This is a genomic window from Phyllobacterium endophyticum (assembly GCF_003010935.1).
In the GTDB taxonomy this organism is placed as follows: Bacteria; Pseudomonadota; Alphaproteobacteria; order Rhizobiales; family Rhizobiaceae; genus Phyllobacterium; species Phyllobacterium endophyticum.
Genome location: NZ_PGGN01000006.1, coordinates 1 through 57,671 on the forward strand (window position 1 = coordinate 1; position 57,671 = coordinate 57,671).

51 protein-coding genes and 1 tRNA gene (1 of these 52 running past the window's edge) are annotated in these 57,671 nt (G+C 57.6%); 25 read left to right on the top strand and 27 right to left on the bottom strand.

All coding sequences use genetic code 11. The annotated features are described in order from the left end of the window. Positions 1-496 precede the first annotated feature (496 nt). On the top strand, positions 497-2,446 hold the full coding sequence (locus CU100_RS23040) for a M23 family metallopeptidase (protein ID WP_106718993.1): 1,950 nt from the start codon (positions 497-499) through the stop codon (positions 2,444-2,446). A gap of 14 nt (positions 2,447-2,460) precedes the next feature. On the opposite strand, the gene CU100_RS23045 is transcribed toward CU100_RS23040, so the two are convergent. The 7 genes from CU100_RS23045 to CU100_RS23075 form a co-directional block, all read right to left on the bottom strand. Then, positions 2,461-3,819 (bottom strand): L,D-transpeptidase, encoded by a 1,359-nt coding sequence (locus tag CU100_RS23045; RefSeq protein WP_106718994.1) that lies wholly within the window; start codon positions 3,817-3,819, stop codon positions 2,461-2,463. A 174-nt stretch (positions 3,820-3,993) separates the two neighbouring features. Beyond that, the gene (clpB, locus tag CU100_RS23050) at positions 3,994-6,606 is read right to left on the bottom strand and encodes an ATP-dependent chaperone ClpB (protein ID WP_106718995.1); all 2,613 of its coding nucleotides are present in this window, start codon (positions 6,604-6,606) and stop codon (positions 3,994-3,996) included. 388 nt (positions 6,607-6,994) lie between these two features. Continuing rightward, the gene (locus tag CU100_RS27775) at positions 6,995-7,855 is read right to left on the bottom strand and encodes a DUF4167 domain-containing protein (protein ID WP_106718996.1); all 861 of its coding nucleotides are present in this window, start codon (positions 7,853-7,855) and stop codon (positions 6,995-6,997) included. Between the two features lie 284 nt (positions 7,856-8,139). Beyond that, on the bottom strand, positions 8,140-9,018 hold the full coding sequence (prmC, locus tag CU100_RS23060; RefSeq protein WP_407070372.1) for a peptide chain release factor N(5)-glutamine methyltransferase: 879 nt from the start codon (positions 9,016-9,018) through the stop codon (positions 8,140-8,142). A gap of 5 nt (positions 9,019-9,023) precedes the next feature. Next, the gene (gene prfA / locus CU100_RS23065) at positions 9,024-10,079 is read right to left on the bottom strand and encodes a peptide chain release factor 1 (protein ID WP_210280660.1); all 1,056 of its coding nucleotides are present in this window, start codon (positions 10,077-10,079) and stop codon (positions 9,024-9,026) included. Positions 10,080-10,110: 31 nt separating this feature from the next. Continuing rightward, positions 10,111-12,351: a phosphoenolpyruvate--protein phosphotransferase gene (ptsP, locus tag CU100_RS23070; RefSeq protein WP_106719216.1), complete on the bottom strand. Its 2,241-nt coding sequence runs from the start codon at positions 12,349-12,351 to the stop codon at positions 10,111-10,113. A 150-nt stretch (positions 12,352-12,501) separates the two neighbouring features. Further along, positions 12,502-13,755 (bottom strand): aspartate kinase, encoded by a 1,254-nt coding sequence (locus CU100_RS23075; protein WP_106718999.1) that lies wholly within the window; start codon positions 13,753-13,755, stop codon positions 12,502-12,504. A gap of 188 nt (positions 13,756-13,943) precedes the next feature. Here CU100_RS23075 and ubiG point away from each other — a divergent pair, with 188 nt between their 5' ends. Further along, the gene (gene ubiG, locus CU100_RS23080; protein WP_106719000.1) at positions 13,944-14,687 is read left to right on the top strand and encodes a bifunctional 2-polyprenyl-6-hydroxyphenol methylase/3-demethylubiquinol 3-O-methyltransferase UbiG; all 744 of its coding nucleotides are present in this window, start codon (positions 13,944-13,946) and stop codon (positions 14,685-14,687) included. Positions 14,688-14,689: 2 nt separating this feature from the next. On the opposite strand, the gene CU100_RS23085 is transcribed toward ubiG, so the two are convergent. The 5 genes from CU100_RS23085 to CU100_RS23105 form a co-directional block, all read right to left on the bottom strand. Further along, positions 14,690-15,595 carry a DMT family transporter gene (locus CU100_RS23085; RefSeq protein WP_106719001.1) on the bottom strand — a complete coding sequence of 302 codons (906 nt, stop codon included), beginning with the start codon at positions 15,593-15,595 and terminating at the stop codon, positions 14,690-14,692. Between the two features lie 64 nt (positions 15,596-15,659). Beyond that, positions 15,660-16,073 (bottom strand): DUF1178 family protein, encoded by a 414-nt coding sequence (locus tag CU100_RS23090; protein WP_106719002.1) that lies wholly within the window; start codon positions 16,071-16,073, stop codon positions 15,660-15,662. After that, complete coding sequence (locus CU100_RS23095) at positions 16,070-16,936, bottom strand: carbon-nitrogen hydrolase family protein (RefSeq protein ID WP_106719003.1); 867 nt, start codon at positions 16,934-16,936, stop codon at positions 16,070-16,072. Before CU100_RS23095 ends, CU100_RS23090 begins: the two co-directional genes overlap by 4 nt. Positions 16,937-16,958: 22 nt before the next feature. Further along, entirely contained in the window at positions 16,959-17,228 is a 270-nt protein-coding gene (gene grxC, locus CU100_RS23100; RefSeq protein ID WP_106719004.1) for a glutaredoxin 3, read from the bottom strand. A gap of 187 nt (positions 17,229-17,415) precedes the next feature. Further along, on the bottom strand, positions 17,416-18,183 hold the full coding sequence (locus CU100_RS23105; protein ID WP_106719005.1) for a ComF family protein: 768 nt from the start codon (positions 18,181-18,183) through the stop codon (positions 17,416-17,418). A 113-nt stretch (positions 18,184-18,296) separates the two neighbouring features. Between CU100_RS23105 and CU100_RS23110 the strand changes: the two genes are divergently transcribed. After that, positions 18,297-19,178 carry a methyltransferase domain-containing protein gene (locus CU100_RS23110; protein ID WP_106719006.1) on the top strand — a complete coding sequence of 294 codons (882 nt, stop codon included), beginning with the start codon at positions 18,297-18,299 and terminating at the stop codon, positions 19,176-19,178. 12 nt (positions 19,179-19,190) lie between these two features. Here the strand turns inward: CU100_RS23110 and CU100_RS23115 are convergent, their stop codons facing one another. The 5 genes from CU100_RS23115 to CU100_RS23135 form a co-directional block, all read right to left on the bottom strand. Continuing rightward, positions 19,191-19,520 (bottom strand): hypothetical protein, encoded by a 330-nt coding sequence (locus CU100_RS23115; protein ID WP_106719007.1) that lies wholly within the window; start codon positions 19,518-19,520, stop codon positions 19,191-19,193. A gap of 219 nt (positions 19,521-19,739) precedes the next feature. Continuing rightward, positions 19,740-20,147, bottom strand: a complete 408-nt coding sequence (locus tag CU100_RS23120) for a (deoxy)nucleoside triphosphate pyrophosphohydrolase (protein ID WP_106719008.1) — start codon at positions 20,145-20,147, stop codon at positions 19,740-19,742. Continuing rightward, a complete protein-coding gene (locus CU100_RS23125; protein ID WP_106719009.1) occupies positions 20,144-20,896 on the bottom strand; it encodes a GNAT family N-acetyltransferase in 753 nt (250 codons plus the stop codon). Before CU100_RS23125 ends, CU100_RS23120 begins: the two co-directional genes overlap by 4 nt. 92 nt (positions 20,897-20,988) lie before the next feature. Continuing rightward, entirely contained in the window at positions 20,989-22,230 is a 1,242-nt protein-coding gene (gene argJ, locus CU100_RS23130) for a bifunctional glutamate N-acetyltransferase/amino-acid acetyltransferase ArgJ (protein WP_106719010.1), read from the bottom strand. Between the two features lie 79 nt (positions 22,231-22,309). After that, the gene (locus CU100_RS23135) at positions 22,310-23,245 is read right to left on the bottom strand and encodes a peptidylprolyl isomerase (RefSeq protein ID WP_106719011.1); all 936 of its coding nucleotides are present in this window, start codon (positions 23,243-23,245) and stop codon (positions 22,310-22,312) included. A 267-nt stretch (positions 23,246-23,512) separates the two neighbouring features. On the opposite strand from CU100_RS23135, the gene secA reads away from it, so the two are divergent. The 4 genes from secA to CU100_RS23155 all read left to right on the top strand — a co-directional run bounded on the left by secA (position 23,513) and on the right by CU100_RS23155 (position 29,583). Further along, a complete protein-coding gene (secA, locus tag CU100_RS23140) occupies positions 23,513-26,239 on the top strand; it encodes a preprotein translocase subunit SecA (RefSeq protein ID WP_106719012.1) in 2,727 nt (908 codons plus the stop codon). A 136-nt stretch (positions 26,240-26,375) separates the two neighbouring features. Next, entirely contained in the window at positions 26,376-27,797 is a 1,422-nt protein-coding gene (locus CU100_RS23145) for a lipopolysaccharide biosynthesis protein (RefSeq protein WP_106719217.1), read from the top strand. After that, positions 27,797-29,080: a type IV secretion system effector crotonyl transferase BspF gene (gene bspF / locus CU100_RS23150; RefSeq protein ID WP_106719013.1), complete on the top strand. Its 1,284-nt coding sequence runs from the start codon at positions 27,797-27,799 to the stop codon at positions 29,078-29,080. The genes CU100_RS23145 and bspF overlap by 1 nt, the downstream gene beginning before the upstream one ends. Before the next feature lie 47 nt (positions 29,081-29,127). Beyond that, positions 29,128-29,583, top strand: a complete 456-nt coding sequence (locus CU100_RS23155; RefSeq protein WP_106719218.1) for an ion channel — start codon at positions 29,128-29,130, stop codon at positions 29,581-29,583. Positions 29,584-29,625: 42 nt separating this feature from the next. Here CU100_RS23155 and CU100_RS23160 read toward each other — a convergent pair whose 3' ends face one another. The 4 genes from CU100_RS23160 to CU100_RS23175 all read right to left on the bottom strand — a co-directional run bounded on the left by CU100_RS23160 (position 29,626) and on the right by CU100_RS23175 (position 32,593). Further along, positions 29,626-29,979 (bottom strand): hypothetical protein, encoded by a 354-nt coding sequence (locus CU100_RS23160; protein ID WP_106719014.1) that lies wholly within the window; start codon positions 29,977-29,979, stop codon positions 29,626-29,628. A 73-nt stretch (positions 29,980-30,052) separates the two neighbouring features. Continuing rightward, positions 30,053-31,063: an Lnb N-terminal periplasmic domain-containing protein gene (locus CU100_RS23165; RefSeq protein WP_106719015.1), complete on the bottom strand. Its 1,011-nt coding sequence runs from the start codon at positions 31,061-31,063 to the stop codon at positions 30,053-30,055. Between the two features lie 25 nt (positions 31,064-31,088). Next, entirely contained in the window at positions 31,089-32,069 is a 981-nt protein-coding gene (locus CU100_RS23170) for a DMT family transporter (protein ID WP_106719016.1), read from the bottom strand. Positions 32,070-32,125: 56 nt separating this feature from the next. After that, complete coding sequence (locus CU100_RS23175; RefSeq protein ID WP_106719017.1) at positions 32,126-32,593, bottom strand: DUF992 domain-containing protein; 468 nt, start codon at positions 32,591-32,593, stop codon at positions 32,126-32,128. Between the two features lie 522 nt (positions 32,594-33,115). Between CU100_RS23175 and CU100_RS23180 the strand changes: the two genes are divergently transcribed. The 3 genes from CU100_RS23180 (at position 33,116) to CU100_RS23190 (ending at position 38,184) form a co-directional block, all read left to right on the top strand. Further along, a complete protein-coding gene (locus tag CU100_RS23180) occupies positions 33,116-34,786 on the top strand; it encodes an arylsulfatase (RefSeq protein ID WP_106719018.1) in 1,671 nt (556 codons plus the stop codon). 70 nt (positions 34,787-34,856) lie between these two features. Then, positions 34,857-35,855 carry an HAD family hydrolase gene (locus tag CU100_RS23185; RefSeq protein WP_106719019.1) on the top strand — a complete coding sequence of 333 codons (999 nt, stop codon included), beginning with the start codon at positions 34,857-34,859 and terminating at the stop codon, positions 35,853-35,855. Positions 35,856-35,895: 40 nt separating this feature from the next. Further along, complete coding sequence (locus CU100_RS23190) at positions 35,896-38,184, top strand: tetratricopeptide repeat protein (RefSeq protein ID WP_146141895.1); 2,289 nt, start codon at positions 35,896-35,898, stop codon at positions 38,182-38,184. 74 nt (positions 38,185-38,258) lie between these two features. Here CU100_RS23190 and CU100_RS23195 read toward each other — a convergent pair. Next, a tRNA-Leu gene (locus CU100_RS23195) sits at positions 38,259-38,343 on the bottom strand. Between the two features lie 341 nt (positions 38,344-38,684). Next, a complete protein-coding gene (locus CU100_RS23200) occupies positions 38,685-39,767 on the bottom strand; it encodes a carboxypeptidase-like regulatory domain-containing protein (RefSeq protein WP_106719020.1) in 1,083 nt (360 codons plus the stop codon). Positions 39,768-40,329: 562 nt separating this feature from the next. On the opposite strand from CU100_RS23200, the gene CU100_RS23210 reads away from it, so the two are divergent. Both CU100_RS23210 and CU100_RS23215 read left to right on the top strand, forming a co-directional pair. Next, positions 40,330-40,920, top strand: coding sequence for a YqaA family protein (locus CU100_RS23210; RefSeq protein ID WP_106719021.1), 591 nt, complete (start codon positions 40,330-40,332; stop codon positions 40,918-40,920). A gap of 32 nt (positions 40,921-40,952) precedes the next feature. Next, positions 40,953-41,456, top strand: coding sequence for a disulfide bond formation protein B (locus CU100_RS23215; protein WP_106719022.1), 504 nt, complete (start codon positions 40,953-40,955; stop codon positions 41,454-41,456). A 306-nt stretch (positions 41,457-41,762) separates the two neighbouring features. Here CU100_RS23215 and CU100_RS23220 read toward each other — a convergent pair whose 3' ends face one another. Together CU100_RS23220 and CU100_RS23225 are read right to left on the bottom strand one after the other, a co-directional pair. Beyond that, entirely contained in the window at positions 41,763-42,320 is a 558-nt protein-coding gene (locus CU100_RS23220; protein WP_106719220.1) for an HNH endonuclease, read from the bottom strand. 109 nt (positions 42,321-42,429) lie between these two features. After that, positions 42,430-43,074: a DNA-3-methyladenine glycosylase family protein gene (locus tag CU100_RS23225; protein ID WP_106719023.1), complete on the bottom strand. Its 645-nt coding sequence runs from the start codon at positions 43,072-43,074 to the stop codon at positions 42,430-42,432. An 82-nt stretch (positions 43,075-43,156) separates the two neighbouring features. On the opposite strand from CU100_RS23225, the gene gluQRS reads away from it, so the two are divergent. Then, positions 43,157-44,083, top strand: a complete 927-nt coding sequence (gene gluQRS / locus CU100_RS23230; protein WP_106719024.1) for a tRNA glutamyl-Q(34) synthetase GluQRS — start codon at positions 43,157-43,159, stop codon at positions 44,081-44,083. A 70-nt stretch (positions 44,084-44,153) separates the two neighbouring features. Next, complete coding sequence (locus CU100_RS23235) at positions 44,154-45,038, top strand: DMT family transporter (protein ID WP_106719221.1); 885 nt, start codon at positions 44,154-44,156, stop codon at positions 45,036-45,038. On the opposite strand, the gene CU100_RS23240 is transcribed toward CU100_RS23235, so the two are convergent. Continuing rightward, positions 45,005-45,859, bottom strand: a complete 855-nt coding sequence (locus CU100_RS23240) for a YihY/virulence factor BrkB family protein (RefSeq protein ID WP_106719025.1) — start codon at positions 45,857-45,859, stop codon at positions 45,005-45,007. The genes CU100_RS23235 and CU100_RS23240 overlap by 34 nt on opposite strands. 115 nt (positions 45,860-45,974) lie before the next feature. Next, positions 45,975-46,352, bottom strand: a complete 378-nt coding sequence (locus tag CU100_RS23245) for a hypothetical protein (RefSeq protein ID WP_106719026.1) — start codon at positions 46,350-46,352, stop codon at positions 45,975-45,977. A gap of 313 nt (positions 46,353-46,665) precedes the next feature. Here CU100_RS23245 and CU100_RS23250 point away from each other — a divergent pair, with 313 nt between their 5' ends. From CU100_RS23250 to CU100_RS23305, 11 genes are all read left to right on the top strand, one after another. Further along, the gene (locus tag CU100_RS23250; RefSeq protein WP_106719027.1) at positions 46,666-47,499 is read left to right on the top strand and encodes an SDR family oxidoreductase; all 834 of its coding nucleotides are present in this window, start codon (positions 46,666-46,668) and stop codon (positions 47,497-47,499) included. A 43-nt stretch (positions 47,500-47,542) separates the two neighbouring features. Next, positions 47,543-47,740 (top strand): twin transmembrane helix small protein, encoded by a 198-nt coding sequence (locus tag CU100_RS23255; RefSeq protein WP_106719028.1) that lies wholly within the window; start codon positions 47,543-47,545, stop codon positions 47,738-47,740. Between the two features lie 74 nt (positions 47,741-47,814). Continuing rightward, a complete protein-coding gene (locus tag CU100_RS23260; RefSeq protein ID WP_106719029.1) occupies positions 47,815-48,396 on the top strand; it encodes a cob(I)yrinic acid a,c-diamide adenosyltransferase in 582 nt (193 codons plus the stop codon). 33 nt (positions 48,397-48,429) lie between these two features. Then, positions 48,430-49,191 (top strand): rhomboid family intramembrane serine protease, encoded by a 762-nt coding sequence (locus CU100_RS23265; RefSeq protein ID WP_106719030.1) that lies wholly within the window; start codon positions 48,430-48,432, stop codon positions 49,189-49,191. A gap of 182 nt (positions 49,192-49,373) precedes the next feature. Further along, positions 49,374-50,123, top strand: a complete 750-nt coding sequence (locus tag CU100_RS23270; RefSeq protein ID WP_106719031.1) for an electron transfer flavoprotein subunit beta/FixA family protein — start codon at positions 49,374-49,376, stop codon at positions 50,121-50,123. A 22-nt stretch (positions 50,124-50,145) separates the two neighbouring features. After that, on the top strand, positions 50,146-51,075 hold the full coding sequence (locus CU100_RS23275) for an electron transfer flavoprotein subunit alpha/FixB family protein (protein WP_106719032.1): 930 nt from the start codon (positions 50,146-50,148) through the stop codon (positions 51,073-51,075). A 278-nt stretch (positions 51,076-51,353) separates the two neighbouring features. Further along, entirely contained in the window at positions 51,354-52,235 is an 882-nt protein-coding gene (locus tag CU100_RS23280) for a 3-hydroxybutyryl-CoA dehydrogenase (RefSeq protein WP_106719033.1), read from the top strand. Positions 52,236-52,349: 114 nt separating this feature from the next. Further along, a complete protein-coding gene (locus CU100_RS23285; protein ID WP_106719034.1) occupies positions 52,350-52,973 on the top strand; it encodes an exopolysaccharide biosynthesis protein in 624 nt (207 codons plus the stop codon). A gap of 5 nt (positions 52,974-52,978) precedes the next feature. After that, positions 52,979-53,452 carry a YaiI/YqxD family protein gene (locus CU100_RS23290; protein ID WP_106719035.1) on the top strand — a complete coding sequence of 158 codons (474 nt, stop codon included), beginning with the start codon at positions 52,979-52,981 and terminating at the stop codon, positions 53,450-53,452. A 150-nt stretch (positions 53,453-53,602) separates the two neighbouring features. Beyond that, positions 53,603-55,531, top strand: coding sequence for a DEAD/DEAH box helicase (locus tag CU100_RS23295; protein WP_106719036.1), 1,929 nt, complete (start codon positions 53,603-53,605; stop codon positions 55,529-55,531). 368 nt (positions 55,532-55,899) lie between these two features. Further along, positions 55,900-57,671 carry the 5' portion of an alpha/beta hydrolase family protein gene (locus tag CU100_RS23305; protein ID WP_106719038.1) on the top strand. The gene runs 715 nt beyond the window's last position, so 1,772 of the gene's 2,487 nt are visible here — the first part of the coding sequence; the start codon lies at positions 55,900-55,902; its stop codon lies off the right edge, out of view.

Sequence of the window (57,671 nt, forward strand, 5' to 3'; positions counted from 1 at the left end):
TAATCTTGTCACAAGAACCGATCGATCAACCAGAAAGCAAAGCAAACCAGCAACCAAACCATAGGGCGCATTCGGCAACCGCCAGCGGCGCCCCGCCCTCGTTGTGTCGGTATATAGACCCCACCCCGCAAAACTGTCAACACCGATTTTGAAGAAAATGTGAAATATGTGACAGGGTTCTTCTACCCCTTGCGATATGAGACGGTTTATTGCCCTCGTCACTGCGGACAAAGTGGATTGTGACCGGCCCGGCCACAAACATGCCCAATTCAAATCTTAGCGGTGCCTTCGCATGCGAAGGGTAGTGCCAACTTCTTGCGGGAACCACTCACCGTTTACACAGGGCCGTTCGGGGCGGCGCGTTGACATAGATCGGCTGCGGGGGCAAAACTGCGTCCCAAATCGATTTCACACCAGCATAAGGCTGATCGGCGAGCGCCGAAATCTCTCAGAGCCCGCATTTTCTACAACGGCGACAGGATCGACTTTTAACAGTATGAACGATTACGAGGGGCACTCATCGATCGATCCGGGCAACGAGCCGCCGTTGATTACGGACGGCCGTCGGGGTCCGCCGGATCGGCGCGAGATCTCTGCGCGCTGGCTGGCCGGCACCTTTCTCACGGGTATTACGTCGAGCATACTGATGGGTGTGGCACTGTTCGCAGCGCTCGACGGCCGGGAACAGCTGGCGACACCGCCGGAACTGATGGCGCGCAACGCCATGCCTGATCCCGGGAGTTCCGACGGCGTCAAGGGTGCGCGGGTTGCGGCAACGACGCCGATCCAGAAGAATCGCGACCGCCGGCGGCTCGACGTCTCGACAATGTTTAAGGACGGCGAGCGTGACGTCATTCGCACGGTGCCCTTTGAATTCGTCCATATCGCACTTGCCGATGTCCACAATACGAACCGCCGATATCCTTCCTTCAATCCTCTCGACGTCTTCGCGGAGGCCAATGAAGGTACTGATCCGACGCCAAAGACCGGTTTGATCTACGGCGCCAAGGTCGAAAGCGAAGTGAGCCTTCGTACCCTCGATTTCCCCTTGGCCACTGCTCAATATGATCCATCGGACGATTTGAGCGTCGATGAGGTGGAAGAAGTTGTCCGCAACACCGGCTCTCTTTTGACCGACGGAGCCATTCAGGTTGCATCCCTCCACTATGTCGATCCCCAGCGCTTCGGCACGGACGAAGACCCGTTCAATTTGCGTAGCCAGCTTACGGCCAGGATTATCCAGGAAAATGTCAGCGTTTTCCCGCGTCTCTCGGATGATGCCGAGAGCGCAGGTTATTCGGAGGAACTCATTCCGTTCCGGAGCGACAAGGATATCCTCGGCGCGCTGAATGACGCCGGCCATGAAAACGCCGATGCAACGGGGATGTCGGAGGCGATCGCAAAACTGTTGAATTCTCCGCGCTTGAAAAGCGGCAGTGTCCTGCGGCTTGGCATAGAATCGCAAAACGACGTCGACCGGATCATGCGAGCGAGCGTTTACAATGGTTCCACGCATGTGCTGACAATCGCCCTCAACGATCACGAGCAATATGTCCCGGCGGACGAACCGGAAATGACCCCGGGACTGCAGGTCGCCTTCGACGATAATCCGCCTGCCGCGCGCCGTTCTGAAGACCTGCCCACGGTATATGATGGAATTTACCGTGCCGGTATTGCCTATGGGATGACAGATCCCATGATCAAGCAGCTCATCAGGATGCTTGCTTCGGAGGTCGATTTTCAGTCGCAACTATCGCCGACCGATCAGCTGGAGGCGTTGTTCTCACTTCCGGCGGATTCGGAGAAAGCAGGCGACGATTCGGAGATACTCTACGTCGCGGCGAATTTCGGCGGCGACTTGAAGAAGTTTTATCGTTTCCACGGCAAGGACGGCAACACCGACTATTACGACGAAGATGGAAAGAGCTCCAAACAGTTCCTGTTACGCAAGCCGGTCCCGAACGGAGTCTTCCGCTCACCCTTCGGCATGCGCCGCCATCCGATTCTGGGATACTCCAGGATGCACACCGGGGTGGATTGGTCAGCGCCCCGCGGCACGCCGATCATCGCTGCGGGCAACGGTGTCGTCGAGCGCGCCGGCTGGACGAACGGCTACGGCAATCAAACCATCATCCGCCATTCCAATGGCTATGAAAGCAGCTATTCGCACCAGAATGCCATAGCCAGCGGCGTTGCCCCGGGAGCGAAGGTCAGACAGGGCCAGGTTATCGGTTTCCTTGGTTCGACCGGTCTTTCGACGGGGCCGCACCTTCATTACGAGGTGATCGTCAATGGCTCCAAGGTAGATCCGATGCGCATCCGCCTGCCAAGTGGCGGAGCGCTTGGAGGCGATGACCTGATAGCATTCAAACGCGAACGGGAACGGATCGATCAACTGCTCAAGGATGACAATACGCGGGGAACCAAGGTCGCGGCCAGCGGCTAGCGGCGCGCCAGCATCTATTCCTGGAATTCAACCGTCACGCCTTTTTGGACCAGCTTGGACAATTCCGTTGCGTCCCAGTTCGTCAGCCGCACGCAGCCATGGCTGTTCGTCTTGCCTATCTTCGAAGGTTCCGGCGTGCCGTGTATGCCATAGGTCGGCTTCGACAGGGCTATCCAGACAGTACCGACTGGGCCGTTCGGCCCCGGCGGTATGGTCAGGACCGAGTTGTTCTCGCCCTGCTTGAAGTTGATCTTGGGATTGTACGTATAGTTCGGATTGAGTGCGATGCGCTCGACCTGTACGGTTCCCGAAGGCGATGGAGTATCTGTGGATCCGATCGTTGCGGGGTAGGCAACCACCAGCTTTCCTTCAGCATTATAGCCGCGAACCTGTTTGCGCCCCTTGTCGGCGATGATGCGCGTCACGGCACCGCCAGCATCCTGGCCAGTATTGGCCACCTGTATCGCAACACCCGGCGTGTTGAAGTCCCCGCCTGGATTGATTTCTTTCAGATAGTTCTCATCCATGTGGAATCGCTCGGCAAGCAATTCAGTCACCGATGTAAACGCCATGCGTTCAAGTTGCGCCTTGTGGCTGTAATCTTCGGGAATGGATGCAACGAACGGATAAGCGGCATCTTCCGACGTGATCGTGTAGGATTTGAACGCCGGGCCGCCGGTCTGTTCCAGCGACGCGTTGATCCCTTCTTCGTTGAGAGGGTCGAATTGCTGCCCTGTCATTTCCTCGAAGGCCGCCACGGCTTTATCGACATTTCCGCCCTTGTGACCATCTATAACACCCGGTGACACGCCTATGCGATCCAGCAGGACCTGGATGGCGGCGATCTTGGCTTTAGCACCCTGTCCCTTCGGCAGTTCGATTGTCGGCGCCGGATCGGGATGAACCGGTATCTGCTCCTGTTGAGGAGCATCCGTCAGCCCGTCTCCAGGCATTGCCGGATCGATGAAATCGCTCTCGCCATTGGCAGGCGGCAGCGGTTCGCGATCGATACTGCCATAATCCTGTTCGGATGGCAGCGCGTTGGAAGGGGCGTAAGGATCGTTCGCTATGGCACCAGTATCATAGGGATCTTGCGGCGCATCGGGAAAATAATCCGTGTTTTCACTCGGTTGCGCTTCTTCGATGGAGACGATCCGGCCGCGGCGATCCACTGTGACCCTACGGCCATACTCATCGAAATAGGACCGGTAAGCCTGGCGCCGCTCGCGCGGCTCGAACCATTGTGCAACGTCATATGGACCCGCGTCTTTGGCGCGAGGTGCAACAGGTTCAGCCTGCGCGGCTTCTGGCACGAAGATGCCGGCCGCAGCCAGCAGCAAAATTCCGAGTGTCGATTGAAGGTAGAACGCCATGCTTGCCGCTTCCGGTTTAACTGATAACTCGCCGTTAAGCATAAATGACCGACTTTTCTGTCTTTATGGTTAATGCCGAGACACTTCTATCGTTGCATTTATTGGATGAACGAGACATGAAAATGGCCGCCCGGTGGCGGCCATCCTCTTTGTTTCAATCCGATCGAAGCGTGATCACGCAGCCTCGGCCTTTTCACGTTCGGCGGTGGATTTGGCCGGCTTGAAGTTGAGCCGGTCCGATCCCGCCGTGATCTTGACCGTCGAACCATCCAGTATCTCGCCGAGCAGGATCTTTTCCGCCAGCGGATCCTGAACCTCCTTCTGTATTACGCGTTTCAATGGCCGCGCTCCATACGCAGGATCATAGCCCTTTTCGGCCAGCCAGTTCGTGGCATCATCATCGATACTCAGGACGATCTTGCGATCTGTGAGAAGCGATTGAAGGTGCCGCAGCTGGATAGCCACGATCTTGCCCATCTCCTTGCGCTGCAACCTGTGGAAAAGGATGATTTCATCCACGCGATTGAGGAATTCAGGACGGAATGAGGCTCTGACCACGTTCATCACCTCTTCTCGAACCTCTCCGACATCCTGGCCCTCGCCCAACCCGACAAGATATTCTGCGCCAAGGTTCGACGTCATGATGATCAGTGTGTTGCGGAAGTCGACCGTGCGTCCCTGACCATCGGTCAGACGTCCATCGTCAAGTACCTGCAGAAGCACGTTGAAGACGTCCGGATGAGCCTTCTCGATTTCGTCGAAGAGAACCACCTGGTAGGGCCGGCGCCGGACAGCTTCGGTAAGAGCACCACCTTCTTCATAGCCGACATAGCCGGGTGGTGCGCCGATCAGGCGCGATACCGAATGCTTCTCCATATATTCGGACATGTCGAGGCGAACCATTGCCGTCTCGTCGGAGAACAGGAACGAAGCCAGCGTTTTCGTCAGCTCCGTCTTGCCGACACCTGTTGGTCCCAGGAAGATGAACGAGCCGATGGGCCGGTTCGGGTCCTGCAAGCCGGCACGCGCGCGGCGAATGGCCTTCGATACAGCCTGAACTGCTTCTCCCTGCCCGACAACCCGCTTGGCGAGTTCATCTTCCATGCGCAGCAGCTTTTCCCGTTCGCCTTCCAGCATCCGGTCCACCGGAATTCCTGTCCAGCGCGAAACAACCTGAGCGATATGATCCGGAGTGACGATTTCTTCCACCATCGACGTTGAACCGTCATGCTGTTCGGCCTCTGCAAGCTGCTTCTCCAGCTGCGGGATTTTTCCGTAGGCAAGCTCGCCCGCTTTCTGAAATTCACCGTTACGCTGGGCAGAGGCCAGCGCATTGCGTGCATCGTCGAGCTGACGCTTCAGGTCGGCCGCATGACCGAGCTTTTGCTTTTCGGCCTGCCAGGTGTTGGTAATCGCCGTCGACTGCTCTTCCAGATCGGCGAGTTCCTTCTCCAGCCGCTCAAGGCGATCCCGGGAAGCATCGTCCTTTTCGACCTTCAACGCTTCACGTTCGATCTTGAGCTGCATGATGCGCCGGTCGATCTCGTCCAGTTCTTCCGGTTTTGAATCGACCTGCATCCGAAGCCGCGCCGCGCCTTCGTCAATCAGGTCGATTGCCTTGTCGGGCAAAAACCGATCCGTGATGTACCGGTTTGACAACGTCGCCGCCGCAACGAGCGCCGAATCGGAAATCCGCACCTTGTGGTGCTGCTCGTATTTTTCCTTCAGACCGCGCAAGATCGAAACGGTATCCTCTACTGTCGGCTCATCGACAAACACCGGCTGGAACCGGCGAGCCAAAGCCGCATCCTTTTCCACGTGCTTGCGATACTCGTCGAGAGTCGTGGCGCCGACGCAGTGAAGTTCACCGCGAGCCAAGGCGGGTTTCAGGAGGTTGGACGCATCCATGGCGCCTTCGCTCTTGCCCGCACCGACAAGCGTGTGCATCTCGTCGATGAACAGGATGATTTCGCCATTGGCTGAAGTCACTTCGGACAGAACGGCTTTCAGCCGCTCCTCGAATTCACCGCGATATTTCGCCCCGGCGATCAAAGCACCCATATCCAGCGCCATCAACTGCTTGTCTTTCAGCGATTCCGGCACGTCACCATTGACGATGCGCAACGCCAAGCCTTCGGCAATTGCCGTCTTGCCAACCCCAGGCTCGCCAATCAGCACCGGATTGTTCTTGGTGCGCCGCGACAGGACTTGAATGGTTCGGCGTATTTCATCATCGCGTCCAATGACGGGATCGAGCCTGCCCGCCCGTGCATCGGCCGTCAAATCGCGTGCATATTTCTTCAAGGCATCATAGCTGTTCTCCGCAGAGGCGGAATCAGCAGTCCGGCCCTTGCGGATATCATTGATCACGGCATTGAGGCCCGCAGCGGTCACACCGGCGCGGCTCAATATCTCGGAAGTCTTGGCGGACTTCTCGATCGCCAGAGCAGTCAACAGGCGCTCGACAGTGACGAAGCTGTCACCGGCTTTTTGAGCAAGCTCCTCCGCGGTCGTGAAAACCTTGGCAAGCGGCTGAGCCAGGTAAAGCTGGCCGTTACCGCCGGTTACTTTCGGCAATGCGTCTAGCGCAGCCTGCAGCCCGAGCCGCACATCAGCTATGCGACCGCCCGCCCGCTCGATCAACGATGCGGCAAGCCCTTCCTCGTCATCGACGAGCACCTTGAGCAAGTGCTCCGGCGCAAATTGCTGATGGCTGGAAGAGAGGGCGAAAGTCTGTGCCGATTGTATGAAGCCGCGGACGCGCTCTGTATATTTCTCTATATTCATCTCTGTCTCCTTTTACCGTCCAGCCCGATTCCGGCACTGGATGGCGTGTTGGTGACGGGTCCCCTGCAAGAGGCAGACCCATTCGCTCGATGCGAATATGGGAATATTGTCCGCAGCCTGCAAGATCGAAGGTCTGGCTTTTATCACGTACCTAGCCCGGTAATTTACCACAAGAGGCCCCTCCTTTGCCACGCTCGCCTTTCACGCTTGGGACGTTCCAAGCAGCCAGGATGTCGGCAAGGAGTCGGGGAGCATTATCACGGTCAGCCCTCGAACCGCGCACAGCCCGAGAAGGACTTTAGTTGAAGTGTCTCGGCCACTTCCAAAAATCAAAACGCCACCCGCAGGTTCCCCTGCGAGTGGCGCAAAAAGCTTCAATCCGATGAGATCAGACGTCGGATCCAGCCGCAGCTCTGCGCTTCTTTACCTCGGCCACAATACCGGCTGGCGAAAGATCATTGGCGGTTTCTGGAGCACTTGCTTCAGCCGCATTCTCCTCCACGCCTGGTTCACGCGGACGGGCCGGCCGGCGCCCACGCGGTGCGCGGCGTGCGGGTTTTGCTTCAGCAGGCGCGTCCTCGGCCACTGCAGAACCATTTTCAACCGGCTGACGCTGGGGTTGCGGCTGGCGCTGACTGGCAGTGTCATCGTCATAAACGACTTCGGCGGGGGTGCCCTGAATGATCGGCTGTGGTCCACTGCCATTGATTGGCTGATGTACCACACGTTCTTGCCGGTCCTGCCGTTCATGTCGATCGTGGCGTTCCGAACGGTCCTGGCGCTCCGGGCGATCCTGACGTTCGGGCCTGTCCTGGCGGTCTTGCCGTTGCGGACGTTCCTGGCGCTGGGAGAATTCCTGGCGTTCTGGAACTTCCTGACGATCACTATCATTGCCGTTGCCGCCGTTGCCATTGTTCATGCCATCGTCGTCATAACCGTTCTCATCGTCCTGATCCTGATCCTGATCATCGCGTTGATACTGGACGGGCGCTTGAGCCTGAGCTGCAAGTATTATTCGATTATAATGCTCGGCGTGCTGGAGATAGTTTTCAGCCATCACGCGGTCGCCGGCGCTCTGTGCATCCCGTGCAAGAGTAGTATATTTTTCGGCGACGTGCTGAGCGTTCCCCCGGATTTTGACATCGGGACCGTTGCTCTCGTAGTTACGGGATAATGGGTTGGGACCCTTACTGCGGTTATTGTTGTTACCGCGTCCGCGCATGCGCCTATTCTGCTGTACTGGCCTCATACTTATCTCTTTTCAGAAAATTAGGGGCGCTAATTTGCTCACCATTTGAGTCAAAAAGCTTCGCTTCTCAAGTGCCGACCTGAAGCGCGCCCCGCGCTCCGATCGCATCCAAAGTTCATAAAACTTTTGTGCTTCCGCAAAAACCGATTCCCCAAAGCTATTTCCGACGAGAAATCAAACATCTGGAATTCCGTACCAATTGCTTGATAGGCAGACCAGATTTGTTTCGGTTTAGAGCGGTAACCGGAAACTAGCCGTGTTCACGGCAAATTCCAAGCCTTTTTTCAATCTTTTTCCATTGGTGTGAACAAAAGCGCTCTTTCGTGCCCACCAATATCCTTCTGGACAGTAACCAAAGCGAAACTCTCCCTGGAAAAAATCGCCTCTACGTCACTGCGCTGTTCCGCGCCCACTTCCAAGGCAACCGCACCACCCTGCCTCAGGCACCGCCGCGATTGCCTGGCGATGATCCGATAGGGGGCAAGTCCATCTGGGCCGCCATCGAGGGCTTTCACCGGATCATGCCGCGCTACTTCCGTCTGCAAGCCTTGTAAGTCGGCGGTCGGTATGTAGGGCGGGTTGGAAATAATCATGTCGAATGAGCCACTTACATTAGAAAACCAATCCGAATGAAGGCCGGCAAAACGATCAGATACATTGTTTAGTTGGGCATTGTCGCGTGCAGTATCAAGGGCTCCTGTGGAAATATCGACGCCAACCGCACGCAGTTGACGCAGTTGATCGAGCAGCGCCAGAGCTATCGCACCTGTCCCTGTTCCAAGGTCTATCAAATCTGAAACACCCTGCTCTTCGATCCGCTGGCGCAAGAACGGAATCGCCAGTTCGACCAGAGCTTCGGTGTCCGGGCGGGGTTCGAGTGTATCGGGAGAAAGCCCTAGTTCTATGCCATGGAAAGCCCGCCTGCCGATGATGCGGTGTACTGATTCGCCGTTGATTCGCCGGGCGAGAATCGTGTGAAGCCGCTCTGCCGTTTGGCTGTCGATGGCATGAGCCGGGTTTCGGATCACTTCGAGCCGATCACATCCGGTTACCCATTCGACCAGCAATCTCGCGTCCAGATCGGGGGTTTCGATTTGCGTTTTCAAAAGCCGGAGACGCGCCTCTTTGTGCAAGTCGGCAAGGCGCGTTCCGTCCTTTTCCATGGCACTCAGAAGCTTTCGTTCATCTGGGCCAGCAAGGCCGTCTGGTAATCGGATATCAGCGCACCGATGAGTTCATCCAGATCGCCTTCCATGATGCGATCGAGCTTGTATAGCGTCAGGTTGATGCGGTGGTCGGTGACGCGGCCCTGCGGGAAATTATAGGTACGAATTCGTTCGGAACGATCACCTGAACCGACTTGGCTGCGCCGCGCCTCCGAGCGCTCGCTATCGGCTTTCTGGCGTTGCATGTCGAACAGGCGCGAACGCAGCACCTGCATGGCTCGGGCGCGGTTCTGGTGCTGCGACTTTTCCGCCTGCACGACGACAATGCCCGAAGGGATATGCGTGATGCGCACGGCAGAGTCGGTCGTGTTGACGTGCTGACCGCCCGATCCCGATGCGCGCATCGTATCGATGCGGATATCATCGGGACGTATATCGATATCGATTTCTTCTGCTTCCGGCAGCACTGCTACGGTCGCAGCCGACGTATGGATTCGGCCGCTCGCTTCGGTATCAGGAACGCGTTGCACCCGGTGCACACCGGATTCGAACTTCAGCTTGGCAAAGACCCCCTTGCCTGAAACCATCGCGATGACTTCCTTGTAGCCGCCAGCCTCCCCCTCGCTTGCAGAGATAAGTTCGACGCGCCAGCCATTGGAAGCCGCATAGCGTTCGTACATGCGAAAGAGATCGCCACCAAACAACGCCGCTTCCGAACCGCCGGTGCCGGCGCGAATCTCGAGGATCGCGTTGCGCTCATCGGCGACGTCCTTCGGCAGGAGCAGAACCTGGATATCTTTTTCCAGTTCCTCGACACGCTCCTCGATTTCGGGGAGTTCGGCTTCGGCAAGCTCGCGCATGTCCTTGTCAGTGGCACTGTCATCGAGCATCGCCCGCAATCCATCGGCTTCGCCGCGCGCAGCAAGCAGCTCGCGAATCTTGGCGACGACAGGCTCGAGCTCGAAATATTCCGAGGCAAGCTTCACATAGGTGTCGGAGTCGGGATTGCTCGCCATCTGCGTCTCCATCATGGAGAAACGCTTCAGCAGTTGATCCATACGATCCTGCGGAATAGAACTCACTCAAACCTCACAATGGAACGCCTGCTCGCTCTGCGTACTTGGTCAGGACGTGGCGCAGCGATCCTGTTTCGCCGTGGTTGTCGATCGCATCGGCGAGTTGCGCGCTCAATTCGGCCACGTCAAGCGTGCCGAGCATGGCCTTTATAGGGCCGATGGATGCCGGGGACATCGAGATCGAGCGATATCCAAGTCCGATAAGCGCCATGGCAGAGAGCGGTTTTCCCGCCATTTCGCCGCAAAGCGTCACATCGGTGTTGTTGCGGTTTCCGGCATCGGCAATCTGACGCAATACGCGCAGGAACGGTACGGACAGGTTGTCGAACCGGTTGGTAATGATCGAGTTGCCCCGGTCGACTGCCATGACGAATTGGAACAGGTCATTCGAACCGACCGAGACGAAGTCAACAACGGACATCAACTCATCCAATTGCCAGAGCAGCGATGGCACCTCGACCATGGCGCCGATCTTGACGCGTGTTGGAAGATTGTACGCGAAGCGCGACAGATGCTGAACCTCGCGATTGATGAGCTCGCTCGCCTTGCGAACTTCCGCCACCTCCGTGACCATCGGCAGCATCAGGCGAAGCTCGCGCCCGCCCGCGGCCTTCAACAATGCGCGGACCTGCGTGCGCAGCAAGCCGGGACGGTCAAGCGTAAGGCGGATCGCCCGCCAGCCCATGGCAGGGTTTTCCTCGTTGGCGTCGCTGCGGAAATAGGGCAGCACCTTGTCTCCGCCTATATCGAGCGTCCGGAATGTCACCGGTTTTTCGCCCGCGGCGTCGAGAACCGAGCGATAGAGCCGCTCCTGCTGTTCGGCACGCGGGAACGTCGAAGCAACCATGAACTGCAGTTCGGTGCGAAAGAGCCCGATGCCGGCAGCGCCGGCTTCGGCCAGCTGCGGCAGATCGACGAGCAGCCCCGCGTTCATCAGGAGCGAGATGTGTGTACCATCCTTCGTCAGGGAAGGTTGATCGCGCAATTCCCGGTAAAGCGCCTGGCGCTTGGCCCGGAACTTGACCTTTTCCGAATAGGCGGCTTCCACGTCCGCTTGCGGACGCAGATGAACGCGCCCGTCGTCGCCATCGACGATAACGGCGTCATTGTTTTCCGCCATGGAGACGACGCCCTTGACCTGTCCCGCAACGGGAATGCCCATGGCGCGGGCAACGATCACCACATGGCTCGTCGCGGCGCCATCTTCAAGCACAAGGCCCCGCAGCCGTTCACGTGGATAATCCAGAAGCTCTGCTGCGCCCATCGAGCGGGCAATGATGATCGCGTCCTTGGCGAGCGAACCGGCCATGGTCTTGACATCCCGTCCCATAAGCTGGCGCAGCAAACGATTGGCGAGATCGTCGAAGTCGCTCAGCCGCTCGCGCATATAGGGATCGGTCAGGTGCATCATGCGGGCGCGGGTATCGCTCTGGACTTTCTCCACTGCAGCTTCTGCGGTAAGCCCGTTCCGGATAGCTTCTTCGAGACGCCGCACCCATCCGGTATCATGGGCGAACATGCGATAGGCTTCGAGCACTTCACGATGCTCGCCCTCGAAGGCGACGTCACGGCGCGACAGCATATCGTCGATCGATATCCGCAGCGAACCGAGCGAACTCTCGAGCCGGTCGATTTCCGTATCGATGTTCTCGTTGAAGAGATTGGTAACGACGATACGCGGCTCATGCAAAACGACGTGCCCGAGCCCAACGCCATCATTGAAGGCGCTGCCGCTGAAGCTCATCGGCTTGCCCATGTCTAGTTCGACACCTGGACGCGCGAGCCGGGTCAGGCTGCCTGCGGCGACCATTTCCGCCAGCACCATCGCCGTCGTCTCGAGCGCTTCAACTTCATCTTCGCGGTACACACGCTTGGTCCGGTTCTGTACCACAAGGACACCGAGCGTGCGTCCGGCGCGGAGGATTGGCACGCCCAGGAAGGAATTGTATATCTCCTCCCCGGTCTCCGGCAGATAGGCGAATGCGGGGTGGGTCTGCGCATCGGTCAGATTGAGCGGCCGGGCACTCGCTGCAATGGTACCGACAAGCCCCTGGCCCAATCGCAACTGCGCCAGGTGGACAGCGGACGGATTCAAGCCTTCGGTTGCGTAGAGTTCCAGAACCCCGTCGGAGCGCAGCACGTAAAACGAACACACTTCCGCGACCATGTTTTGCGCGATGTCGCGAACAATCCGGTCAAGCCTCTCCTGCGGCTCAAGGGCCTCCGCCATCAATTCGCGGAGACGCTTCAGCATGACACGGGGACCTGTTGTCTGCTCGCGCGTTGGCACTTGGAGCCCTTCTCCATAACGATACCGGCAAGACCGGATGGCCTAGCCGCGTTCGATTCATCATGTCAGCCAGCGATGCAGCCGACAAACATTTTCTTGATTCTAGGTCACGACCTAATGCTTATCCAGACCATACACGGAATGCAAAGTACGTACGGCAAGTTCCGCATAGGGACCATCGATAAGGATGGAAATTTTTATCTCGGAAGTGGTGATGGCCCGGATATTGATCCCTTTGTCCGCCAGCGCACGAAACGCCGTCGCGGCAACGCCGGCATGGCTGCGCATGCCGATGCCGATGACGGAGACTTTGACCATGCCGGCTTCAGACTGGATGATATCGCAGCCGATCTCCGCCTTCACGTTTTCGAGCACCACGAGAGCTTTGTCGAGATCGCCCGAGGGTACGGTAAAGGTCATGTCCGTCTTGGTACCGTCTTCCGAAACGTTCTGGACGATCATGTCGACGTTGATATGCGATTCCGCCAGCGGGCCGAAAATCGCAGCTGATATGCCGGGGCGGTCGGCGACGCGGCGCAGCGAGATCTGGGCTTCGTCCTTGGCGTAGGCAATTCCTGTGACAACCTGCTGTTCCACGATTTCTTCCTCGTCGCAAATGAGTGTTCCGGGCGGATTGATGAGATCACCCATGCCCGGCGCATCGGGATCTTCGAAACTGGACCTTACAAAGGTGCGCACCTTATGCACCATGGCGAGCTCGACGGAGCGAACCTGCAACACTTTGGCGCCGAGTGAAGCCATTTCCAGCATTTCTTCGAACGATATCCGCGAGAGCCGGCGAGCCTTTGGTTCGACGCGGGGGTCGGTCGTATAAACGCCGTCCACGTCGGTATAGATATCACATCGATCGGCTTTGACCGAAGCAGCGATGGCAACCGCGCTCGTGTCTGAACCGCCGCGTCCGAGCGTGGAAATGCGATTGTCAGGTCCGATACCCTGAAAACCGGAGATCACAGCCACCTGACCTTCCGCGAACCGCTCGATCAGGAACGAACCGTCAATGTCGAGAATCCGGGCCGCTCCATGCGCGTTGTCAGTCTTTATGGGAATCTGCCAGCCTTGCCAGGAACGGGCATGCACCCCCATCGCTTGCAGCGCGATTGCAAGCAGGCCCGCCGTCACCTGCTCGCCCGATGCGACGATGGCATCATATTCGCGCGCGTCGTGCATTGGCGACGTCTGCCGGGTCCAGGCAACAAGTTCATTGGTCTTCCCGGCCATGGCGGAAACGACGACCGCGACCTCATGTCCGGCATCGACCTCACGTTTGACATGCCTTGCCACATTGCGGATGCGGTCGATATCGGCCACCGAAGTGCCGCCGAATTTCATCACGATGCGTGCCATGGGAAGGTACCGTTCTGGAATGCCTGAAATAAACTGGATGGGTGCGCCGCATAAATCAGACAGCCACCCGCCAATTGAATGCGGCTCACATATCGAAATTATCACCAGACTGCAAGAACAGGGCGCGATTTGAGACTTGACATTTTTTGTCTTACGAGGCCACTCGAAGCAGGAACGAGGACAAACCGATGGCGACAGCAGAGCGCACGACAATCGATGCCGCGGAAATCGAGCGTTTTTCGCGCATGGCAGCCGAATGGTGGAACCCTCAAGGGAAATTCCGGCCGCTGCACAAGTTCAACCCGACCCGTCTTGCCTATATCAAGGAGAAGGTCTGCGCCCATTATGGCATTGATCCGAATGTCCCGGCGCCTTTCGCGGGCCTGCGCATTCTTGACATCGGCTGCGGCGGCGGCCTCCTGTGCGAACCCATGGCGCGCCTGGGGGCGACCGTCGTTGGCGCCGATGCGGGCGAAACGAACATCGAAGTTGCGAAGATCCATGCCGCGCAGAGCGGGCTTTCGATCGATTATCGCGCAACGACGGCAGAAGCTCTCGCCGATGCGGGAGAACAGTTCGACGTCGTCCTGAATATGGAAGTCGTCGAACATGTTGCCGATGTCGAGCTCTACATTTCTGCCTGTTCGCAAATGGTCAAACCCGGTGGCATGACGTTCGTCGCCACTATCAACAGAACCCTGAAGGCGCTCGGCCTTGCCATATTCGGTGCGGAATATGTGCTCCGCTGGTTGCCGCGCGGGACGCATCAATACGAGAAACTGGTGCGACCGGAAGAGCTCGAGGCCGCACTGTCACGCTCCGGTCTGCACGTCGTCGAAATTACCGGCGTCAGTTACAATCCGTTGGCGGACAGCTGGAACAGATCGAACGACACGAGTGTCAACTACATGGTTCTGGCAACGAGGCCCTAGGATCAGGACGTTGAAGTCTCTCCTGCCATCTGTTGCTGCGCCTTCGTCGTCATCAGGACGCCGACAGTGATGATCGCCGCGCCGATCCAGGTCGCGAGTTGGTATACCTCGCCGAGAAAAAGCGTGCCCGCCAGCAGCGCGACTGCCGCCCCGACATAGCCGATCTGGCTGAGATACACCGGCCCGCCGACTGCCTGCAACCGGAAGTACAGCGCAAACATGCAGGCGGACGTCAGGACCTGCACGATCACAAGCCAGGGAACGCTGCCGAGCGGAGTAACAGGGAATGTTCCCGTCATCAGGAAAATGATCGGAACCAGCAGCACCGCCGTGGTCAGGTGGCTCCCCGCCGCAAGTTCGGTCGGGTCGGCATCTTTCGGCCAATCGATCGTGCGATAAACGTTTCCGAGCGCAAGCAGCACCGGGATGAGCAGGCCGATTGCGACCCAGAGGGGTTCCGCCGGCTGGCCGACCTGACCGCGGGTAAACCCCACGAGGACCGCCCCGGCGAAGCCAACGAATATGCCGGCAAGTCCAAGGAAATTGGGACTGCGCATCCTCAAGAGGATTGACAGAAGCAGCGTGAACACTGGCGACAATGTATACATGATCCCCGTAAACCCGGAGCCGAGATGCGGGATTGCCGAAAGGGTCATGAGGTTGGGAATGGCATAGGAGATCAGAGCGGCAATGACATAGTAGCGCGCCCTGTGCGCATCGATACGCGGACGCTTTCCCATGAGAAGGAAGGCTGCCAGAAGCACCGTCCCGGCGCCGACCGAGATAACGAACGCCCAAAGTGATGGCGCAATGCCCGCGGCAAAAGCCAACTTGCCGAATGGCAGCGTCAGTCCGAGAAAAGCGCCGGTGAGGAGCAGCAGCGCGGGGGCGGAGTTCAGAAAGGACATGGAAATCATCCGGCGAGTCAGAATTGACTACGGCACCATAGAGATCGTCCCCGGCCTATCAAGTTCAATTGTGATCGTCGGGAAAGACCGGAAGCGGCATGACATCCACACCGTCATCCACGAGTGATTCCACTTCGTCGGGCGTTGCCTCTCCGTAAATACCGCGTTGTTCAGCCTCGCCGAAGTGAATTTTCCGGGCCTCTTCGGCAAAATCACTGCCAACATAATCGGAATTTTCGCGAACCTTCTTCGCCATTTCACGCAACTCACTTGCCATCTTGCTCATCGCGATGGCGATTTTTTCTTGTCGGCGGCTGGTCGCAACCGACGGTGCCATCAAGGCTTTTTCGACCTTGTACGAATTGCACAGCGGGCAAGAAACGAAGTGCTTCTCGACCTGGGTATCGAAGTCGTCATTGTTGCGAAACCAGCCTTCGAACTCGTGGTCTTGCTCGCACCGAAGAGAGAAGCGAATCATGATGCGGCGTTGAACCTCGTCGCCTGGCCATCGTTTTCAACGACAACGCCGAATGGCCTGGCATTCTTCAGATTGGGCACTTTCGCGCGCGCCGCAGCGCTCAATGCCGGATCGACCTGCGCGACAATAACTCCAGGTTCCGCGTGATCGGCCTCGGCCAGGATTTCGCCCCAAGGCGCGACGATCATCGAGTGGCCATAGGTTTCCCGTCCATCCTCATGCACGCCGCCTTGGGCCGCCGAGATCATGAAGGCACCATTCTCGATAGCCCGCGCCCGCTGTAGCACGTGCCAGTGCGCTTCGCCGGTCTGTCGGGTAAAGGCGGCGGGCGCCGAAATCACGGATGCGCCGGCCAGGGCTTGCGCACGAAAAAGTTGCGGAAACCGCACGTCGTAGCAGATTGCAAATCCGAGCCTGGCAAAAGGCAGGTCGATGACGACCGTATCGCCGCCCGGGGCGTAGACGGCGGACTCGCGCCAGCTTTCACCATTGTCGAGATCGACGTCGAACATATGAATCTTGTCGTATCTGGTCAGGACATTCCCATCCGGGCCAAACAGAAAAGCCCGATTGGCTATCTTGCCATCGTCGCGGGCAATTGCAGTCGATCCAATATGAAGATGGATACCATGTTTGGCGGCAAGCTCCGAAGCGGTGCGGACGATGATATCCTCGCTCTCGCCTTTCAGGACACTTGCCAGCGATTTGCGGTCACGCTGCAACGCCCCGGTCATTTCCGGGGTCTGTATATACACGGCACCCCGGCTCGCGGCATCCGCAATATAAGTCGCGAGATCGGCGGCATTGCGCTCAGGGTCTATGCCCGAGCGCATCTGGATGGCGGCAGCGCGAAATGAACTCATATCATCGTCCTCAAGTCGTCATTCAAGCAAGTTCGCCGGTCTTCAACAACCCATCGAGACGGCCCTGGTTTTCCAGCGCATAGAGGTCATCGCAGCCACCAACATGGGTTCTGCCGATGAACACTTGCGGAAATGTCGTACGGCCATTTGACCGTGCCAGCATTTCCTGACGGGCTGAAGGTTCGATAGAGGCGTTGTGCTCGGTGAACGCGGCACCTTTTTCCGACAAGAGACTCTTGGCGGCTGTACAAAAGCCACAACCATTACGTGTGTAAATTGTCACATCAACCATTAGAAAGCTCCGTTTGCCATTCTATATAGGCATCAAAGCTTCAGGCGAAAAGAGCTGTTTTTTTGAGCACAAGCGGCATCATAGGCGAATTAACCAACTTGATGTGCGGCAATTGCTGTCTTGAGCGGTGAAGCGGAGTTTTCCACTGCCACATGAGCACCGGAACGCAGGAAAACGACATTGCAGCTTAAAGGGACAGTTCCTTCGAGAGCACACGGCCGAATGTCAGGACATCGACATTTGCCGCACCGCCCCTGAGCAGAGCGCGCGAGGCAGCCTTCACCGTTGCTCCGGTCGTATAGACATCATCGATCAGAAGGACATTGCGGCCGCGCACCTTGATCTCCTGCGCAACCGGCACCTTGAATGCACCACGCACATTGATCACACGCTCCTTGAGGCCGAGTCCCACCTGCTGTTTCGTCTGCTTGGTACGCTTGAGCGCATCGGGATCGAATATTTTTCCGCTCGACCGCGCCAGATGCCGGGCCAGTTCCGCCGATTGGTTGAACCTGCGGAACCAGAAACGCCACGCATGCAGCGGCACTGGGACGATGATGTCGCAATTGTCGAGCAACTCCCCGCCGGCCCGTTCCATCCAGCCGGCCATCCATGGACCCAGATCAGTGCGGTCATTATATTTGAGCCGATGCACCATGTCGCGAATTACACCTTCGTGCACGGCAACGGATCGGGCGTGCCGGAATGGCGGCGGCTCGGCTATCGCTTCCGCGGAAAGGATTTCAGCGCCAAGATCATGGCTGAAGGGGATGCCGAGCACCGGACAATAGGGTTTCTCGATAAAGCGCACTTTGGACCAGCATTGACCGCACAATGACCCGGGCTGGGCGACGTGCTTCTCACAACCTGCGCAAACCGGCGGGAACATCAGCCCGAATAGCTGTTGCGCCACGTTTCGCGTAAGAAGCCCTGCGCCTCGTCCGACAGTTTTCATTGCAATTCGCTCCTCGGCGACGCATCTAAGGCAATTCGGGCAGATCTGTGTAGAGGCTTGCCTCCGGGATCGCAGTAAAATTGAAGACTATACAGACAACAGAGAAATCCGGAATGGATCGCCACCAGGTTTTCGATAGGAATCTATTGCTGACAAGACGGTTGCGTGCCCTGCAACAGCATGGCAGCGCTGCGGATTTTCTCCTCGTCCGGGCCGCGGAGGATTTGGAAGAGCGGCTCTCCGCAGTCGAGCGAAACTTTGATATCGCCGTTGACCTGGCAAGCCACACGGATCTCGCCGCGCAGGCGTTGAGGCGTTCGGGCAAAGCCGCGATGATTGTGCGAGTAGAACGGGGAGCGCCCTTCCTCGATGGCGACTTTCCGGCGATTGTCGCGGATGAGGAATTTCTGCCGCTAAAACCCGGCAGCATCGATCTGATCGTCTCGCTCTTATCGCTCCACCTGACCAATGATACGCCGGGCGCTCTCGTGCAGATCCGTCGCGCGCTGAAACCCGATGGCCTGCTCCTCGGTGCAATGGCTGGCGAAAATACCTTGGCGGAGCTGCGGGAGTGCCTGCTGGTCGCCGAAAGCGAGATTTATGGCGGCGCCTCACCCCGTGTCGCACCCTTTGCCGATGTCCGCGATGTCGGCGGTCTGCTGCAGCGTGCGGGCTTTACCCTGCCTGTCACCGATATAGAAACCTATACCGTGCGCTACGACTCGGCCTTCGCCCTGATGCGAGACCTTCGTGCCATGGGGATGCAGAATGTTCTCATCGGACGCTCGCGCCGGCCCTTGACGCGCAGCTTCTTCATGCGGGTTGCCGAACTATATGCACAGCGCTTCAGCGATCCAGACGGCCGTATCCGGGCAACTTTCTCATTCGTCTGGATGTCCGGTTGGGCCGCGCACGAATCTCAGCAGAAGCCTCTCAAGCCTGGGTCTGCCAAGGCATCGCTGGCTGATTTTCTCAAGGATGCCGAGAAAAAGTAGGTTCTTGAGGCTCTAGCAGTCGCCGGATCTTGTGCCGTCGCTTGCGATGATGCAGACCGCCGAAGGCGAAGGCTGCAAAACACTGCGCCGGATCGTATAGGTCGAGGTGGTCACCGGGTCCGCCTTCTTGATCGAGCCAGTCTGGATTTCGTCGATCGATCGGCTGGTCGAATAGTCGACCACCGCTTGCGAACCGCGATCCGCGAGGGGCGCAATGACCAGCGCCAACGCGACGGCGGCGGATCCGAACAACAGGGTAATCCTCAAGATTCCTCCGGCTGCACCTGAAAGAACACTCGGTTGCAACAGATCATCATCGAGATAGTCGTTCTTTCGCCCCATGCCCCACCTGAAATACGCGTCAAGATTAACTAAAACTCGCTCAATCAGGTGAAGGATCAATTAAGCATCAGAGTTAACGCAGCAAGAATACACGCGGCGGTTGTTAAGAGACACGCTGTCACGCGATGACAACGGTGATTTTTGCACGCCGAAGCGCAAAAAGCGCCTCTTGCAGGCCGTCAGAATCTGAATACGACCGGCGCTTGAATTTTGAAAAAATTACAGGAGATCGACCAAGAACGGGATAAGTGGAATATCCGCGGGCGGCATCGGATAATCGCGCATATCCCTGGGACGGACCCATTTGAGAACCTGCCCCTCCATCCCACGCGGAATTCCCTCATAGCGCCGGCAGATGAACAATGGCATCAAAAGGTGAAACGTTTCGTAAGTATGACTGGCAAAGGTCAGCGGCGCCAGGCAGGCGGGTTTGACGACAATGCCAAGTTCTTCGTGCAACTCGCGTATCAGGCATTCTTCCGGTGTTTCACCCGGGTCCATCTTGCCGCCCGGAAACTCCCAGAGTCCGGCAAGCGTCTTGCCTTCGGGGCGCTGCGTCAACAGAACCCTGCCGTCAGCGTCAACCAGCGCACAGGCTGTCACCAGCAGGATCGGGTGCTCGCTCATGTCTCTGGAGCCCGCCTGTAAGCATAGCGATAGGCTTCCCTGAACCCCATCTGCTCGTAGAGTGCAATTGCCCCGGTATTCGCCATTTCTACCTGTAGCCAAGCCTTCTTCGCGCCTTGCTGGAGGGCCCATTTCAAAGCTGATTTTATGATGGTGCGTCCGAGCCCCACACGTCGGCGGCTTGCCGCCGTTCCGATGTTGAAGAGGCCGGCCAAGGCGCCGTCCTGAACGCAGATTGCCGTTGAAACCGGCAAGGCCCCTTCTTCGATGACGAATAATCCCTTGCTTGGGCGAATTGCGTTGATCACTTCGAACAGGCCGGGCTTGAGCGCTGGATCATCATTCTGAACCTCGAGCGCAGCATCGATGAAACGGCCTATGTCCTTTAGTGGAATTTGATCCAGTGCATCGCCAAGCTCGATCTCGCTCAGATCAGCCGCCATGACCATTGATTCGTCGAACCTTATCCAGCCCAACTCGTTCAGATAGCTGTCGAGCGCTTCGGGCGCGAGCGGCGATTGACGGAAGATCGGCGGGCGGCCATAAGCGCGAAAGCGCTGCGCTGCACGTGTGACGCGCTGTTCCATATTATCCGTGTCGCCGGGGTCAAGCGGGTTGACCGAATTGAGGCGTTTGGACGGGTGGCTGGCTGTCATTCTGATGGCCCAGCTCCCATCATAATGGACGGAGGATGCCGGCCACGACCGGAATCCTACCGCCTCGAACTGTCTGATCTGGGCTAATTGCATGCGCGATCCTTGTTAAAGCCCAAACGAAAATCCGTCACCGAAGCGCAGATAAACGCCATTTGCAGCCCGTCATGGCTGATGTCTTTGGGCTTTCAGCTGCGATAATCGCCATTGATCGCCACATATTCCTTGGTCAGATCGCAAGTCCAGACCGTGGCCTTGCCTTTGCCGAGGCCAATGTCGACGCTTATCTTTATCTCATCGTTCTTCATGTAAGCGGAGGTGGCGGCTTCCGAATAGTCGGGGTCGCGCTCGCCTTCGCGAGCAACACGTATCTCCCCGAACGAGATTGCCAGTCGGTCGCGGTCTGCCGGTTCGCCAGCCTTGCCGACAGCCATCACGATGCGCCCCCAATTGGCATCCTCGCCGGCAGCCGCAGTCTTGACCAGCGGGGAATTGGCAATCGACAGGGCAATCCGCTTGGCCGATCGCGACGATGTTGCACCCGTGACACTGATTTCCAGCATCTTGCGTGCACCCTCCCCGTCCCTCACCACCTGCAGCGCAAGATCCTTCAGCACGCGGTCCAGCGCCTTGGCAAAAGGCTTGAGACGCTTGTCCTTGAGCTTTGTCACAGGTTCTGCACCGCGCTCGGCAGCCGATCCGGTTGCGAACAGAAGCAACGTGTCCGACGTCGAGGTATCGCTGTCGACAGTCACCGAATTGAAGCTCTTGCCGACGGATTTGGACAGTAATCGCTGCAGGACGTCTGCCGCAATGGGTGCATCGGTCGCAACGAATGAAAGCATTGTCGCCATGTCGGGAGCAATCATGCCCGCACCCTTGGCGATGCCGTTGATCGTCACCGGAACGCCGCCAAGAAGGACAGTTTCTGTCGAGAGTTTAGGGAACGTATCCGTCGTCATGATGGCGCTTGCAGCGTCTGGCCAGCGGTCGGCAACCGCGTTGTTCACCATGTCCGCCAGGAGGTGGCTGAACTTGCCGGCGTCGAGCGGCTCGCCGATCACGCCCGTCGAGGCCAAAAAGATACTGTGGGGCTTGGCCCCCACGGCTTTTGCAGCCGCAGCGGCAGTCATTTTAGCGGACTCGCGCCCCTTTTTTCCGGTAAAGGCATTGGCATTGCCGGAATTCACCACGACCGCGCGCGCCGTTCCGCCTTCGAGACTGGCCCGGCAGAAATCCACTGCCGCGGAAGGGCATTTTGACCGCGTGAATACGCCGGCAACTGCCGTTGGCCTGTCGAATACAATGAGCAGCACATCCGTGCGACCCTTGTACTTTATTCCGGCCTCCGCGGTGGCGATCCGCACGCCCTGGATGCCCGGCATTGAAGGATAGTGTTTTGGAGCAAGCGGAGAGACGGATGCGGACATGGGGGCCTCGCAAGGGTTGACGAAGTGGGCGCTGATCGTCTCTCCCCCACATACGGGGGGAGATAAGCCAGGCATTGTATTATTGCTGGGCTTCGGTTGCGGCCTTGATGGCAGCGCCCGTCGCAGGATCCGCGAATTCGACCTTCAGGTCGCCGCGTTCCTTCTTGACCAGTTCCATGTAGCGTTCGCGAATGAGGATCGACTTGACCTGATCCTTGACCTGATCGAACGCCGGCGGCTGCTGGGTACGCTTGTCCTCAAGCTTGATGATGTGAAAGCCGAACTGGCTCTGGACCGGCGTTTCAGTATATTTGCCAATTTCAAGCGCGTTCGCCGCCTTTTCGAATTCAGGCACCATCTGGCCCGGTCCGAAGTAGCCGAGATCGCCGCCCTGTGCGGCAGAGCCGTCGGTCGACTTCTCCTTGGCGACATCTTCAAATTTCGCTCCGCCATCCAGCTGCTTGATGATGGCCTCGGCTTCCTCCTTCGTCTTCACCAGAATGTGACGGGCGCGGACTTCGCTTTGCGGAGGCATCGCAGCGATCTCCTTGTCGTAGCGTGCACGAATATCGGCATCGGTGATCTTGTCGACAACCTGCTGCTTGAAGTAGTCATTGTGAAGCGCACGATCCTTCAGGAACTCCAGTCGCGACTTGAATTCAGGCGTCTGGTCAAGCTTCTCGGCTTCAGCTTTTGCTGCAAGTGACTTGATGTCGATAATGGCTGCCAGGGCGGCCAAACGCCGCTGATCATCGGGCAGCTTCGCGAATTGTGGGTCGAGGTCCGTGGAAATCTGGTCGACTTCCTTGTTGGTGATATTGATACCGCCGATTGTTGCCAGAACCTTGTCGGGATCTGATTTGGCTGCATCTGTCTTTGCCGCATCCGGTTTCGCGGGTTCCGGTGTGGCCGCATCCTGGGCCATTGCCCAATTCTGGGGCAGTATCACGGGGGAAATACCGGTTAAAAGGGCAGTGACAGTCATTAATGAAAGGGTCTTACGCAATTGGTTCATGGGTCAATTTCTCCTTGGGAGGACCGGTACGGGCTATGAATACGGCAGAATTTTGCCACGAGGCTGCGATTGATCGCTTGTCGCTCCACATTGACATAATTCGTGCCCCCTCTTATCTGTCCATCGGCTTTGCGTCCAGATAGCTTGGGATCAGATCGACTTATACCTTGGACTTGATGTCCACATTGTATCGGCTCTTTCATTTCGCGCTGTTTTGACGCCTCAAATACCAGAATAGCTGGCAAAACGTATAAGAGAGGACCAGGGATGGTCAGTTTCGGCGGCCTCGCCCGCAAGATTTTCGGCTCCTCGAATGAGCGCCGCGTCCGCAGCTTCAAACCCCGTGTTGAACAGATCAATGCGCTTGAGGCAGAAATCTCGTCACTTACCGATGAACAGCTAAAGGCAAAGACGGCTGAATTTCGCGCGAGCCTTGCCAACGGTACCAAGCTCGACGATCTGCTCGTCCCGGCGTTCGCCGTGGCGCGTGAAGCGGCCAAGCGCGTGCTTGGTATGCGCCCCTTCGACGTTCAGCTGATTGGCGGCATGGTGCTGCACAATGGCGGCATCTCGGAAATGCGTACGGGTGAAGGCAAAACGCTTGTCGCTACCCTGCCGGTCTATCTGAATGCGCTTGAAGGCAAGGGCGTTCATGTCGTTACTGTCAATGATTATCTCGCGACCCGCGACGCGCACTGGATGGGCCAGATCTATAATTTCCTTGGACTTTCTTACGGCATCATCGTGCATGGTCTCGATGATGATGAACGCGCCAAGGCGTATAATGCCGACATTACCTACGCGACGAACAACGAGCTCGGCTTCGACTACCTGCGCGACAACATGAAATATGAGCGCGCGCAGATGGTACAGCGTCCGCATCATTATGCGATTGTCGATGAAGTGGATTCGATCCTCGTCGATGAAGCGCGCACGCCGTTGATCATTTCCGGCCCGCTGGACGACCGCTCCGACTTCTACAATCTCATCGACACGTTCATCAAACCGTTGAACCCAGAAGATTATGAGATCGACGAGAAGCAGAAGACTGCGATCTTCACCGAGGAAGGCACCGAGAAGCTCGAGAACCTGCTCAAGGAAGCGGGTCACCTCAAGGGCGAAGGGCTCTACGATATCGAGAACGTTGCCGTTGTTCATCATGTCAACAACGCCTTGCGTGCCCACAAGCTCTTCCAGAAGGACAAGGACTACATCGTCCGCAACGACGAAATCGTCATCATCGACGAGTTTACCGGACGCATGATGCCGGGCCGCCGCTTCTCGGAAGGCCTGCACCAGGCGCTCGAAGCCAAGGAACACGTGACGATCCAGCCGGAAAACCAGACGCTGGCTTCCATCACCTTCCAGAACTATTTCCGCATGTACAAGAAGCTCGCCGGCATGACCGGCACGGCTTCCACCGAGGCGGAAGAATTCGGCAACATCTACGGTCTCGAAGTCACAGAAATCCCGACCAATCTCCCCGTCCAGCGTCTTGATGAGGACGATGAAGTCTATCGGACCGTCGAGGAAAAATACCGGGCCATCGTTCGCGACATTCGCGAGGCGACCGCCAAGGGCCAGCCCATTCTTGTTGGCACCACTTCAATCGAAAAGTCCGAGCATCTGGCCGAGCGCCTGCGCAAGGAAGGCTTCAAGGACTTCCAGGTTCTCAACGCCCGCTATCACGAACAGGAAGCTTATATCGTTGCGCAGGCCGGCGTTCCCGGCGCCATCACCATCGCCACCAATATGGCTGGGCGCGGCACCGATATTCAGCTTGGTGGCAATCTCGAAATGCGTATTGCACGCGAACTCGAGGAAATGCCTGAAGGCGAAGAGCGCAAGGCGAAGGAAGCCGCGATTCGGGCCGACATAGCAAAGCTGAAGGAAAAGGCGCTTGCGGCGGGCGGACTTTACGTGCTGGCGACAGAACGTCACGAAAGCCGGCGTATCGACAACCAGCTGCGCGGCCGTTCGGGCCGCCAGGGCGATCCGGGCCGGTCGAAATTCTTCCTGTCGCTGCAAGACGACCTCATGCGCATTTTCGGTTCCGAGCGCATGGACGGCATGCTCCAGAAGCTTGGCCTCAAGGAAGACGAGGCAATCGTCCACCCTTGGATCAACAAGGCTCTTGAAAAGGCGCAGAAGAAGGTCGAGGCACGCAATTTCGACATCCGCAAGAACCTTCTGAAATATGACGACGTGATGAACGATCAGCGCAAGGTGATCTTCGAGCAGCGCATAGAGCTGATGGATAGTACCGACCTCAGCCAGACCACGAGGGAAATGCGCGAGGATGTCGTCGAGGACCTCTTGGCGCGGCACACGCCGGAAGGCGCTTATGCCGAACAGTGGAATATCAAGCAGCTCGACGAGGATGTGCGCAATATTCTCAATCTCAACCTCCCCATCACCGAATGGGCCTTGGAAGACGGCATTACACCCGACGATATCCGCGAACGCCTGATGGAGGCGGTCGAGAAAGCCGCCGCAGATCGTGCCGAGCGCTTTGGCCCGGAAATCCTGGCCTATGTCGAAAAGTCGGTCATCCTGCAGACACTCGACGCGCTATGGCGTGAACATCTGGTCAATCTCGATCACCTTCGCTCTGTTGTGGGCTTTCGCGGCTATGCGCAGCGCGATCCCCTGAACGAGTACAAGAGCGAGGCGTTCGAGCTCTTCCAGACATTGTTGGCCAACCTGCGCCAGAACGTCACCAGCCAGTTGATGCGCGTCGAACTCGTGCGCGAGGCGGCAAGCGCACCGGAGCCGGAATTGCCGGTCATGCACGGCCATCACATAGATGGCTTCACCGGCCAGGACGATTTCGGCGAAGGCAGCCTGCTTGCCGTGCAGGAGGATCTGCGCGTCGTCGATCCGGAAGATCGCGATCCGAACAATCCTCAGACCTGGGGCAAGATCGGCCGAAACGAGGCCTGTCCCTGTGGTTCAGGCAAGAAATACAAGCACTGTCACGGTGCTTTTGTCTGATCGCCAATGAGCAAAAGGCCGCGTTTTCACAGCGCGGCTTTTTCCTTTCCCGTGCAGGTTACCATCCACTTTCCGAACCGTTTCTAAAGGTTTACGCATTAATAGGTCCGGGTATCGGAAACGAGTGGAGCTGCCTTTGCGAATCTCTGCGGTTAAAGCTGCAGACCGGTTTTTGCCTGACAAACTGTCCCGGCGGCTCGGTCCTTGGCTCTTGCGGATTGATCGGCTGTTCGACGGCTCTAGCGAGCATGCCGCGGCCCAGCGCGTATCGCTGATCGCCTTTACCATCCGCATCGTCAGTGCAGCGATCGCACTTGTCTCCCAGGTTATCTTTGCCCGCTGGATGGGCCAGTTCGAATACGGGATTTTTGTCCTTGTCTGGGTGACTGTCGTCATCCTCGGCAATCTCTCCTGTCTTGGTTTCCAGACAAGCGTCATCCGCTTCGTCCCCGAATATCTGGAACGAGGGGAGCTCGATCATCTGCGAGGTATTCTGCTGACGAGCAAGCTCTTCGCCGTTGGACTGACGACCTGCGTCGCTATTGTCGGTGCCGTCGGTGTCTATTACTTCCGCAATGCAATCGAATCCTACTACGTCGCTCCCTTCATCATCGGCTTCATATGCCTTCCTATGATTGCGCTTGGCGACACGCTGGATGGCACTGCCAGGTCGCGGTCATGGGCCCTTGTCGCGCTTACACCTACCTATATCATCCGCCCGATCCTCGCTCTCCTGGTCATGACCATCGCGCACGCAAGCGGGTTCGCGCCAACGGCGATGACCGCGATCGTCTCTGCGATCATTGCGACTTACATGACCACGCTGATGCAGCTTTTTGTCGTCAACCGCCGGTTCATGGCGGTCGTCTCGCCTGGGTCAAGGACAATCCGCTTCGGCGAGTGGTTCGCTGTCTCGCTGCCGATCTTCCTGGTCGAGGGCTTCTTCTTCCTTTTGACCAATGCCGACGTGCTGATGGTCGGCCGCTTCCTGGAGCCTGACAAGGTCGCGACGTATTTTGCCACCGTAAAGCTGCTGGCGCTTGTGCATTTCGTCTATTTCTCGGTCAAGGCCGGTGCCGCTCAGCGCTATTCCGAGCTGATGCACACCCACGACCATGCCCAGCTAGCGCAATTCGCCCGCGATACCGCGCGGTGGACCTTCTGGCCCTCATTGGCCATGGCGATCATTCTTCTCATCCTGGGCAAACCGCTGCTCCTGCTTTTTGGCGCCCAGTTTACCGACGGTTACCCTCTTTTGTTTGTCCTAGTGGTCGGCGTCGTCGCCCGGGCTTCCGTTGGGCCGGCAGAGAGCCTTCTGAACATGGCCGGCAAACAGAAAATCTGTGCGTCCGTGTATGCGCTCACACTGATTGTTAACATCTGTCTCAGCATTCTGCTGATACCAGTCTACGGGCTCCCCGGCGCTGCTTTTGCCACGGCATTCTCGATGGTGTTCGAAGCAGTGACGCTGGCGCTGACCGTTTACAGTCGTTTGAACATTGCGATGTTCGTTTTTGCCGGCAGAGCCCGCACGGGCGCGGCCAAGGAAGAAGTCTGATGGCAGCAACACCGCTTCTCGAAGAATTGGCCGGAGGCCCCTCCTCGCAGATACTCTCGCAGCTCTCGGGGTTCGAATCGCATGAGGCGGCCAAGCAACTCGAGGAAACGCTGGGCACACGCGCCGTTCCGCGCAAGCTTTCCGTCTACTCGGCCTCGGCCGGTTTCGAATTGCTGGAGGAACTCGAATATCTGACCTACCGCACGATCGAGCCGAACATCTTCTTCAATCCGCGCTTCCTCGCCCCCGCCATGCCGCGCCTTGACGACCGGCAGGTCCGTTTCATGGTCATGCGCGACGAAAACGACGTGAAGAGCCGCCTGCGCTTCCTCATGCCCTATACGATCGAGCGTCCGGGTTTCAACGTCACGGCTTCCATTATCCGCGCCTGGGCCACACCATTCGGACCGCAAGGCACGCCGCTGATCGATCGGGATGATCCTGTCGGCGTCATCAACGATCTGTTCGACATGCTGGCGCGCAAGCACTTGAAGTTCCCGGAAATCCTTGTCCTTCCTGACATGCTGCTCAACCGGACTGTGGCGCAACTGATCCGCTCCATCGCCCTGGACCGCAACCTCCCGCTGATGACTGTCAACCAGATCGAACGCCCCTTCCTCGAAAGTACCAGGGAGGGTTCAGAGTATCTCCGTGACGCCATTGGCGCCAAACATGCCAAAGAATACCGGCGGTTATGGCGCCGTCTCGCCGAAAAAGGCAAGCTGACCTATAGTGTCGCTCGAAGCGAAGAAGAAATTCGGGCTCGGCTGGAAGATTTTCTCGTTCTTGAAGCGAGCGGCTGGAAGGGCCAGCGCGGCTCGGCAATGGCGGTCGATAGGTTCCGCGCAGCGTTTGCCCGTGAGGCAGTCAACAACCTGGCGGCCCGCGATCTCGCCCGCATCCACACACTCGAACTCGATGGCAAGGTCATTGCCGTTCTCGTGGTCTTTGTCGAAGCTGGCGAAGCCTGGACGTGGAAAACCGCCTATGACGAGAGCCTGGCGGCTTATTCGCCCGGGGTCCTCCTGATGATCGAGATGCTGAAAAACCACCTGGATGATCCGAATATCGAGCGCACCGATTCATGCGCCGTTCCCGACCACCCGGTGGTTTCCCGGCTTTTCATGGAGCGCGAGCCGGTCGGGACGCTGGTGATCGGACTGACACCGGCCGCCGACCGTGCAGCCCGGCAGGCAGCTTCACAGCTTCACCTCTATCGGCGCACGCAAAATATCGCACGGCTCGTTCGCGAACGCCTCCGCAACATGAGGGGACGTAAGTGATCGGGCTTTCAGCCCCCGAACCTGTTCTGGAAATTGCCGTCGGCACCGTGTTCCTGATTGTCATTATCTTCGTTCATGGCGCGGGAATCCGCATCATAAATCGGCGGTTCAGCAAATCCTGGATACGCATGACCAGGACTACGCCACATTGGCGGCTCAACCTTCTGCTCGCATTGACCATCGCGTCTCTGGTCATCCTGCACTTCGCGGAAACCCTCATCTGGGCTATCCCGATCTACGAGCGCGGCGTCATCCCCTCGATGCGGGACAGCTACTACTATGTTCTCGAGAGCTATACCACGCTTGGTGAAGGCAATATCGCTCTGCCTGACCGCTGGCGTCTGCTGGGGCCGATCATAGCAATATCGGGCTTGTTCACGTTTGGCTGGACCGCAAGCATTCTCGTCAGCATCATGACGGAGTTCGGCAGGCTCGACAGGGCACGGGCCAAGGGTTCGGACGACGAAGATCTTTCAGACAACTCGGACCCTGATCTGCGGTAGATTGCCATGGCGATGCCCCCGGCGTGGATGCGAAATCGAATATCAGTTCGAATTTTGTCCGCAAAAGCGGGCCGACGCGGTGCCGATTGTCTGAAGGCGGCCGTTGGCCGTGACCGTGGTCGCGCAAATCGTCGTCCGCGGGTTCCACCAGAATACGGTCTGTCCCTGTTCAACGCCGATTCTGTAACCTCTGGCCTGCATCTGGCCTTTTGCGCTGGCGACAGGCGCATTCACCAGATCCGCAATGTCCATCGGCGCACCGTTGGAAGCTGTTGCCGTCGCATCCATGCTCGCCGGTACGGCGGATGCGGGCACCGCGTCAGAATCGTCCCCACTTGATTGACAGCTGACCAGTGTCAGGGCTGAAACGATTGTCATTGCTGCTATGATGCGCATCGATTGCTTCCTCCAGAGGTTGTTGTGTCGGCATACTTGAGCTGTTTACCCAATCATCGGCGGATCTTCGTATCTATCCTCCACGAACGGGCGCAGGCACGTCGACGCGAATGAGCCTTGAGAAGTCAGGCGTCAGGCCTGCAGCCGATGCACGTTTGTCGATATGAGCCCGCTCCCGCAGTTCTGACAGCGGCAGGCTTGTGTCGAGTGCTCCATTTTCATAGGCATATTCGGGCAGGTAACCGTTCACGATCAGCCGCCAATCAAGCGGAATGGCATCGCCGACCGCCCTTATCATCTTCACGATGGTCGTCGTGCAGTTCGTCGTTATCGAATTGTAGAATTCCGGCGTCGCCGCCAGCGCATTGGCGTCGACCACATATTCGAGCAGCAGGGCCCGCGCAGCTTCGGGAGAGGCCTTGAGGCGATAGATTTGCACGTCCTCTCCGCGGAAGTTCGAACGGACACCGACCACGTCTCGCTCGTCAGCGGCGACTATGACCAGGGGATGGCTCTTGAACAGATCTGCAACAGGCGAAAACGAGCCGCCGACGCGCCGGCGCACCTCTACCGACCACGCGATATAGTCGTCACCTTCGAAGCCGAAGCTCATCATCACGTGGGCAATATTCGGATTTCCCCACTGGGACATGAAAAGGTCGGCGGACCTGATCTTTTTCAAGTCGTAGGTTCGTGTGGTCCAACGTTCGACGAAATCGGTCTTGCCCCGCCATTCAAAGTCGCGGACGTTTGTCAGCGTCAGCAAATCGCCGTCGCGCTCTCCCGTCACCTGCCGGGCCACCTCCGGCGCCCAGTCCGCCTGCTCAAGCGGCTTTATCGTGCGCCACCATGTCAGTAGCAAGCCGAAGCAAACCAGAAATACGATCAGGGACTGAACACGCAGGCGCGTGAACAGCGCGATCACGGTTGCGAGGCCAAGCAGTCCGAACAAGCAGCCGGCAGCAACCCTGAGAGGCTCGGGCAAAGGCAGCCGGAAGTAGAGCGCGGCGACCGCCCAAGCCGTCGCAAGCATCACGATCGCGCCGAGCATGATCGCGATTGTCACACGCCCCGCGCGCAGCATCGAACTTCCCCCATAACTGCTGATCTTAGCCTCCCGAGATCGTTTTTGCCGCTGGTTTGCTCGAAGGCTTGAGCAGGATGACGAGTAGCAGACCAACGACGATGATCGCCGCCCCTTCCAGATGATAGGATTGCAGGCGCTCGCCAAGGATCAGATAGGCGAGCACGGCGGTAAAGATCGTCTGGAGATATAGCAGCACGCCCGCCCGCGCCGCACCCAGTGCTTCAATACTCCAATTGAAGAGGTAGTACATCAGCGCCCCGCCCGGAACCGCCACATAGGCCAGCGCGATGAGCCCGCTTGCATCGAGCGCGAAACGGTCCTCGGAAGCCAGTTCCCAGAGATAGAACGGCAGAGCTGTAAGCGCCGCAGCGCCAAGCAGTACGACAAGGAGCGGCAGACGCTTCAGATCGAATTTCGCGCGGCGAAGCAGCACGGCATATAGACCGAAGCAAAACGCGCCGGCGACGATCCACAATTCGCCGGGATTGATGTCCAGACGCAAAAGCGCCGCGGGGCTGCCCTTGACGATAATGACGACGATCCCGACGAAGGCTATGATCGAGCCGATCACCTGCCAAACTCCCATTGGCTCGCCCAAAATGAAACGGGCGAGGATCATGGTGACGATGGGGATCAGGGCCATGATGATGCCTGCCGTGGTGGCGTCGGCATATTTCAGCCCCACGAAAACCAGGCCCTGGCAGATCGCAAGCCCAATCCCACCTACCAAGAGCAGTTCGAGAAAACGGGCCCGCACGAGCCCGGCCATGGCGTTGAAGTGTCCGTGTACGATCGGTAGCAGGATTGCCCAGGCAATCAGCACGCGCCAGAAGCACAGCGCCCAGGGCGGCATCTCCGGAACAACCCATTTTGCCGCAATATAGACGCCGGCCGACAGCAGCCAGCAGAACACTCCCACGGAATAGGCGACTGCAACTGATTTGCCTCCTACCCCATCCGTCCCGGCTGCGCCATTGTGGATTGCCCAGACATTCATCGCCATGTCCGAATTATGCCACAGTTCCGGCAACCTGCACAATTATTGCGGCAGCACTCACGTCAGGGTGCCGGATTTAACGTGACGGTCGTAACCCCTCCGGCGAAATTGATGCCTTCCTGGCCCTCTACCGAGATAGGCTGCAGGGAAAACGCTCTGCCCGTACCACCAACCAGAATGTTCGCACCTGCTCCCGGGCCGACCGAAGCGTTTGCTCCGACACCCGCATAGGTGCCGGCGAGCGCTCCCGCTGGAAGTCCGCTCGTTGCTGCTACGACGCCCCAGATCAGGTGCCCCGATGCGACCTCGCCGATCGCGACTCCATATTGGTCGAGCGATCCCGTATAATTATCGATATTGCCGCCATTGTTCTGCTTGAACGTGCAGGAAAGCTTTTGCTTCTCCACGACGAACATTCCTATTCCCTTGGAAATGTCGCAGGAGAGCATGCCGATTTGAGAAGATTGGGCACTCGCCTCAAACGGGATTAACAAGGCAGCGCACCCAAGCATCTTGTGAAACAAAGTCATTTTCAACTCCTGCTCCTGTGGAAACGGTGGGAGCACCGTGGAAGCCGCTCCTGCTTACGACATAGGTCCGCTTCAACCCGCAGAAGTGAAGTACGTAACAGTTACAGGTGCACAGCGCATGCGCGGCGACCCCATCCCGCTCTCGTTTTCTATAAGCCTCGACCTCATTGACCGCCACTTGCTGTGCCGCACGCATGAGGTGAATCGAGCGGTCGGCCAACCCCGTGGATGTTGATAATTAAAGTCTTGACGGGCCGCCGGGGAGACCGGCGTTTGTAACTGTTACGTACTTCACTCGGAAGCTGATCCAAGAATAGCTTGGAGGAGCAGGCATACGCCGAAGAAAATACCTGGACGCGTATTGCCGGGGACGGCACCTCACGCTGCGGATCTGCGCACACTTCGTACCATTCGAACACTTTGACAATCAATGCTCGCATCGCTGTTTCGCACCGGGAGAAAGTTCAGGCCGCCGACCGCCCGCGAACCGATAAGTACGTGATCAAACCGAGGAGTTGAAAAATGACCGGGAGAATGCTGAAGTTCCGTCTTGGCGCATTGGTCGCCGGGACGGTGTTGTGCGGTGCGCTCGCACCCGCCGAAGCGCAGGACGCGCAAAAAAAGCCCAACATCCTGTTCATCGTCTCCGATGACACGGGGTATGGTGATCTTGGACCTTATGGCGGCGGCGAAGGACGCGGCATGCCGACACCAAGCATCGACAAACTTGCAGACGAGGGCATGACGTTCTTCTCGTTTTATGCCCAGCCAAGTTGCACGCCCGGCCGTGCCGCCATGCAGACCGGCCGCATTCCGAACCGCAGCGGCATGACCACAGTGGCCTTCCAGGGCCAGGGCGGAGGCCTGCCGGCGGCGGAATGGACGCTCGCGTCGGTGCTGAAGCGCGGGGGCTACCACACCTACTTCACTGGCAAGTGGCATCTCGGTGAAGCCGACTATGCACTTCCGATTGCCCAAGGCTATGACGAGATGAAATATACGGGCCTTTATCATCTCAATGCCTATACCTACGCCGATCCGACCTGGTTCCCTGACATGCCTACGGATCTCAGGGAGATGTTCCAGAAAGTGACCAAGGGCTCGCTGTCCGGCAAGGCCGGAGGTCCGGCAACAGAGGACTTCAAGATCAACGGCCAATATGTCGATACCCCGACGATCGATGGCAAGGAAGGCGTGGTCGGTATTCCGTTCTTCGATGGCTATGTCGAGAAAGCAGCGATTGAATTCCTTGACGCGGCGTCGCAAAAGCCGGACGAGCCCTTCTTCATCAACGTCAATTTCATGAAGGTTCACCAGCCGAACCTGCCGGCACCCGAATTCCAGCACAAGTCCCTGTCGAAAAGCAAATATGCGGATTCGGTAGTGGAACTTGACACGCGTATCGGGCGCATCATGGACAAGCTGCGCGAAACCGGCCTCGACCGGAATACTCTGGTTTTCTACACGACGGACAATGGCGCTTGGCAGGATGTCTATCCTGATGCCGGTTACACGCCCTTCCGCGGTACCAAGGGCACCTTGCGCGAAGGCGGCAACCGCGTTCCCGCAATTGCCGTATGGCCCGGCAAGATCAAGCCCGATACGAAGAATCATGACGTTGTCGGCGGCCTCGATCTCATGGCAACATTCGCCTCCGTCGCCGGTGTTCCGCTGCCTGACAAGGATCGCGAGGACAAACCCATCATCTTCGACAGCTATGATATGTCGCCGGTCCTGCTTGGTACGGGCAAATCCGAGCGTAAATCCTGGTTCTACTTTACCGAGGACGAACTCTCGCCAGGCGCCATTCGCTTCAACAACTACAAGTTCGCGTTCAATATCCGCGGCGACGACGGAGCGTCGACCGGTGGTCTGGCCGTGGACTCCAATCTTGGCTGGAAGGGTGCGGAGAAATACGTCGCCACGGTACCGCAGGTGTTCGACCTGTGGCAGGACCCGCAGGAGCGCTATGACATCTTCATGAACAACTTCACCGAGCGGACCTGGATGGGCGTCGTCATGGGTGAAGAGCTGAAGAAGATCATGAAGACCTATGTCGATTATCCGCCACGGAAAATGCAGAGTGTCGGCTACACGGGACCAATCACGCTTTCGAACTACGAGAAGTTCCAGTGGGTGCGGGACTCGCTCGCGAAAGAGGGTGTCACCCTCACCTTGCCCACCGGCAATTGACGACACAAACGGCCCCCGGTTTTGACCGGGGGCCGATCAACTTCTGCGCGGCTATTAGAGGGCTTCCATCATGTTCACGACATATCAACTTGCCCGCACCCTCGCGCTGGGCATCGCGACCACGCTTCTTTTCGTCGTCCATGCGTGGGCGCAAAACGATCCGCTTCCGTCATGGAATGACACGGCCCCGAAAGCCGCCATCGTCGCCTTCGTCGAGAAGGTGACCAAGGAGGGCTCGACCGACTTCGTAGCGGAACCAGAACGCATCGCCGTATTCGACAATGACGGCACCTTGTGGACCGAGCATCCGATGTACACCCAGCTCGCCTTCGTCCTCGACCGCGTCAAGGCCGAGGCCGCATCTCACCCCGAATGGAAGGATACGCAGCCCTTCAAGGCGGTGCTCGAGAGTGATATGAAGACGCTTGCCGCCTTGGGAGAAAAAGGCCTGGTGGAACTCCTCATGACCACCCACTCCGGAATGACGGCCCAGGAATTTCAGACGATAGTGACCGACTGGATTGCCACCGCGCGTGACCCCCGGTTCAAGAAGCCTTACACCGACCTTGTCTATCAGCCGATGCTCGAACTGCTCGCTTATCTGCGCGCCAATGGCTTCAAGACCTTCATCGTGTCGGGTGGCGGCATCGAGTTCATGCGGCCGTGGACCGATAAGGTTTACGGAATCCCGCCCGAACAGGTGGTCGGTTCATCGATCAAAACACAGTTCGAGATGAAGGACGGCGCACCGACCTTGATGCGGCTACCACAAGTCAATTTCATCGATGACAAGGCGGGCAAGCCCGTCGGTATCAACGAGCACATTGGCCGCCGTCCGATCGCCGCGTTCGGCAATTCCGATGGTGACCTCGAGATGCTGCAATGGACGACTTTGGGCGGCAAGCCGGGCTTCGGGCTGATCGTTCACCATACGGATGCCGAGCGCGAATATGCCTATGATCGCAACACCGACTTCGGACGCCTCGACAAGGCGCTCGATGCTGCGAGCGTGAACCAGTGGACAGTCGTCGACATGAAGGCTGACTGGAAGCAAATCTTTCCCGATTGAGCGATTGCTGTCCCGGATACTGCAGGAAGAAAACGCCGCAATGGATAGGCTGAATGTTCGCTTGGCGGGAATTCTTTTGGCGAGCTTTTCCCTTTGCGGCCTGCTTGCGTTCCCCTTGCATGCTCGCGCCGAGAATGTCTCGACTGCTGCTGTCGACCCGCTGATTTCGATCCACGACGGTTTCGTCGACGAGAAGAAGTGCGCCTCCTGCCACGCCAGCGAGGCCGAGGCCTTTGCCAAGTCAAATCATGCCAAGGCGATGGCCCTCGCCGGCGACGAGACCGTGCGGGGTAATTTCAATAATGTCGAACTCGAACATGACGGTATCGCTTCGACCTTCTTTCGCCGCGACAGTCGCTTCTTCGTGCGCACCGAGGGCCCTGATGGCAAGCAGGCAGAGTTCGAGATAAAATACACCTTCGCCTATGAGCCGCTTCAGCAGTACCTCGTCGACCTCGGCGGAGGGCGGTTGCAGGCTCTCGACATGGCATGGGACACGAACAAGCGGGAGTGGTTCTGGCTTGGTCAGGGCAAACCGGCCAAGCCCGGTTCGACCTATCACTGGACGGGCCCGTTCTACCGCTGGAACCGGACCTGCATCGATTGTCATTCGACCGATCCTCAGGCCAATTTCCAGCCGGGGACGAAGGAATATCGGTCAACCTATGTGGCGACCAGCATCGGTTGTCAGTCCTGTCATGGCGGCGGCGCAAAACATGTGGAATGGGCCGAGGCAAAGTCGCAGTCTGCCCTGACGACCATAGGCCCCGATCTGGGACTTGCGAAACCTGATGCGAGCACTTGCTTTGGCTGCCACTCGCGGCGGACCCGGCTTCTCGGCGGTCAACAGGCCGGACAGCCGTTTCTCGATCAATTCTCGCCGGCGCTGCTCCGGCCGGACCTTTATTTCCCGGACGGCCAGATCCTTGACGAGGTCTTCGAGTACGGTTCCTTCCAGCAAAGCAAGATGGCGAAAGCGGGCGTTACCTGTCTCGATTGCCACACGCAGCATGAAGCCAAGCTCAAGGCGCAGGGCAATGCCCTGTGCACCCAATGCCATACAGAAATCACTCCGGAACGCTTTGCCCACTACAATCCGGCAGGCGATTTCGATACTCCAGCCCATACGCATCATCCGATGGGTTCACCCGGCGCGCAGTGCACCAGCTGCCACATGCCCGAGCGCACCTACATGAAGGTGGATCCGCGGCGCGACCACTCCCTGACGATCCCTCGGCCCGACCTGTCGGCGGCTTACGGCACACCCAATGCCTGCACCACCTGCCATGCGGGCAAGCCCGACACCTGGGCGGCCGAAATCATGGACGCGTGGTACGGCACGTCATGGCGCGAACGCCCGACCATCGCCCATGCCTTCGCCGGCGCGGCGCAAGACGATCCGGCTTCCATCGAGGCCCTGCGCAAGATCGTGGCGGACCGCGAGCAGGCTGCCATCATCAAGGGCAGCGCGATCGCGGCCATGAGCCGGATCGGTGGAGCAGACGTCGTCGCGGATATAAAGGCGGCGGCGGAAAATTCCGATCCGCTCGTCCGGCTCGGAGCTGCGGAAGCCGGGAATAACCTGCCGCCTGAGCGCAGGTCCTATGCGATCGGCAAGCTGCTCGGTGACGAAACACGGGCCGTGCGCGTAGCAGCGGCTACGGCGCTGGGCAGCACACCGCCGCTGAATTTCCTCGGCGATGAACGAAAAAAATTCGCTGCCGCCATCGAAGATCTTCGCGCCTATGTTAAAGCCAATGCCGATGCTGCCGAAGTGCAGAACAACTTCGGATCGTTCCTTTTGGGCCAGCAGCGCCCCGGCGAAGCGGAGACGGCATTCCGTGAGGCTATCGCGCTTGATCCTGCACTCTCCGGAGCGAGGATTAACCTTGCCGAGCTTTACCGTGCGACCGGCCAAGACGAAAAATCCGAACGCGCATACGCCGAGGCGATCGCAATCTCGCCCGACCAGGCCGATTTGCGTTACGGCCATGCCTTGTCGCTCGTTCGCCGCAAGGCCATGCCGAGCGCTATTGATGAACTCGAACGGGCCGTGAGCCTCGACCCCCGCAATTCCCGCTATAGGACAACTCTCGCCATTGCGCTCGATTCGGTCGGGCGCACCGCGGATGCTTTCGCAATGCTCGACCAACCTCTTCCGGGCGAAACCGACGCAAACCAGCTTGGCACCACAATCCAGTTTGGCCTCAAACTCCGGCGCTATTCGGAGACACTCAAACATGCTGAGGCGCTTGCCCGCCTGCAGCCCGGTGACCCGCAGATAGCAGATCTTGTAAGACAGCTGCGGGTGATTGTTGAGAAAGAATGAAGCGCTCGCAACCTTTTCAGAGCATCGGGTATCCCGACTTGCCATACCGCTGGAGATGGGTTGAAGCCTGTCGTTGGTGCCCCCTGCCGGAATCGAACCAGCACTCCTTTCGGAACCTGATTTTGAGTCAGGCGCGTCTACCAATTCCGCCAAGGGGGCCGCAAGAGCGTTCGGACACAGGTGAACCCACGCCCGTGACAAGCCAAATACATGCAGAGCCACCCTTCGGTCAACAATAATAAGATGATTTGTTGATTGCAACGCGGCATGGGTTGCCCATTCGGACGCTGAAGGATCAAATGCCGACCGCGCCGCCCCTAAGACGGCCTCACAGCTTCACCTTAGCGGCGCGCACGCAGAATCGCACGCCTCGTTCGCGAGTGGATGCGGAATTGAGAAAACAAAGGTGAGTTCGCGATAAGTTTTGAAGTGTGTGGTGTCTACACCAAAATTCGGCGACCGGGACGAGAGTAAATTACCAATATGTTCAGGTTTTGCGTTCAATCCACCAGTTCAAAGTTTACCGGCAACGAACTCTTGGCACCAGCGTCAGAGAAGTAGTGGTTTCCGTGTTCCAGCCCTCTGCACTGGAGGTATGCCAACTTCGACCCGTGCAACGAAGCGACTTGAGATTTGGACAGAACGAAGCTAAAGGCCTTGCTCACCTTGGCACGATCGGTGGTCATTGTGAACGCTCCCTTCCAAACTCCCTCCTCCCAAAAAAAATTCTGGTCAAAGAATTTCTCTATTGCGAGATCCTTTTCGACTGCCCCCCGGCCCGGAATGCAGGTCTTCGGTCCGGCCAATAGGCCGCTATCACGGGCCACCATCTTCGCGTTTGATATCGCCGCGTCATCCCTCCAGATAATTCGTTGCGATAGTTCGGACAAAGGCCCGACTGTTAAGGTGGTAAAGGGATCTGTTCCATTCGAAGAATTAAGAATCGCATCAGGAGAAAGTTCAATAATCTTGTCCGATGGGCTGGTTAATCGCATCGCAAGCGTCTGGAACGACTCGGCTCTTGACGTATTGTTTAGCGCTTGAACTCCAGTAAGGAATTCACCAACTCCCAAATAGACTGACACCATTCCATCGCTTGTGATGTGAACGTCCTTTTGAGTAAATTGGCGAGCAGGTGTGTTTATCTCAATAAATTTTGGATAAGGGCCCGAAATGGGGCCGGTCCAATCCTCAAATCCAGCTTTTCGAACTCTGACGTTGTAGACCGATTGCACCTTCTTGCGAGACATCGGCACTATAAAAGTACCATCTGAGAGGGAAATGCTGCGGCCCAGACCGACAATGTCGACAACAGCGCCCTCGATACTCCTGCCCGTTTCATCAGTAACGTTGCCCTCGACAAGGAAGACCTCGTTCATGTAGCTATCAGCCATGAAGCCGCCGATGGCCAATAATCCAAACAACGCGGACACCCCAAAACCGTATCGCACCAGTATGGGTCGTTCTCTACCGTCTTTGGCGGCAACATACAGAATTGAACCAATAATAAGCAGTGAAAGAGCTGCCAAGGCAAGTGGTGTATTGATGCTACCGATTATTGTAGCGAAACCGTCTGTACTCATAGGCACCTGAAATCAAAAAAAATAATATTCAATACGTCATAAAAAAATCGCGGGAAACTTCTCACGATGCCCAGCTTATGGTGCCCCCTGCCGAAATCGAACCAGCACTCCTTTTGGAATGTGACTTGACTCAGGCGCGTCTGCCCATTCCGCAAAGGGGGATCGCAAGAGCGTCGGACATGGGTGTACCACGACCATCAAAAACCAGATACATGCAGAGCTACCTTTCGGTCAACAGCTATAAGATGATTTCTAGAATGTAACACATCGTGTGTTGCCCCGTCCGCACGAGACAAATAGAGGCGAATGACCCGGGACAACAGCCTTGGCAAAAGATTGAGCGAAATGATTTTAATTGGCCGCATTTTGCTCTAGGGTCTGGCGAGATTCAGGTCAGGACGAGCGGAAATGGTGATTTTTAAGGACCGGCGCGGTGTGAACATTCTTGTTCAAGGGCGCCGGGAGAGCATAAAAATGCCATTCCAGGCCGTCACGGGGTGAATATCGACAGACCCTGAAGACCGCACGACTCTCCAACAGCCTCCCCGACAGGAACTAGCCTATGCTGCGCAGACTATACGATTGGACCATGTCGCTCGCCGCCCGCAAATCTGCGGAGGTCTGGCTTGCCGTCATCGCGTTCATAGAGAGTTCGGTGTTTCTTGTCCCGGCCGATGTACTCTACCTTCCGATGGCGCTGGCGCGTCCTGAACGAGCTTATCGCTATGCCCTCGTCGCAACCGTTGCATCTGTTCTCGGCGGCATAGCCGGCTGGCTGCTCGGCTACTATGCCTATGAGACATTGGCCAAGCCGATCCTCGAAATGTACGGCAAGCTCGACGCGTTCGAACACTTGCGCGGTTCAACCAGCGCCGATGCAATCTTGCTACTCCTCGTCACCTCGGGGCTCGCCCACCTGCCGCCGATCAAGATCGTGACGATCCTGTCGGGAGCGGCAGGCATCAATATCTGGCTGTTCGTCGTTTCGGCGGTTCTTGCGCGCGGTGCGCGCTTTTTCTTTCTCGCATGGCTTTTGAGGCGCTATGGCGAGCCTATCCGCCATTTTATCGAGAAGCGGCTTGGTCTTATTGCCGGTGCAGCAGCGCTTGTTCTGATATTGCTTTATGCATTGTTTCACTACACCCAGTTGTAACCAGGCCGCATGAATAAGGACGTCCAGACAACATGAATGTTACGAACACCCACATCCATTTCAGGACGGCTGTGTTTCTCCTCGTCGCGATGATTTTCACAGTCGGGTCAGCGCTCGGATTTCAATATATCGGCGGCTACCTTCCGTGCAAATTATGCCTTGAGCAGCGCTTTCCCTATTATGCCGGAATTCCTTTGATGGTGCTCGCGGTGGCGTCGGCAGGTTTGAAATGGCCGGCGGGCCTGACCCGGCTTCTCCTGGCTCTCGGCGGACTCCTCATGCTCATCGGTCTCGGCCTCGCCATCTTTCACGCGGGCGTTGAATGGAAATTCTGGGCGGGACCCACCGATTGCACGGCGGTATCCATGTCGATCACCACGGATGCAGGCAGTCTCTTGAACGATATGAACGCCATTCATCCGCCTGCATGCGATACGGCGGCACTGCGCGTGTTCGGCCTGTCCTTCGCCGGCTGGAATGCGATCGCGAGCTTCATTCTCATGATCGTTGCATTTCGTGGTGCAGCGAAGACTTAGACGGTTCTTATCTCCCCCTCGTGGGGGAGAAAGCCATTTCAGCATCTTAGCCTCTTTGCTAAGTGCTAGAAATCGCCAGAGAGGGGATTTGCTTCTAGACTACCCCCTCTCTTCGATCTCCTTCCCACAAGGGGAGAGATAGTCGGCGCTAGCCAGCCGGGATTGGCCGGGACCATCTGAGAATTCAGCCTGGCGAGTCAGCTGGTGCGGTTTTCGAGGACCGGCGCGCAGCGTACAGGGTGTACGTGAGCACCGGAAGCGCAGAAAACCGCATCAGATGGCCATCGGGGTGGATTGGCAGAGGTCTCAGGGTTCGAGCTCGACATCCCAGTACAGATAATCCATCCAGCTTTCATGCAGATGGTTTGGTGGAAACAGGCGGCCGTTATTGTGCAGGTCATGCACGGTCGGCTCGTAAGGCTTCTGCCGCGGCCACATTTTGGCGCGGTTGGGCATCAGTCCGCCCTTGCGAAGATTGCATGGTGAACAGGCAGCCACGACATTCTCCCAGATTGTCTCGCCGCCCGCACAGCGCGGGATGACATGATCGAAGGTCAGATCTTCATCGGAGCCGCAATATTGACATTCGAAACGGTCGCGCAGGAAGACATTGAACCTTGTGAAGGCGGGGTTGCGCGAAGGTTTGATGTAGGTCTTGAGCGAAACCACGCTTGGCAGGCGCATCGCGAAGGAGGGCGAGGAAACCTCATGCTCGTATTCGGCGACGATGTTCACACGGTCAAGAAAAACCGCCTTGATCGCGTCCTGCCAGGACCATAGCGACAAGGGATAATAACTGAGCGGACGATAGTCCGCATTGAGTACCAGAGCCGGTAACCCGTCCGGCGAGACGGCTATTGTCAAGGAATCAACTCCCAATCCAACCATCAAGCATCATTATTGTAAGCCGGACGTGACAGGAATGTGAAGCAAATTGCGGTGTTATGCAGGGAAAAACGCCGCTATTTCAACTTCATGGCGCTGGTGTGCCATCGCGGCCACGCGTTGCTGCATAGTAAGCCCAGAAAAGACGCGCCGCAATACCGCGCCAGGGAGACCAGCGTTCGGCCAGGAGCCGCAGTGCCTTGGAGTCCGGCCGTACTGATTCGCCATAGGCGTGGGCGTAAGCGTGCTGGAGCGCGACATCACCGGAAGGAAAGACATCCGCGTGCCCAGCGGAGAACAGCAGATAGACTTCCGCCGTCCACGGTCCGATGCCCTTGACATTGGTCATTATCTGCATGGCCTGGTCGATAGGCATATCGGCGAGGGCCCCGAGATCAAGTTCTCCAGCGATGATCGCCTCGCTGATGCGCACGAGCGTCGCCTGCTTGGCACGGGAAAGGCCGGCGCGCCGCCACGCTTCCTCGCCGCTCGCCAGATAGTTTTCCGGTGTCAGCGGGTCGATGATGCTGACGAGCCGTTTCCAGATCGAATCCGCGCTGGCCTTCGAGACCTGCTGCGAGACGATTACCGAAGCAAGGCTTTCGAACCCGGGAACCGAGCGTCGCAGCGGCAGCGGCCCTGCCCGCTCGGCGATTGCCGCGAGTTCGGGATGGCGACCTACCAGGACTTCCAATCCTTCCGCAATGTCTTCCAGCGTGTCTATCCTGCGCATTGAAACCGGCCCACTTTGCTTCGTTTGGCAAACACCGTATCAATCCAGGAGGTACACCTGCAAGAATGCCAGTTCATCACTCATGACAGATCCGGTCTTTCGCTTTGCTCCAAGTCCAAATGGCCATCTGCATCTTGGCCACGCCTATTCCGCTTTGTTGAACCAGCGGATGGCCGATGCATGTGGCGGGCGGTTGCTGCTGCGCATGGAAGATATCGACCGCGAGCGCTGCACTCCTGCGCTGGAGCAATCCATGCAGGAGGATTTGCACTGGATCGGCTTCGAATGGGAGAAGCCCGTTCGCCGCCAATCCGAGCACTTTTCCGTCTATGAGGAGGCACTCGACAGGCTGATCGGACTGGAGCTCGTCTATCCGGCGTTTCTCAGCCGCGGCGGGATCAGGCGGGAAATCGGACATATTGCGGGAGGCGTGGACAATTGGCCCCGCGATCCCGATGGTGCACTGCTTTATCCGCACACAGACCGGCAGCTCCCAGCCCGCGAGCGTGACAGGAGGATCGCCCAAGGGCAACCCTTCTCATGGCGGCTGAACATGGATCGCGCGTTGAACCATATCAGCGCGCCGCTCAGCTGGCGCGAAATATCACTCGACTCTCCTATCGAGGAGGCAGCTATGGTGGAAGCTGCGCCGCAGGTTTGGGGTGACGTCATCATCGCCCGTAAGGACATTCCGACGAGCTATCACCTGTCCGTCGTCATCGACGATGCGTTGCAAGGCATCACCCATGTCGTCCGCGGCAAGGACCTCTTCCATGCAACCAGCGTCCATCGCCTGCTGCAGCAGATCTTCGACATCGAGCCGCCTCTCTATCATCACCATTCGCTTTTGCTCGACAAGGACGGCAAGAAGCTTTCCAAAAGCCGCAAGGACACGTCGTTGCGCTCCCTGCGCGAAGACGGCGCCACTCCAGCGGAGATAAAGGCAATGGTGGGATTGTCGTTCGAAGGGCACAATGGCGACGAATGGTTCGACAAGCTGCGGCGTTAACGACTTCTGGTTGTCCGGATCAATTCGGTATAGATCAGCACACGAACGCATCGATATGGTCCTGCCGATAATGCCCGCCCGCTATTTTCCCGCACTCTTCGTCATCCTCTGGGCTTCCGGCTTCATCGGTGCGCGCTATGCCATGCCCTATATGGAGCCGTTCTATTTCCTGACCGTCCGCTTCGCCATCGCGGGCGCTATCCTCGGACTATGGGTTGCCCTTGCCGGCAACCATTGGCCGGGCAAACGCAGCGCGCTCCATGCGGTGATAGCGGGATGCCTCATCCATGGTGCCTACCTGGGCGCCGCCTTCTGGGCCATCCACAATGGCTTGCCCGCAGGCATGTCGGCACTCGTCGTTGGCTTGCAGCCTTTGATCACGGCACTCATCGCTGGCGTGGTCCTGCGCGAATCCATCCAGCGGCGGCATCTGGCCGGGCTGGCGGTCGGCTCTATCGGCGTCGCGATGGTTCTGTGGCCGAAGCTGGCGATATCCGCAGGCGGCATTACGCCGGCTACAGTTTCGGCGGCGATTTTTTCTGTCGTCGCCATCAGCATCGGTACAGTCTGGCAAAAGCGCTTTGTCCGCAATATCGACCTGAAGGCAGGCACGAGCCTGCAATATCTTGGCGCCGCCGTCCTCACCGGCATTTTCTCGCTATTGCTTGAAACGCACACCGTAATATGGTCGGGCGAGTTGGTGTTTGCGATGTTCTGGCTGGTGTTCGTGCTGTCGATCGGTGCCGTTCTTCTGCTGATGCTGCTCATCAACCAGGGAGCGGTGTCGAAGGTTGCTTCGCTGTTCTATCTTGTTCCGGGCGTCACGGCGCTGATGGCCTATGCGCTCTTCGGCGAGACACTGACACCGTTTCAGCTCGTGGGAATGTTCATAGCGACCCTTGGCGTCGCGCTCTCGACCGGTCAGGCGCGTTCAGCCTCCACGCTCTCCCAGTAACGGATGATCGCAGCGTTGATCTCGGCGCCGATGATGAAGATCGCGGCAATGATATAAAGGAAAACAATGGCCGCCATGATCGATGCAAGGCCGGCATAGGTCGATACATAATTGGCGAAGGTTTCAAGATAGCTGGCGAAGATCGTCGCGCCAATGGTCCAGGCGAGGAGCGTCACCAACACGCCTGGCAGTATCTCCATGAAGGTGCGATGCCCCGCGGGTAACCAGAGATGCACGACAAGCAGGCCGATAATGAGCACCGCAGAAGCAATACAGTACCGCCAGAAGCCGATCGTTGCGGAAATAAGCACGAGTTCGGGAATATAGATGGTGGCGATGCGCATGGCGAGCGGCGCGAGGATCAAAAGAAAGCTTATGGCCATGATGCCGATCGTTGCGACGACGACATAGCCGAGGCTTTGCAGGCGGCAATAGATGATCGAACGCGTGTCGATGACCCTATAGGCACGGTTGAGCGCGACCCGAAGCGCCTCGATACCGTTCGACGCAAAATAGGCCGCTGCGATCACGCTGATGGTCAGGAGGCCGCCGCGCTGGATATTGAGAACATTGCGCACTTCCTGCGCTATCGGCTTGGCAATGACTTCCGGCCACGTATCGAAAATGACGTGAACGGCAGTATCGGTGAAGGCGCTCGCACCGAGAAAACTCGCCAGCGACGTGGCAAAAATCAGAAACGGGAACAGGGCCATGATGCCGGAAAGGGCCACGTGGCTTGCCAGTGCCCACCCATCATCAGTGCTGAAATGCCGCCACGTGTCGGCGATAACGCGCCGAAGAAAAGATTTTGCCCTACGCATCGATAATGTTTTGCCCGCTTGCAACGGCTAATGCAAGGGAAGCATTTATGGAAGCTTCGGGCTCGATGAACCAGCGGCGAAACCAGTCGACCCTGGTAGACACATGAAGCTCAGCCTACCAGCCCTGGCGCCAATTTGTACCGTCGATACTTGTCATCACCTGGCCGGTGGTCAGATTTGCAATACCAAGTAGATCATTCGCGCCATTGGCATTTACGTCCATCGCGAACGCGACGAACGGGCCCGAAAGGCCCAAATCAATATTCTGGGCCATGCGTAATTGAAAAGCCGTCTGGTAGAACGTCGGGATTGCAGCGCTCAGCTTCTTGCCCTCCAGGTAGTAGCTGACATTCCGTTCACGCGTCGCCCAGTGAGCAGCTACATCCTGAGGCGTCGGGCCACCGCCTGTCGGCCTGTCGAAAGGCCATGGAGTTGAGAAAATGTCACCAATATCCGAGGTATCGGTAATTGTGATCGTAGGCAGTTCACCCATAAAACTCTCCGACTAAAAATGACAGGTTCAAAATATAAGTAATATTCGATAATATTGCGGTAAAGCAAGTCAGGTTGTCAATATAGATTTCAAGATAAAGCCTTGATCAACTTGTGATACACTTCTAGTTGAGCTACTCAGACCTACTAGTGCATCACCATCCTCATTTGGACTACAACCCGTTCTGTTCGACATACGGAACGGACATAAGCGCCATCACTCCGGTTCCGCGACCTTCCTCACCTCGCGATTGCAAGGCAACGGCGAATATGGGAAGTCTTCTCGTCCAACCAGTTGAAAACATCCGGTAAGCATGACGCGTTCAAGAACGATTTTGATCACAGGATGTTCCAGCGGGATAGGCGCCCATTGCGCCCGCGCATTGAAGGCTGACGGCTGGACAGTTTTTGCAACGGCACGCCAGACATCCGACATAGCGGAACTTGAGGCAGATGGTCTCTCGGCGCACTATCTCGATTACCGGGAACCTGCCTCCATCGCCGCACTTGTCAAGACCGTGCTCGATAAAACTGGCGGCACGCTCGACGCGCTCTTCAACAATGGCGCCTACGCGCTGCCCGGCGCCGTGGAAGATCTTCCCATCGCCGGTCTGCGGGAGCAGTTCGATGCCAATTTCTTCGGCTGGCATGAACTCACGCGGCAGCTTGTGCCTGTCATGCGCAGGCAAGGCCACGGCCGTATTGTCCATTGTTCGTCCATCCTCGGCCTTGTGCCGATGAAATGGCGCGGGGCCTATGTCGCGTCCAAGTTCGCTCTTGAGGGGCTAATGCTGGTACAGCGGATGGAACTGGAAGACGCGGGTATTCATGTGTCGCTGATCGAGCCCGGAGCAATCGCAACCCGGTTCACGCAGAACGCCTATCATCAGATCGAAAAGCATATCGACGTCGAAAACTCGGTGCATCGCGACGAGTATCGAAGGCTGATTGCCCGCCTGTCAGGCGGTGGCACGAAGTCGAGATTCAAGCTCGGTCCCGAAGCGGTCTATGCGGTCTTGAAAGATGCATTGGAAAATCCGCGCCCGCGTCCCCATTATCTGGTGACGCACCCGGCAAGAATAACGAATTTCGCCCGCAGATTTCTAACGTCACGTGCGCTATATCGCATGCTTGCGAGCCAGTCATGACAGGAGCAGACTGCAGCACAGTCTGACGATCAAGGAATACATAATGGATATCATCTTCAAATTTCTTGCGCTTGTCGCAATCGCGGCTGTTACGATTGTGCTGCTTGTCGGCCTGCGCAACATGATGAAGGGCGGTGACGCCAATTTCTCCAACAAGATGATGCAGCTGCGCATTTTCCTGCAGTTGATCGCGATCATTCTTATCGTCGGCGCGATCTACTTCCACCGCTCGGCAGGCTAGAGCAATTCCGGGAAAAGTGTGGAGCGGTTTCCGTCCGGTATTGCGTTAAAAACAGATGATAGACGGGTTGTCTCATGGTCAAGCTCAACAAGATATATACCCGCACGGGCGATGACGGCACCACCGGCCTTGGCAGTGGCGAACGGCGTCTGAAGCATGACCTGCGGGTCGAGGCTTATGGAACGGTGGACGAAGCCAATTCCTGTGTCGGACTTGCGCGCCTCCACACGCAACGCGATTACCCCGAGCTCGATACAATGCTCATGCGCATCCAGAACGATCTGTTCGATCTCGGTGCCGATCTTGCAACGCCCGATACGGGGCAAACGCTGCCCTACGAGCCCCTGCGCATCATCGACAGTCAGGTCCTGCGGCTTGAAGCGGAGATCGACCAGCTGAATGCAGACCTAGCGCCGCTGCGCTCCTTCGTCCTTCCCGGCGGCTCGGCTGCTTCCGCTGCGCTGCATCTCGCACGCACTGTCGCGCGGCGTGCCGAGAGAAAGATGGTCGAACTCGCGGGAAAACCCGGCGAAACCGTTACCCCTGCTGCGCTGAAATACATCAATCGGGTCTCGGATTTTCTGTTTGTCGCGGCGCGCGTCGTCAATGACAATGGCGCGAAGGACGTGTTATGGGTGCCCGGCCACAATCGCTAGATATTATAATCTCTGATCCAGGAACCGGCGCCGATGTTCATTCCATTGCATGACGCCAACAGCCTCAAATACATCAAGCTGCAATATGTGACACTTTCGCTGATCGTGATCAACGTCGTCGTCTACCTGTTGATGAGCGTTTCCGGCGACAGCGCGCAAGCCGCGGCCATCGGGCTTGGCTATATACCCGCCATCGTCCATGACCTGGCGGTTCTGCCGGTCGATTTCTACATCGTGCCGCCGGATTTCACCTACGTCACCTATGCGTTTCTCCATGCGGATATCTTCCATCTCGGCGGCAACATGCTGTTCCTGTGGGTTTTCGGCGACAATGTCGAAGACGCACTCGGCCATATAAGGTTTCTGATCTTCTATATTCTGTGTGCTGCCGCCGGGGCCTTTCTGCACGGCGTGATCGTGCCCTTTTCGGAAGCACCCCTGATCGGTGCTTCCGGCGCCATTGCCGGCATCGTCTCCGCCTATCTCCTGCTTCATCCCCGCGTCAAAGTCTGGGTGCTGGCATTTGGCCGTATCCCGTTGCGCATCCCCGCCATCTATCCGCTCGTGCTGTGGGTCCTGACACAATTTGGGATGCTGGTCTTCGGAGGCAGCGAGCAGATATCATGGCCGGCACATGTCGGCGGGATCATCGCCGGCGCCCTGCTGATTGTCATCATGAAGCGTCGCAGCGTGCCATTATTCGACCGCGCAATCGTCTCGCCGCGCGCCGTGGTTGTAGAGAAGCAACCGGAGCCTGCAACCCGCGAGGCGGAACCCGTCAAGTGGGGCCGCTGATCGGTGATTCAATCGGTTGAACCTCCGGCAGGCCGATTGACCTTTACGTCGCTCGTAATTACGGTCCCGCCCAACTTAGGGCCAGCGTGTCGTTTTTCTCACCTCCGTGTCGGCATTCGGCAAGCAGGTGCCTTCACCGGACAGGTAAATCTGTCCTTTGCATATTTTGAGAGGGAGTCCCCATGAAAGTCCTCGTACCGGTAAAACGGGTTGTCGATTACAACGTGAAGATCAGGGTAAAAGGCGACGGCTCCGGCGTTGAACTCGCCAATGTGAAGATGTCGATGAACCCGTTCGACGAGATTGCGGTCGAGGAGGCCCTGCGTCTGAAGGAGGCCGGCAAGGTCGAGGAAGTGGTCGTCGTGTCGATCGGTCCGTCACAGGCACAGGAAACCATTCGCACTGCTCTCGCCATGGGTGCCGACCGCGGCATCCTGGTCAAGGTCGACGATATCGTCGAGCCTCTCGCCGTTGCCAAGATCCTGAAGGGCGTCGTCGATGCCGAACAGCCTCAGCTTGTTATTCTCGGCAAGCAGGCTATCGACGACGATGCAAATCAGACCGGCCAGATGCTGTCGGCGCTGCTTGGATGGAGCCAGGGCACATTCGCTTCAAAGGTCGAACTCGCTGAAGGCTCAGCCAAGGTGACGCGCGAAGTCGATGGCGGTTTGCAGACCATAGAAATCACGTTGCCGGCGATCGTCACCACCGACCTTCGCTTGAACCAGCCGCGCTATGCCTCGCTGCCGAACATCATGAAGGCGAAGAAGAAGCCGCTGGACGAAAAATCCGCCGCAGATTACGGCGTCGACACCAAGCCGCGCCTCAACGTCCTGAAGACCGAGGAGCCGGGTGGCCGCAAGGCGGGTGTAAAGGTCAAGGATGTGGCAGAACTCGTCAGCAAGCTGAAGAACGAAGCCGGCGTTCTCTGAATACAAAGGAAAGGACAATAAAATGGCTATTCTTCTTTTTGCCGAACACGATAACGAGACCCTTTCCGACCAGACCGCCAAGGCTCTGACGGCAGCCCTTGCCATCGGCTCCGATGTGCATGTGCTCATCGCAGGCAAAGGTGCCACGGGCGTTGCCGAGCAGGCTGCAAGGCTCGCAGGTGTCAAGAAAGTTCTGCTCGCAGATAGCGACGACCTGGCGAACCGCCTTGCTGAAGCAAGCGCAGCACTCATCGTTTCGCTCGCCGGTGACTACGACACGATCATCGCTGCGGCGACCACCAACGGCAAGAACATCCTGCCTCGCGTTGCAGCCCTGCTCGACGTCATGCAGGTCTCGGACATCATCGAGGTGATCTCGCCCGATACGTTCAAGCGCCCGATCTATGCCGGCAATGCCCTTCAGACCGTACAGGCGACCGATGCCAAGAAGGTCATCACCGTACGCACCGCAACCTTTGCGGCGGCCGGTGAAGGCGGATCGGCTCCGGTCGAAAACGTCTCCGCAGCAGCAAATCCCGGCCTTTCCAAGTTTGTCGAGGCCAAGCTTTCCGGCGGCGACCGTCCTGAGTTGACCTCGGCGCGGATCATCATTTCCGGCGGTCGCGCCCTCGGTTCGAACGAGAAGTTCAAGGAAGTCATTCTTCCTGTTGCCGATAAGCTCGGGGCGGCCGTTGGTGCATCGCGCGCCGCGGTGGACGCGGGCTACGCTCCCAATGATTGGCAGGTCGGCCAGACCGGCAAGGTGGTTGCACCGGATCTCTATATCGCTGTCGGCATTTCCGGCGCGATCCAGCATCTTGCCGGCATGAAGGATTCCAAGGTCATCGTCGCCATCAACAAGGACGAGGAAGCTCCGATCTTCCAGGTTGCTGATTATGGCCTCGTCGGTGATCTCTTCGTTCTATTGCCTGAGCTTGAAAAAGCGCTCTGAGAAAGCCGCAGCCTTATCTCTCCCCTTCTTGTGGGAGAGATAGGATTTTCTTGGATTTAGCCCTTCGCTAAATCCTTAGAAAATCAAGAGAGGGGATTGAAGCCATCATCCACTATCCCCTCTCTGGCGATTTCTAGCACTTGGCAAGGGCTAAGATGCTGAAATCGCTTTCTCCCCCGCAGAGGGGGAGATAATCGACATTTTCTGATGGCCGGGGTAGACGAACGCTATCCCGGCCATTTACTTTGTGTGCTACAAATAAAAAATTGGATGGAAACATGGCTGGATCGATCAAGACCGTAGGCATTATCGGCGCCGGACAAATGGGCAGCGGTATCGCTCATGTCTGCGCTTTGGCTGGATACGATGTTTTGATCCACGATCAGTCAGCCGAGCAGATCGAAAAGGCGCTCGCCACGGTCAACGGCAACATGGCTCGCCAGGTTTCCCACGGGAAGCTCGAGGAAGCGCAACGCGTCAAGGGAATGTCGCGCATCCGCCCGGCAATGCGGATGGAGGACCTTTCCGGCGTCGATCTTGCCATCGAGGCTGCGACGGAAGACGAGACCGTAAAGCGCAAGATATTCGCGCAGCTTTGTCCGAACCTCAATCCGGAGGCTATCCTCGCCACCAATACATCGTCCATATCGATCACGCGACTGGCCGCGACAACCGATCGCCCGGAACGTTTCATCGGCATTCACTTCATGAATCCGGTTCCGGTGATGCATCTGGTCGAGCTTATTCGCGGCATCGCAACAGAGAACATTACGTTCGAGACCGCGCGAGAGTTTGTCGCCAGCCTCGACAAAACCATCACCGTCTCGGAGGATTTTCCGGCCTTTATCGTCAATCGCATCCTTTTGCCGATGATCAACGAAGCCATCTACGTGCTCTATGAGGGCGTAGGCTCGGTCGATGCCATCGATACGGCGATGAAACTCGGCGCAAACCACCCGATGGGCCCATTGCAGCTGGCTGATTTCATCGGCCTCGATACGTGCCTTTCGATCATGCAGGTATTGTATGATGGTCTCGCGGATTCCAAATATCGCCCCTGCCCGCTGCTGGTAAAATATGTCGAAGCGGGCTGGCTCGGACGCAAGGCCGGCCGTGGCTTCTATGATTATCGCGGCGAACATCCCGTTCCGACCCGCTGAATGTGCTCAACGCATGATTGTTGAGGTTGATGCCATGACGCGGCGAAAACGGCGGGTTTCGGGCGCTGGAGTGCGCAAAAGCGCCATTTGCAGGCCGTCAGAGCGTGAATATCGATGATCGGCGACGATAGCGCGCCACGCGGCCCGGATACGCGGCGCTTGTCCAGAGTGCTTGTCGAGATCGGTGCGAGCCGGGAGGGACGAATATCGCTGGACGACATTCTTGAAGCCTTGTCCGAACGGAGTTTCGGCGCGTTGATGATCCTTTTTGCAGCGCTTAATCTTGTGCCGCTGCCTCCGGGAACTTCGACGATTTTCGGCATTCCGCTGGTGCTGCTCTCGATCCAGATGATGATCGGTCTTGAACAGCCATGGTTTCCGGCATTCATGCGGCGCAAGTCGATGCGCTCCGAAACCTATCGTCGGTTCATTGCGAGGATTGAGCCTATGCTCGTCCGCTTTGAAAAGCTGGCGCGCCCGCGCTATTGGTTCGTGCCGCAAACGCTTGTGGAGCGCGGCGTCAGCATCGTGGCGCTGCTGATGTCGCTGATCGTCATCCTGCCTGTTCCGATCATCAATCAGTTGCCTGCCCTCAGCATCATCCTGCTGTCGATCGGGCTTGGCGAGCAGGACGGCGTCTGGCTTGGCACCGGGCTTCTGGTGGCAGCACTCGCGGCTGGCATCGCCATCGGTCTTGGGGCGTCGGTTGGTCTCGCCGCCCTGCACATTTTCGGTTGAGAAGCATGGAAGAGAAGAAGATCACGATCTATGTCGACGCCGACGCCTGTCCGGTAAAGGCGGAAGTCTATCGTGTGGCCGAACGCTATGGCGTCAAGGTTTTCGTCGTTTCCAATTCGATGATGGCCATTCCGCGCGATCCAATGATCGAGCGCGTCATCGTCGGCGATGGATTCGATGCGGCCGACGACTGGATCGCCGAGCGGGTATCCCGCGGCGATGTCGTGGTCACCGCCGACATTCCGCTGGCCAGTCGTTGCGTCAAGGCGGGGGCAGACGCCATCTCCCCGACTGGCAGAGCCTTTACCGAAGCCTCCATCGGCAACACGCTTGCCACGAGAAACCTCATGGATGAGCTGCGATCCGCCGGCCAGATCACCGGCGGTCCCCGGCCCTTTTCACCGAAGGATCGTTCAAGCTTTCTTTCCGCGCTCGACCTCGCTATTGTGCGTTTGAAACGTGCGGGCTTCACCTCCTGAGGGGAGTGCGGATGGGAGCTATGCGTTTCTTGGCATTGACGGAACGCGTCGCAGGCTCTACGAGAGCGCAACAAAGCTACATGCGTGCCGCTCGTGCTCCCATTGACGCCGAGCCGAACACACGCCCAAACCAGCACTGAAAGTTCATCGATGACTATTTTTGATTCTATCGCCCCGGCATTGTCCGGTGCATTGGCAGCCCGTGGCTACGAGACCCTGACGCCGGTGCAGACCGCTGTTCTGGCGCCCGAGGCGAAAGGCGCTGATCTTCTTGTCTCCGCCCAGACCGGCTCCGGCAAGACCGTCGCCTTCGGTATCGCCATTGCACCGACCTTGCTTGAAGGCGAAGACCGCTTCACGTCCATCGGCGCTCCTTATGCGCTCGTCATCGCGCCGACGCGCGAACTGGCATTGCAGGTTCGCCGCGAACTCGAATGGCTTTATGAGCCGACCGGCGCGCGCATTGCGTCCTGCGTTGGCGGAATGGACATGACCAAGGAGCGCCGTGCGCTGCAACAGGGTGCGCATATCGTGGTCGGTACACCCGGCCGTCTGCGCGATCACATCACCCGCGGTTCACTCGACATGAAGGAACTGCGCGCGGTCGTTCTCGATGAAGCCGACGAGATGCTCGACCTCGGGTTCCGCGAAGACCTCGAATTCATACTCGGCGAAGCACCGAAGGACCGCCGCACCCTGATGTTCTCGGCGACGGTACCAAAACCGATTGCCCTCCTCGCCAAGCAGTTCCAGAAAGACGCCCTGCGCATCTCCGCCACGAGCGACCGCGAGCAGCACGCCGATATCGAATACCACATCATGCCGGTTGCCCCGCGTGAGCGCGAAAACGCCATCATCAATTCCCTGCTCTTCTATGATGCGCAAAACACCATCATTTTCGGGTCGACCCGCGAGGCGGTGAAACACCTGACCAGCCGCCTGTCCAATCGCGGCTTTTCTGTCGTCTCCCTTTCGGGCGAACTCAGCCAGGCGGAACGCACCAACGCCCTGCAGGCCATGCGCGATGGACGTGCCCGCGTTTGCGTCGCAACCGACGTTGCGGCGCGCGGTATCGACCTCCCCAATCTCGACCTCGTCATCCATGCTGACCTGCCGAACAATTCCGAAACGCTTTTGCACCGCTCCGGTCGTACCGGACGTGCTGGCCGCAAGGGTATCTGCGTGCTGATCGTGCCGGCTTCGCGCCGCCGCACCGCAGAGCGCCTGTTGCAGGGTGCCAAACTGTCGACGACGATGGTGCCGCCGCCGGACGCTGATGCCATCAACAAGCGCAACCATGACCGCATTCTCAACGATCCTTCGCTGACGGAAGTCATGACGGAAGAAGAGAGCGGCTATGTCGCGGAACTGCTCGGCCTGCATTCTCCCGAACAGATCGCCGCCGCCTGGTTGCGCCAGCAGATGGCTGCACGTCCTGCACCGGAAGAACTGTCGAATACGCCGTCCCATGTACTCGAGCCCATTCGCGACTCCGGTCGCAAGGGCAGCTTCGAGGATCGCCCGGGTCGCGGCGAGCGCGCATCGCGCCCGGATCGTTTCGTCGAGTTCGAAAGCGGCGCATGGTTCTCCTTGAGTGTCGGCCGCAAGCAGCGCGCCGAGCCGCGCTGGCTCCTGCCGCTGATCTGCAAGGCGGGCGACATTACCAAGACCGATGTCGGCTCGATCAAGATCCTCGAGACGGAGACGCGGTTCGAGATTACCGCGAGCAAAGCCGATGCCTTCATGGCGCGTATCAAACAATATGGTACGGGCGAAAAGGGCGTGAACATCACGCGTAGCGAAGGCCCCGGCCATGCCGCGCCACGCGGTGATTTCAAGCCGAAGAAGCAGTTCGGCGAGAAGCGCGAATTCGACAATCGCAAGCCGCGCTCCAATGATGAGAAGCCGAGGGCCGATTGGGCGGCCAAGCCAGCAAAGGCAAAGCCGGAAGGCTGGACCGCCGAAAAGCCTGAGAAACCGAAGAAAACGCCAAAAGAGCGCAAACCCGGCGAACTGCATGGCTTTGACAAGTACAAAGCCAAGAAGGCGCGCAAAGCCGCGGCAGGTGGAACTGAGTAAATCAGCCCCGTTCATTTGTTTTTAATAAAGCTCCATCTCGCGATGGAGCTTTTTTTATGCCGGATATCTTACCAGGAACTGCTGAAGCGCGCCGCCTTTCACTACCCCCTTCGTGCCAGCCTCTGCCTGGAAAGGAAGGGTGGAAACGCCGGCGTGCTTTCTTCTCCCAAAACGGGAGAAGGTGGCCCGAAGGCCGGAGGAGAGGGCGAGAACCCCGACAGAACTGGCACGATCATTGCTTTGTCGATTGATGTGAGCCTGTGCGCATGAATTCGTGTCGGCGCATGACTATTTGCCATCCCATATTTTTTGTCTTTTCACGGTCGACTATTTCAAAGAATGCGACCTCTAGTTGAGGAATATTTACAATGACGCAATGGTTGAAACCAAACACGCGTTTCGCGTGCAAACTTGCACAAACAGCGTGCATATCGGCGCTGCTTGCTGCCGCTTTATCAGGCTGTAACGAGGACAAGGCGCCTGTTTCCGGCTCGACATTCGATCCGGTGGCCACGAAGGCGGTGGTCGAGACACCGAAGCTCGACCCGAAGGACGAGCCGGTCAAGGGAACCGTAACCGTCGGCAAGCCGGCAGGCGATCCGGTCACGACGGGAGGCCTTGCCACTCCGCTGCCGGCAAAAGTCGGACGCTTCACCGAAATCGCACCCGATACGGCAGGCGGTGCGACATTCCGCTCATCGCCGGAGATGCACTATGATCTCGGTAATCTCGTTGCTTCTAATGCATTCGGGCTTGCCTCATCTAAGGATGACAAGGCTCTCATCGTGCCCATTCAAGGCTGGGTACGCTATCCACAGGAAGCCCTCAGCAAACAAGCACCCACGCGTTTCCCTGTCATCGTGTTTGAGCATGGCAACCATGATCTGATCGACCCGAGCTATAAGGGATATGATTATCTCGCCGAGGAATTGGCCAGCCATGGTTATGTAGTAGTCTCGCTTGATGGCACATTCGTAAACTACATGGCCGGTGCTGGCGACGGAGATTGGAGCGGTCAAGCACGAGCGCAGTTGATCCTCGGCACGCTCGACCGCCTGCGCGAGATCGACAAGAAGGGCCAGGAAGGGGCCCTTAACGTCTTGAAGGGTAAACTCGACTTCACTCGCATTGGCATTATGGGTCATTCCCGTGGCGGCCAAGGTGTGTCGAATGCAATAAAGTACAATCAGACGAGGGTTAGCGTTCACGAAGCTGATCTGAAGGACGTGGCCATCGAATACAGTGCGATAATAAAGGCAATCAGTGCGGAAGATTTGGCTTTTGCCGCGACAGAACGGCTCGACGATGAGTACTGGGGCAAATTCGGCTACGACAGCACTAAGATAAGCGCGATATTACTGTACAGGTCATACAAAGATCTTCTAAATGCAGTAATACCGGCATCTACACAACCGGCCGTAGAGCCGAAACCTGAGACGATCGTGCCTGCCGGAATTGACGAGGAGAAATTTAGGGCCGCGTATGACAAGTATCAATTTGCGCTACCTGACGTGGAATCCACAAAAGCAATTCTGAGCGCAAATCCTTCGGTCTACGCGCAATTTTTTCCTGAACTGGCAGCCGCGTTCAAACCCGCCATGACTATTCCGGCGGTAGAGGCAAAAGCGGCAAGGATAGTGCCTGCAAGTATTGACGATGCCAAATTCACGGAGGCCGTTAAGAAATACAACATTTTCTACGCAGCAACTCGGGAAACCATCGCACCTTACGACTTCAAGGCAGCGTTCATGCTCGCCCCGATGGATAACAACAATAACCTCGGTGTAAATAATGTCCCCTTGGCCAATTTGCTGCCAACTTGCGACGGCGATGTGAGCGGTCTATATGGCGCACGATCTTTCGACCACAACCGCATTGGCCCTGTTACGGATATGGCGCCGCGCTATCAAATCCAAGTTTTTGGTGCAAATCACAATTTCTACAATACGGAATGGAGGGACGATGACTCATCAACCTCAGGGACAGGATATTGTTCGGCAAGCCGGCCGGGCTCCATTCGCCTTAACCGGGTTGATCAGCGCCGTGGCGGCAGCTTCCTGATCAATTCCTTCATGCGATATCATGTGGGCGGGGAGCAGAAGTTCGCAGCCTACTGGAATGGGACAGCGCAATTGCCAAA

What these genes read in the sequence shown, in the direction of transcription:
- CU100_RS23185 (WP_106719019.1), top strand. Translation starts at nt 34,857, where the DNA reads ATGTTCACGACATATCAACTTGCCCGCACCCTCGCGCTGGGCATCGCG.
- bspF (WP_106719013.1), top strand. Translation starts at nt 27,797, where the DNA reads ATGGCAGCAACACCGCTTCTCGAAGAATTGGCCGGAGGCCCCTCCTCG.
- CU100_RS23285 (WP_106719034.1), top strand. Translation starts at nt 52,350, where the DNA reads ATGATCGGCGACGATAGCGCGCCACGCGGCCCGGATACGCGGCGCTTG.
- CU100_RS27775 (WP_106718996.1), bottom strand. Translation starts at nt 7,855, where the DNA reads ATGAGGCCAGTACAGCAGAATAGGCGCATGCGCGGACGCGGTAACAAC.
- CU100_RS23275 (WP_106719032.1), top strand. Translation starts at nt 50,146, where the DNA reads ATGGCTATTCTTCTTTTTGCCGAACACGATAACGAGACCCTTTCCGAC.
- CU100_RS23200 (WP_106719020.1), bottom strand. Translation starts at nt 39,767, where the DNA reads ATGAGTACAGACGGTTTCGCTACAATAATCGGTAGCATCAATACACCA.
- CU100_RS23190 (WP_146141895.1), top strand. Translation starts at nt 35,896, where the DNA reads ATGGATAGGCTGAATGTTCGCTTGGCGGGAATTCTTTTGGCGAGCTTT.
- CU100_RS23095 (WP_106719003.1), bottom strand. Translation starts at nt 16,936, where the DNA reads ATGAGTTCATTTCGCGCTGCCGCCATCCAGATGCGCTCGGGCATAGAC.
- CU100_RS23240 (WP_106719025.1), bottom strand. Translation starts at nt 45,859, where the DNA reads ATGCGTAGGGCAAAATCTTTTCTTCGGCGCGTTATCGCCGACACGTGG.
- prmC (WP_407070372.1), bottom strand. Translation starts at nt 9,018, where the DNA reads ATGGAAAAGGACGGAACGCGCCTTGCCGACTTGCACAAAGAGGCGCGT.
- CU100_RS23090 (WP_106719002.1), bottom strand. Translation starts at nt 16,073, where the DNA reads ATGATTCGCTTCTCTCTTCGGTGCGAGCAAGACCACGAGTTCGAAGGC.
- CU100_RS23160 (WP_106719014.1), bottom strand. Translation starts at nt 29,979, where the DNA reads ATGCGCATCATAGCAGCAATGACAATCGTTTCAGCCCTGACACTGGTC.
- CU100_RS23265 (WP_106719030.1), top strand. Translation starts at nt 48,430, where the DNA reads ATGTTCATTCCATTGCATGACGCCAACAGCCTCAAATACATCAAGCTG.
- CU100_RS23235 (WP_106719221.1), top strand. Translation starts at nt 44,154, where the DNA reads ATGCCCGCCCGCTATTTTCCCGCACTCTTCGTCATCCTCTGGGCTTCC.
- CU100_RS23270 (WP_106719031.1), top strand. Translation starts at nt 49,374, where the DNA reads ATGAAAGTCCTCGTACCGGTAAAACGGGTTGTCGATTACAACGTGAAG.
- secA (WP_106719012.1), top strand. Translation starts at nt 23,513, where the DNA reads ATGGTCAGTTTCGGCGGCCTCGCCCGCAAGATTTTCGGCTCCTCGAAT.
- ubiG (WP_106719000.1), top strand. Translation starts at nt 13,944, where the DNA reads ATGGCGACAGCAGAGCGCACGACAATCGATGCCGCGGAAATCGAGCGT.
- CU100_RS23170 (WP_106719016.1), bottom strand. Translation starts at nt 32,069, where the DNA reads ATGGCGATGAATGTCTGGGCAATCCACAATGGCGCAGCCGGGACGGAT.
- CU100_RS23280 (WP_106719033.1), top strand. Translation starts at nt 51,354, where the DNA reads ATGGCTGGATCGATCAAGACCGTAGGCATTATCGGCGCCGGACAAATG.
- CU100_RS23135 (WP_106719011.1), bottom strand. Translation starts at nt 23,245, where the DNA reads ATGAACCAATTGCGTAAGACCCTTTCATTAATGACTGTCACTGCCCTT.
- CU100_RS23245 (WP_106719026.1), bottom strand. Translation starts at nt 46,352, where the DNA reads ATGGGTGAACTGCCTACGATCACAATTACCGATACCTCGGATATTGGT.
- CU100_RS23105 (WP_106719005.1), bottom strand. Translation starts at nt 18,183, where the DNA reads ATGAAAACTGTCGGACGAGGCGCAGGGCTTCTTACGCGAAACGTGGCG.
- CU100_RS23250 (WP_106719027.1), top strand. Translation starts at nt 46,666, where the DNA reads ATGACGCGTTCAAGAACGATTTTGATCACAGGATGTTCCAGCGGGATA.
- CU100_RS23225 (WP_106719023.1), bottom strand. Translation starts at nt 43,074, where the DNA reads ATGCGCAGGATAGACACGCTGGAAGACATTGCGGAAGGATTGGAAGTC.
- ptsP (WP_106719216.1), bottom strand. Translation starts at nt 12,351, where the DNA reads ATGCTGAAGCGTCTCCGCGAATTGATGGCGGAGGCCCTTGAGCCGCAG.
- CU100_RS23215 (WP_106719022.1), top strand. Translation starts at nt 40,953, where the DNA reads ATGAATGTTACGAACACCCACATCCATTTCAGGACGGCTGTGTTTCTC.
- CU100_RS23120 (WP_106719008.1), bottom strand. Translation starts at nt 20,147, where the DNA reads ATGAGCGAGCACCCGATCCTGCTGGTGACAGCCTGTGCGCTGGTTGAC.
- prfA (WP_210280660.1), bottom strand. Translation starts at nt 10,079, where the DNA reads ATGGATCAACTGCTGAAGCGTTTCTCCATGATGGAGACGCAGATGGCG.
- CU100_RS23295 (WP_106719036.1), top strand. Translation starts at nt 53,603, where the DNA reads ATGACTATTTTTGATTCTATCGCCCCGGCATTGTCCGGTGCATTGGCA.
- CU100_RS23125 (WP_106719009.1), bottom strand. Translation starts at nt 20,896, where the DNA reads ATGCAATTAGCCCAGATCAGACAGTTCGAGGCGGTAGGATTCCGGTCG.
- CU100_RS23075 (WP_106718999.1), bottom strand. Translation starts at nt 13,755, where the DNA reads ATGGCACGCATCGTGATGAAATTCGGCGGCACTTCGGTGGCCGATATC.
- argJ (WP_106719010.1), bottom strand. Translation starts at nt 22,230, where the DNA reads ATGTCCGCATCCGTCTCTCCGCTTGCTCCAAAACACTATCCTTCAATG.
- CU100_RS23045 (WP_106718994.1), bottom strand. Translation starts at nt 3,819, where the DNA reads ATGGCGTTCTACCTTCAATCGACACTCGGAATTTTGCTGCTGGCTGCG.
- grxC (WP_106719004.1), bottom strand. Translation starts at nt 17,228, where the DNA reads ATGGTTGATGTGACAATTTACACACGTAATGGTTGTGGCTTTTGTACA.
- clpB (WP_106718995.1), bottom strand. Translation starts at nt 6,606, where the DNA reads ATGAATATAGAGAAATATACAGAGCGCGTCCGCGGCTTCATACAATCG.
- CU100_RS23210 (WP_106719021.1), top strand. Translation starts at nt 40,330, where the DNA reads ATGCTGCGCAGACTATACGATTGGACCATGTCGCTCGCCGCCCGCAAA.
- CU100_RS23085 (WP_106719001.1), bottom strand. Translation starts at nt 15,595, where the DNA reads ATGTCCTTTCTGAACTCCGCCCCCGCGCTGCTGCTCCTCACCGGCGCT.
- CU100_RS23110 (WP_106719006.1), top strand. Translation starts at nt 18,297, where the DNA reads ATGGATCGCCACCAGGTTTTCGATAGGAATCTATTGCTGACAAGACGG.
- CU100_RS23040 (WP_106718993.1), top strand. Translation starts at nt 497, where the DNA reads ATGAACGATTACGAGGGGCACTCATCGATCGATCCGGGCAACGAGCCG.
- CU100_RS23115 (WP_106719007.1), bottom strand. Translation starts at nt 19,520, where the DNA reads ATGGGGCGAAAGAACGACTATCTCGATGATGATCTGTTGCAACCGAGT.
- CU100_RS23255 (WP_106719028.1), top strand. Translation starts at nt 47,543, where the DNA reads ATGGATATCATCTTCAAATTTCTTGCGCTTGTCGCAATCGCGGCTGTT.
- CU100_RS23260 (WP_106719029.1), top strand. Translation starts at nt 47,815, where the DNA reads ATGGTCAAGCTCAACAAGATATATACCCGCACGGGCGATGACGGCACC.
- CU100_RS23290 (WP_106719035.1), top strand. Translation starts at nt 52,979, where the DNA reads ATGGAAGAGAAGAAGATCACGATCTATGTCGACGCCGACGCCTGTCCG.
- gluQRS (WP_106719024.1), top strand. Translation starts at nt 43,157, where the DNA reads ATGACAGATCCGGTCTTTCGCTTTGCTCCAAGTCCAAATGGCCATCTG.
- CU100_RS23180 (WP_106719018.1), top strand. Translation starts at nt 33,116, where the DNA reads ATGACCGGGAGAATGCTGAAGTTCCGTCTTGGCGCATTGGTCGCCGGG.
- CU100_RS23175 (WP_106719017.1), bottom strand. Translation starts at nt 32,593, where the DNA reads ATGACTTTGTTTCACAAGATGCTTGGGTGCGCTGCCTTGTTAATCCCG.
- CU100_RS23165 (WP_106719015.1), bottom strand. Translation starts at nt 31,063, where the DNA reads ATGCTGCGCGCGGGGCGTGTGACAATCGCGATCATGCTCGGCGCGATC.